General features: G+C 61.0%; 51 protein-coding genes, 2 tRNA genes, 2 rRNA genes and 1 pseudogene (2 of these 56 running past the window's edge). 25 read left to right on the forward strand and 31 right to left on the reverse strand.

The genetic code is table 11. The annotated features are described in order from the left end of the window. The 5 genes in view from ACW9UO_RS10465 to ACW9UO_RS10485 are tightly spaced (at most 42 nt apart) and all read left to right on the forward strand, a layout consistent with a single transcriptional unit that may run on beyond the window. On the forward strand, positions 1–480 hold the 3' portion of the coding sequence (locus ACW9UO_RS10465) for an urease accessory protein UreD (RefSeq protein ID WP_457085758.1). 339 nt of this gene lie to the left of the window's left edge; only the last 480 of its 819 coding nucleotides appear in the window; the start codon falls outside the window, past its left edge; its stop codon occupies positions 478–480. 3 nt (positions 481–483) lie between these two features. Further along, positions 484–786 (forward strand): urease subunit gamma, encoded by a 303-nt coding sequence (locus tag ACW9UO_RS10470; protein ID WP_457085759.1) that lies wholly within the window; start codon positions 484–486, stop codon positions 784–786. Positions 787–828: 42 nt separating this feature from the next. Then, positions 829–990, forward strand: a complete 162-nt coding sequence (locus ACW9UO_RS10475; RefSeq protein ID WP_457085760.1) for a hypothetical protein — start codon at positions 829–831, stop codon at positions 988–990. Beyond that, the gene (locus tag ACW9UO_RS10480) at positions 987–1292 is read left to right on the forward strand and encodes an urease subunit beta (RefSeq protein WP_457085761.1); all 306 of its coding nucleotides are present in this window, start codon (positions 987–989) and stop codon (positions 1290–1292) included. Before ACW9UO_RS10475 ends, ACW9UO_RS10480 begins: the two co-directional genes overlap by 4 nt. Positions 1293–1321: 29 nt before the next feature. After that, the gene (locus ACW9UO_RS10485) at positions 1322–1609 is read left to right on the forward strand and encodes an antifreeze protein (RefSeq protein WP_457085762.1); all 288 of its coding nucleotides are present in this window, start codon (positions 1322–1324) and stop codon (positions 1607–1609) included. A gap of 68 nt (positions 1610–1677) precedes the next feature. Here the strand turns inward: ACW9UO_RS10485 and ACW9UO_RS10490 are convergent, their stop codons facing one another. After that, a complete protein-coding gene (locus ACW9UO_RS10490) occupies positions 1678–2520 on the reverse strand; it encodes a cytochrome C (RefSeq protein WP_457085763.1) in 843 nt (280 codons plus the stop codon). Positions 2521–2685: 165 nt separating this feature from the next. On the opposite strand from ACW9UO_RS10490, the gene ureC reads away from it, so the two are divergent. The 4 genes from ureC (at position 2686) to ureG (ending at position 6354) form a co-directional block, all read left to right on the forward strand. Then, entirely contained in the window at positions 2686–4446 is a 1761-nt protein-coding gene (ureC, locus tag ACW9UO_RS10495; RefSeq protein WP_457085764.1) for an urease subunit alpha, read from the forward strand. Between the two features lie 174 nt (positions 4447–4620). Next, positions 4621–5088, forward strand: a complete 468-nt coding sequence (locus ACW9UO_RS10500; RefSeq protein WP_457085765.1) for an urease accessory protein UreE — start codon at positions 4621–4623, stop codon at positions 5086–5088. Further along, positions 5078–5719: an urease accessory protein UreF gene (locus ACW9UO_RS10505; RefSeq protein ID WP_457085766.1), complete on the forward strand. Its 642-nt coding sequence runs from the start codon at positions 5078–5080 to the stop codon at positions 5717–5719. Before ACW9UO_RS10500 ends, ACW9UO_RS10505 begins: the two co-directional genes overlap by 11 nt. Continuing rightward, positions 5716–6354, forward strand: a complete 639-nt coding sequence (gene ureG / locus ACW9UO_RS10510; protein ID WP_457085767.1) for an urease accessory protein UreG — start codon at positions 5716–5718, stop codon at positions 6352–6354. The genes ACW9UO_RS10505 and ureG overlap by 4 nt, the downstream gene beginning before the upstream one ends. 114 nt (positions 6355–6468) lie before the next feature. On the opposite strand, the gene ACW9UO_RS10515 is transcribed toward ureG, so the two are convergent. The 20 genes from ACW9UO_RS10515 to ACW9UO_RS10610 all read right to left on the reverse strand — a co-directional run bounded on the left by ACW9UO_RS10515 (position 6469) and on the right by ACW9UO_RS10610 (position 30702). Further along, positions 6469–8682, reverse strand: coding sequence for an NADP-dependent isocitrate dehydrogenase (locus tag ACW9UO_RS10515; RefSeq protein ID WP_457085768.1), 2214 nt, complete (start codon positions 8680–8682; stop codon positions 6469–6471). Positions 8683–8943: 261 nt separating this feature from the next. Further along, positions 8944–9810, reverse strand: a complete 867-nt coding sequence (gene nadC / locus ACW9UO_RS10520; RefSeq protein WP_457085769.1) for a carboxylating nicotinate-nucleotide diphosphorylase — start codon at positions 9808–9810, stop codon at positions 8944–8946. Then, the gene (locus ACW9UO_RS10525) at positions 9807–11372 is read right to left on the reverse strand and encodes an L-aspartate oxidase (RefSeq protein ID WP_457085770.1); all 1566 of its coding nucleotides are present in this window, start codon (positions 11370–11372) and stop codon (positions 9807–9809) included. Before ACW9UO_RS10525 ends, nadC begins: the two co-directional genes overlap by 4 nt. Positions 11373–11377: 5 nt before the next feature. Then, positions 11378–12427 (reverse strand): quinolinate synthase NadA, encoded by a 1050-nt coding sequence (gene nadA / locus ACW9UO_RS10530; RefSeq protein WP_457085771.1) that lies wholly within the window; start codon positions 12425–12427, stop codon positions 11378–11380. 186 nt (positions 12428–12613) lie between these two features. Then, on the reverse strand, positions 12614–13693 hold the full coding sequence (locus ACW9UO_RS10535) for an ABC transporter ATP-binding protein (protein WP_457085772.1): 1080 nt from the start codon (positions 13691–13693) through the stop codon (positions 12614–12616). 30 nt (positions 13694–13723) lie between these two features. Then, on the reverse strand, positions 13724–14776 hold the full coding sequence (locus tag ACW9UO_RS10540; RefSeq protein ID WP_457085773.1) for a carbohydrate ABC transporter permease: 1053 nt from the start codon (positions 14774–14776) through the stop codon (positions 13724–13726). Then, entirely contained in the window at positions 14769–15737 is a 969-nt protein-coding gene (locus tag ACW9UO_RS10545; protein WP_457085774.1) for a carbohydrate ABC transporter permease, read from the reverse strand. Before ACW9UO_RS10545 ends, ACW9UO_RS10540 begins: the two co-directional genes overlap by 8 nt. A 71-nt stretch (positions 15738–15808) precedes the next feature. Beyond that, positions 15809–17053, reverse strand: coding sequence for an ABC transporter substrate-binding protein (locus tag ACW9UO_RS10550; RefSeq protein WP_457085775.1), 1245 nt, complete (start codon positions 17051–17053; stop codon positions 15809–15811). A gap of 68 nt (positions 17054–17121) precedes the next feature. After that, the gene (locus ACW9UO_RS10555) at positions 17122–18177 is read right to left on the reverse strand and encodes a Gfo/Idh/MocA family protein (RefSeq protein WP_457085776.1); all 1056 of its coding nucleotides are present in this window, start codon (positions 18175–18177) and stop codon (positions 17122–17124) included. Next, positions 18174–19187 (reverse strand): Gfo/Idh/MocA family protein, encoded by a 1014-nt coding sequence (locus tag ACW9UO_RS10560; RefSeq protein ID WP_457085777.1) that lies wholly within the window; start codon positions 19185–19187, stop codon positions 18174–18176. Before ACW9UO_RS10560 ends, ACW9UO_RS10555 begins: the two co-directional genes overlap by 4 nt. Further along, positions 19184–20236: a Gfo/Idh/MocA family protein gene (locus ACW9UO_RS10565; protein ID WP_457085778.1), complete on the reverse strand. Its 1053-nt coding sequence runs from the start codon at positions 20234–20236 to the stop codon at positions 19184–19186. The genes ACW9UO_RS10560 and ACW9UO_RS10565 overlap by 4 nt, the downstream gene beginning before the upstream one ends. Before the next feature lie 102 nt (positions 20237–20338). After that, positions 20339–21256 (reverse strand): dienelactone hydrolase family protein, encoded by a 918-nt coding sequence (locus ACW9UO_RS10570; protein WP_457085779.1) that lies wholly within the window; start codon positions 21254–21256, stop codon positions 20339–20341. A 96-nt stretch (positions 21257–21352) separates the two neighbouring features. Further along, the gene (locus tag ACW9UO_RS10575) at positions 21353–22033 is read right to left on the reverse strand and encodes a GntR family transcriptional regulator (protein ID WP_457085780.1); all 681 of its coding nucleotides are present in this window, start codon (positions 22031–22033) and stop codon (positions 21353–21355) included. Between the two features lie 253 nt (positions 22034–22286). Then, positions 22287–23168 carry an NAD(P)-dependent oxidoreductase gene (locus ACW9UO_RS10580; RefSeq protein ID WP_457085781.1) on the reverse strand — a complete coding sequence of 294 codons (882 nt, stop codon included), beginning with the start codon at positions 23166–23168 and terminating at the stop codon, positions 22287–22289. 39 nt (positions 23169–23207) lie between these two features. Further along, positions 23208–23540, reverse strand: a complete 333-nt coding sequence (locus ACW9UO_RS10585) for a cupin domain-containing protein (RefSeq protein ID WP_457085782.1) — start codon at positions 23538–23540, stop codon at positions 23208–23210. Between the two features lie 72 nt (positions 23541–23612). Further along, complete coding sequence (locus ACW9UO_RS10590) at positions 23613–25913, reverse strand: DUF4962 domain-containing protein (RefSeq protein ID WP_457085783.1); 2301 nt, start codon at positions 25911–25913, stop codon at positions 23613–23615. A gap of 102 nt (positions 25914–26015) precedes the next feature. Continuing rightward, positions 26016–27581 (reverse strand): type 2 periplasmic-binding domain-containing protein, encoded by a 1566-nt coding sequence (locus ACW9UO_RS10595; RefSeq protein WP_457085784.1) that lies wholly within the window; start codon positions 27579–27581, stop codon positions 26016–26018. Positions 27582–27712: 131 nt separating this feature from the next. Next, positions 27713–28594 (reverse strand): carbohydrate ABC transporter permease, encoded by an 882-nt coding sequence (locus tag ACW9UO_RS10600; protein ID WP_457085785.1) that lies wholly within the window; start codon positions 28592–28594, stop codon positions 27713–27715. Positions 28595–28606: 12 nt separating this feature from the next. Next, the gene (locus tag ACW9UO_RS10605; RefSeq protein WP_457085786.1) at positions 28607–29602 is read right to left on the reverse strand and encodes an ABC transporter permease; all 996 of its coding nucleotides are present in this window, start codon (positions 29600–29602) and stop codon (positions 28607–28609) included. Beyond that, entirely contained in the window at positions 29599–30702 is a 1104-nt protein-coding gene (locus tag ACW9UO_RS10610) for an ABC transporter ATP-binding protein (protein WP_457085787.1), read from the reverse strand. Before ACW9UO_RS10610 ends, ACW9UO_RS10605 begins: the two co-directional genes overlap by 4 nt. A gap of 283 nt (positions 30703–30985) precedes the next feature. Here ACW9UO_RS10610 and ACW9UO_RS10615 point away from each other — a divergent pair, with 283 nt between their 5' ends. The 6 genes from ACW9UO_RS10615 (at position 30986) to ACW9UO_RS10640 (ending at position 36786) form a co-directional block, all read left to right on the forward strand. Further along, positions 30986–31771 (forward strand): GntR family transcriptional regulator, encoded by a 786-nt coding sequence (locus ACW9UO_RS10615; RefSeq protein WP_457085788.1) that lies wholly within the window; start codon positions 30986–30988, stop codon positions 31769–31771. A gap of 51 nt (positions 31772–31822) precedes the next feature. After that, a complete protein-coding gene (locus tag ACW9UO_RS10620) occupies positions 31823–32959 on the forward strand; it encodes a Gfo/Idh/MocA family protein (RefSeq protein ID WP_457085789.1) in 1137 nt (378 codons plus the stop codon). Further along, the gene (locus ACW9UO_RS10625) at positions 32956–33474 is read left to right on the forward strand and encodes a GNAT family N-acetyltransferase (RefSeq protein WP_457085790.1); all 519 of its coding nucleotides are present in this window, start codon (positions 32956–32958) and stop codon (positions 33472–33474) included. The genes ACW9UO_RS10620 and ACW9UO_RS10625 overlap by 4 nt, the downstream gene beginning before the upstream one ends. 49 nt (positions 33475–33523) lie before the next feature. Then, positions 33524–34750, forward strand: coding sequence for a D-mannonate dehydratase ManD (gene manD / locus ACW9UO_RS10630; RefSeq protein WP_457085791.1), 1227 nt, complete (start codon positions 33524–33526; stop codon positions 34748–34750). 84 nt (positions 34751–34834) lie between these two features. Next, positions 34835–35875 carry a DUF475 domain-containing protein gene (locus ACW9UO_RS10635; RefSeq protein WP_457085792.1) on the forward strand — a complete coding sequence of 347 codons (1041 nt, stop codon included), beginning with the start codon at positions 34835–34837 and terminating at the stop codon, positions 35873–35875. A 98-nt stretch (positions 35876–35973) separates the two neighbouring features. Continuing rightward, the gene (locus ACW9UO_RS10640) at positions 35974–36786 is read left to right on the forward strand and encodes a DUF4198 domain-containing protein (RefSeq protein ID WP_457085793.1); all 813 of its coding nucleotides are present in this window, start codon (positions 35974–35976) and stop codon (positions 36784–36786) included. Here the strand turns inward: ACW9UO_RS10640 and gspD are convergent. Genes gspD through gspG form a run of 5 tightly spaced genes read right to left on the reverse strand, consistent with a single transcriptional unit; the run spans position 36780 to position 40907 of the window. Continuing rightward, the gene (gene gspD / locus ACW9UO_RS10645) at positions 36780–38693 is read right to left on the reverse strand and encodes a type II secretion system secretin GspD (protein WP_457085794.1); all 1914 of its coding nucleotides are present in this window, start codon (positions 38691–38693) and stop codon (positions 36780–36782) included. The genes ACW9UO_RS10640 and gspD overlap by 7 nt on opposite strands. 9 nt (positions 38694–38702) lie before the next feature. Then, a complete protein-coding gene (locus tag ACW9UO_RS10650; protein ID WP_457085795.1) occupies positions 38703–39593 on the reverse strand; it encodes a type II secretion system protein N in 891 nt (296 codons plus the stop codon). Positions 39594–39616: 23 nt separating this feature from the next. Continuing rightward, a complete protein-coding gene (gene gspI, locus ACW9UO_RS10655) occupies positions 39617–39958 on the reverse strand; it encodes a type II secretion system minor pseudopilin GspI (protein ID WP_457085796.1) in 342 nt (113 codons plus the stop codon). Next, positions 39955–40431 carry a prepilin-type N-terminal cleavage/methylation domain-containing protein gene (locus ACW9UO_RS10660; protein WP_457085797.1) on the reverse strand — a complete coding sequence of 159 codons (477 nt, stop codon included), beginning with the start codon at positions 40429–40431 and terminating at the stop codon, positions 39955–39957. The genes gspI and ACW9UO_RS10660 overlap by 4 nt, the downstream gene beginning before the upstream one ends. After that, complete coding sequence (gspG, locus tag ACW9UO_RS10665; RefSeq protein WP_457085798.1) at positions 40428–40907, reverse strand: type II secretion system major pseudopilin GspG; 480 nt, start codon at positions 40905–40907, stop codon at positions 40428–40430. The genes ACW9UO_RS10660 and gspG overlap by 4 nt, the downstream gene beginning before the upstream one ends. 107 nt (positions 40908–41014) lie before the next feature. Between gspG and gspL the strand changes: the two genes are divergently transcribed. The 7 genes from gspL to ACW9UO_RS10700 all read left to right on the forward strand — a co-directional run bounded on the left by gspL (position 41015) and on the right by ACW9UO_RS10700 (position 47852). Next, positions 41015–42154, forward strand: coding sequence for a type II secretion system protein GspL (gene gspL / locus ACW9UO_RS10670; RefSeq protein ID WP_457085799.1), 1140 nt, complete (start codon positions 41015–41017; stop codon positions 42152–42154). Next, the gene (gene gspM / locus ACW9UO_RS10675; protein ID WP_457085800.1) at positions 42151–42603 is read left to right on the forward strand and encodes a type II secretion system protein GspM; all 453 of its coding nucleotides are present in this window, start codon (positions 42151–42153) and stop codon (positions 42601–42603) included. Before gspL ends, gspM begins: the two co-directional genes overlap by 4 nt. Beyond that, on the forward strand, positions 42600–44081 hold the full coding sequence (locus ACW9UO_RS10680) for a GspE/PulE family protein (RefSeq protein ID WP_457085801.1): 1482 nt from the start codon (positions 42600–42602) through the stop codon (positions 44079–44081). The genes gspM and ACW9UO_RS10680 overlap by 4 nt, the downstream gene beginning before the upstream one ends. A 3-nt stretch (positions 44082–44084) precedes the next feature. Next, on the forward strand, positions 44085–45305 hold the full coding sequence (locus ACW9UO_RS10685; protein WP_457085802.1) for a type II secretion system F family protein: 1221 nt from the start codon (positions 44085–44087) through the stop codon (positions 45303–45305). A gap of 71 nt (positions 45306–45376) precedes the next feature. Then, positions 45377–46462, forward strand: a complete 1086-nt coding sequence (locus tag ACW9UO_RS10690; RefSeq protein ID WP_457085803.1) for an ABC transporter substrate-binding protein — start codon at positions 45377–45379, stop codon at positions 46460–46462. After that, on the forward strand, positions 46459–46998 hold the full coding sequence (locus tag ACW9UO_RS10695) for a type II secretion system protein GspJ (RefSeq protein WP_457085804.1): 540 nt from the start codon (positions 46459–46461) through the stop codon (positions 46996–46998). The genes ACW9UO_RS10690 and ACW9UO_RS10695 overlap by 4 nt, the downstream gene beginning before the upstream one ends. After that, positions 46995–47852, forward strand: coding sequence for a type II secretion system minor pseudopilin (locus ACW9UO_RS10700; RefSeq protein ID WP_457085805.1), 858 nt, complete (start codon positions 46995–46997; stop codon positions 47850–47852). The genes ACW9UO_RS10695 and ACW9UO_RS10700 overlap by 4 nt, the downstream gene beginning before the upstream one ends. A gap of 62 nt (positions 47853–47914) precedes the next feature. On the opposite strand, the gene ACW9UO_RS10705 is transcribed toward ACW9UO_RS10700, so the two are convergent. Together ACW9UO_RS10705 and ACW9UO_RS10710 are read right to left on the reverse strand one after the other, a co-directional pair. Next, positions 47915–48136 carry a hypothetical protein gene (locus tag ACW9UO_RS10705; RefSeq protein WP_457085806.1) on the reverse strand — a complete coding sequence of 74 codons (222 nt, stop codon included), beginning with the start codon at positions 48134–48136 and terminating at the stop codon, positions 47915–47917. A gap of 15 nt (positions 48137–48151) precedes the next feature. Further along, a complete protein-coding gene (locus ACW9UO_RS10710) occupies positions 48152–49711 on the reverse strand; it encodes a DUF4331 domain-containing protein (protein WP_457085807.1) in 1560 nt (519 codons plus the stop codon). Positions 49712–50510: 799 nt separating this feature from the next. Between ACW9UO_RS10710 and ACW9UO_RS10715 the strand changes: the two genes are divergently transcribed. The 3 genes and pseudogenes from ACW9UO_RS10715 to ACW9UO_RS10725 all read left to right on the forward strand — a co-directional run bounded on the left by ACW9UO_RS10715 (position 50511) and on the right by ACW9UO_RS10725 (position 52799). Next, positions 50511–50587 (forward strand) — tRNA-Arg (locus ACW9UO_RS10715). Between the two features lie 436 nt (positions 50588–51023). Next, a pseudogene (gene istA / locus ACW9UO_RS10720) lies at positions 51024–51943 on the forward strand (IS21 family transposase); the annotation flags it as partial. A gap of 86 nt (positions 51944–52029) precedes the next feature. Beyond that, a protein-coding gene (locus ACW9UO_RS10725) for an IS5 family transposase (protein ID WP_457088638.1) occupies positions 52030–52799 on the forward strand; the annotation gives its coding sequence in 2 pieces (ribosomal slippage) (positions 52030–52366 and positions 52366–52799; 771 coding nt in all). Positions 52800–52988: 189 nt separating this feature from the next. Here the strand turns inward: ACW9UO_RS10725 and ACW9UO_RS10730 are convergent. The 3 genes from ACW9UO_RS10730 to ACW9UO_RS10740 form a co-directional block, all read right to left on the reverse strand. After that, a tRNA-Met gene (locus tag ACW9UO_RS10730) sits at positions 52989–53065 on the reverse strand. 121 nt (positions 53066–53186) lie between these two features. After that, positions 53187–53301 (reverse strand): 5S ribosomal RNA (rrf, locus tag ACW9UO_RS10735). A 250-nt stretch (positions 53302–53551) separates the two neighbouring features. Beyond that, positions 53552–56917, reverse strand: a 23S ribosomal RNA gene (locus ACW9UO_RS10740); it runs 170 nt beyond the window's last position.

A 56917-nucleotide genomic window follows, 5' to 3' on the forward strand; every position in this document is an offset into this window, starting at 1 on the left:
TGGATGCCGCAGGAATTGATCCTCTATGATGGCTGCGCCCTGTCGCGCAAATTGAGTGTCGACCTTGCCGCAGATGCGCGCCTGTTGCTGGTGGAACCGGTGATCTTTGGCCGCGCCGCGATGGGCGAACGGCTGACCTCGGGCCGGTTTCACGACCGCATCGAGGTGCGCCGCGCAGGCCGCCCGCTGTACTATGACGCCGTGCAACTGAACGGCGCAATCTCTGATCAACTGGCACAGACCGCTGTGGCCGGTGGCGCGGGCGCGATGGCCTCGCTGCTTTATGTCGCCCCCGATGCCGAGGCCCAGCTCGCCCCGATGCGCGCGCGCCTGCCCGATACCGGCGGTGCCAGTCTTTTGGCCCCCGACGCCCTTGTTTTACGCATTCTGGCCCCTGACAGCCATGTGCTGCGCCAGCTCCTTCTTCCCATTCTCGACCGCCTGTCGGACGATACCCTGCCTGTTTCCTGGAGATTATAACCCATGCAACTCACCCCCCGCGAAAAGGACAAGCTGCTGATTTTTATGGCAGCCGAGGTCGCCCGCAAGCGGCTGGCCCGTGGCGTCAAGCTTAACCACCCCGAGGCGATTGCCCTGATCACCGATGCGGTTGTCGAAGGCGCCCGCGATGGCCGCTCTGTTGCCGATATGATGGAGGCCGGCGCGCAGGTGATCACCCGTGATCAATGCATGGAGGGCATCCCCGAGATGATCCACGACGTGCAGGTCGAGGCCACCTTTCCCGACGGCACCAAGCTTGTCACCGTCCACAACCCCATTCGCTAGGGTTTCATTATACCCCACCAGCCCCCCTAAAGGAGATCCAACATGACCCGCATGCTCGCCCCCGTTCTGTTTCTCACCGCCTCCCCTGCCCTTGCCCATTCCGGTGCGCATCTGCACCCGCATGGCGCGGGCAACTGGCTGACCGTTGCGCTGGCGCTCGGCCTTGTTGCCGTGGCCGCCACCTTGATGGTGCTGCGCAAATGATCCCCGGAGAGCTGATGCCCGCCAAAGGAACGCTGACGCTCAACGAAGGGGCCGAGGCGATCACCCTGATGGTGGCCAACACCGGCGACCGGCCCATTCAAGTCGGCAGCCACTATCACTTTGCCGAGGCCAACCCGGCGCTGGATTTCGACCGCGCCGCCGCCCGTGGCCGCCGGCTCGACATTGCCGCTGGCACTGCTGTGCGGTTTGAACCGGGGCAACGCCGTGAAGTCCAGTTGATTGAAATCAGCGGTGCCCGACGCATCTATGGCTTCAATCAACACGTTATGGGCGCACTATGAAATACGATTTCTACACAGATCCCTTCGCAATGATGAAGGTTCAAACGCAGGCAACGCTGATGGCGATGGAGGCCAGCGCAGTGATATGGATGCGGGTGATGGGCTGGGCCGGGGTGTGGTCTGTCCTGCCAAGCGAAAATTCCCGCATGGTCACGGAAAAGCAAAAGGCGTTTCATGACGCCGGGTCCAAGTTGATCCTTGGCACGATGCGGGGTCAGGATGTCGAAAAGACGCTGAGCCAGGCGCTTAAACCGATCCGGCGCACCACCAAATCCAACGTCAGCCGCCTGTCGAAACGCGGGTTTGCCAAGAAATGACAGACCGGGCGACGCCTCTGCCGAAATGTCAGACCGGGCCGTATACGCGGCCCGGCCCTTTTGTCCGATCACATGTCGGGCAATGGCGCGAGGCTGCGCAGGTAGAGGATGATCGCATCGATATCACCCGCGTCCGTCGCGGCGTAATAGCCATAGGGCATCGGCGGCATCATCGCGCTGCCATCCGGGCGTTTGCCTGTGGTCATCATCACCTTGATCTCGGCATCGCTGTATCCGGCAAGCCCGTCTGCATGACTGGTCAGGTTCTTCGACACCGAGGTGCCCCAAGGCCCGTGGAATTCGAACCCGCCGGTAAAGGCGTGCGCGGGGTCAATCATCGGCCCCTGCGGCCCCATCGGCGAATGGCATTCGACGCAATGCGCCACCGGCCCAGCCAAATAGGCGCCGTATTCCACGCTGACGCCCCGCTCTGGCGCGGTCACACTGTCAATCGGCGGACCATAGGCGGGCGGCAGCGGAATGTTGTACTCCGACGTGCCGGGATCGTTCTCGACCGCCGGAACCCCGCGCAGATACATCACGATCGAGGCCAGATCCTCATCGCCCAGCCCGCGATACACCGCGCAGGGCATCGGCGGCCCAATCACCGTGCCATCAGGGCGCATGCATTCGCGGATCGCTCGGCCCAGCTCGGCATCGCTCCACTCGGCCACCCGGCCCGCCGGGGTGATATTGGCAGAGATGGCGGTAAACATATCGTTCTTTTCCACCAACCGCCCGCTCAGATCGCGGGACATGTCGAGCCCCTCGGCCCCGAACGGCGTGTGGCAATTGCCGCAACCGGCGGGCCCCTGAACAAGATATTCCCCGCGTTCGGCGCTGGGTTCGGCAAGGACAGACCCGGCAGCAAGGCACAGACCCGCAGCGAGCAACGAAAAATCGGCTCTCATAAAGACCTCCTGAAAATGCTTCCTCGTCGCGCCGAAAACTCTCGGCACGGCAATATTAATGAATACTTACATAAGGTTACAGGCGCGCAAGATAGCGCAATGCGACCGTTTTGTCAATTGAGTCGCCGCGCGGACCGCGCCGCTCACGCCTGAAAGGACTCCGAAATGCCCGCAACGATCAAGCGTTCCGATTATGCCGCCATGTTCGGCCCCACCGTGGGCGACCGTCTGCGCCTTGCTGACACTGACCTGATTATCGAGGTCGAGCGTGACCTGATCGCGGAACGGGCCGGGACGGCGACCACCGGCGGAACCGGAGCCAACGCGCTGGCCTATGGTGAGGAAGTCAAATTTGGCGGCGGCAAGGTGATCCGCGATGGCATGGGCCAGGCCCAGACGACGCGGGCCGCGGGTGCGGTCGACACCGTGATCACCAATGCGCTGATCGTCGATTACACCGGCATCATCAAAGCCGATGTCGGCCTGAAAGGCGGGCGCATCGCGGTCATCGGCAAGGCGGGCAACCCCGACACCCAGCCGGGCGTGAACATCATCGTCGGCCCCGGCACCGAAGTCATCGCGGGCGAGGGCCGCATTCTGACCGCAGGTGGATTTGACAGCCACATCCATTTTATCTGCCCGCAACAGATTGAAGACGCTTTGCATTCTGGCCTGACCACCATGCTTGGCGGTGGCACCGGCCCGGCGCACGGCACCTTGGCCACCACCTGCACCCCCGGCCCTTGGCACCTCGGGCGGATGTTGCAGGCGGCAGATGGCCTGCCGATGAACCTTGCCTTCGCGGGGAAAGGCAACGCCTCGCTGCCCGAAGCGCTGGTCGAACAGGTCAAGGCCGGGGCCTGTTCGCTCAAGCTGCACGAAGACTGGGGCACCACGCCCGCCGCCATCGATTGCTGCCTGTCGGTGGCCGATGACATGGACGTGCAGGTGATGATCCACACCGATACGCTCAACGAATCCGGCTTTGTCGAAAACACCGTGAAAGCCATGAAAGGCCGCACCATCCACGCCTTTCACACCGAAGGCGCAGGCGGCGGCCACGCCCCTGACATCATCAAGATCTGCGGCGAAGAGCATGTTTTGCCCTCCTCGACCAACCCAACCCGCCCCTTCACCGTTAACACGCTCGAAGAGCACCTCGACATGCTCATGGTCTGTCACCACCTCGACAAATCGATCCCCGAGGACGTGGCCTTTGCCGAAAGCCGCATCCGGCGCGAGACCATTGCCGCCGAGGATATCCTGCACGACATGGGCGCGTTTTCGATCATCGCCTCGGACAGTCAAGCGATGGGTCGCGTCGGGGAAGTGCTGATCCGGACCTGGCAAACCGCTGACAAGATGAAGAAACAGCGCGGACGTCTGGCCGAAGAGACCGGCGACAACGATAATTTCCGCGTGCGCCGCTATATCGCCAAATACACCATCAACCCCGCGATTGCGCACGGGCTGAGCCATGAGATCGGCTCGATCGAAGTGGGCAAACGCGCCGATCTGGTGCTCTGGAATCCGGCGTTCTTTGGGGTGAAGCCCGAGATGGTCCTGCTTGGCGGCACCATCGTTTGCGCACAGATGGGCGACCCCAACGCATCAATCCCGACGCCGCAGCCGGTGTATTCCCGCCTGATGTTCGGTGCCTATGGCCGTTCTGTCGAGCATTCCGCCGTCACTTTCGTCTCTGCCGCCGCGCAGGCCGAGGGGATCGGCAAATCGCTGGGACTGGCGAAACAGACCGTCGCGGTGCAAAACACCCGCAAGATCGGAAAATCGCACCTTAAGCTCAACACGGCCACGCCGCATATCGAAGTGCACCCCGAGACCTATGAGGTGCGCGCGGATGGCGAACTTCTGACCTGTCAGCCGGCCGAAAGCCTGCCGATGGCGCAGCGGTATTTCCTGTTTTAGGGCATTGGGATGACCTCCTTTACACCAATAAGCCTGTCAAATCGGTTCAATTACATCGAACTCCTCCTGAATTCTGCGGCGCGGGACCTCGCCCAGCGCATCCGTCAAATCAGCAATATGGTTGCTCTGCTCCATGCACTAAGAGTGCCGCAAGAGCCTTAATAAGGTATGAACATGACCCTGCCCCTGACCCAATCCATCCTCCCCAAAGCCGACGCGCCTGACTGCCAGGATCTGGTAACGCTCACCTATGATGAGCGGTTTTTCCGCCGCAAAACGCTGACTACGGCGCAAGGCACCCGCTTTCTGGTGGATCTTGAGCACACCACGTCGGTCGATCACGGCGATGCCTTTGCTTTGCCCGACGGCACGCAAATCAAGGTGATCGCGGCTGAGGAAGACCTGTTTGCGGTGACCGGTGATCTCACCCGCCTGGCCTGGCATGTCGGCAACCGCCACACGCCGTGCCAGATCGAGGCCGACCGGCTGCTGATCCAGCGCGATCCGGTGATCGGGCATATGCTGGAACATCTGGGCGCGACGCTGACCGAGGTGTTAGAACCGTTCACCCCCGAAGGCGGGGCCTATGGGCACGGCCGCACCCACGCGCATGACCACGGGCACACGGCCCATGCGCACTGAGCTTCTGACCCTGCAACAATGGCTGTCGCCGGCCTTTCCCATCGGGGCGTTTGCCTATTCGCACGGGCTGGAAACGGCCATCGCGCGCGGCTGGGTACACTCCGCCGCGACCTTGCAGGATTGGCTGACGCCGCTGCTTGAGCAAGGCAGCGGCCGGTCGGATGCGGTGCTGTTGTCGCTGGCCTATCGCGCCAAAACCCCCGACGAGTTGGCCGACCTTGACGCCACCGCCCGCGCCTTTGCCCCGGCGGCCGAACGGCTGACCGAGGCCGAGGTGCAAGGCGCGGCCTTCGCCAGAACGGTGCGCGATGTCTGGGGCTATGACCTTCCCGATGTGCTGCTGCCTCTGGCGGTCGGGCGTGCGTCGCGGCTGGCGGGGCTGTCCCTGACCGACAGCACGGCGATGTATTTGCACGCCTTTGCGGCCAATCTGACCTCTGCCGCGATCCGCCTCGTGCCGTTGGGCCAAACCGAGGGGCAGGCCGCGCTCGCCGCCCTCACCCCGCTCTGCGCGACACTCGCAGAAGACACCGCCGAGGCGACCCCCGACGCGATCTTCTCGAACTGCTTTATGTCCGATGTCGCGGCAATGACCCATGAAACCCTCGAACCAAGGCTATTTCGCTCATGACCCATCTGAACGGCCCTCTTCGTATCGGCATCGGCGGCCCGGTGGGCGCGGGTAAAACCACGCTGACCGCCAAGCTCGCCGGGCTGATGCACCCCGGTTACTCCATCGGTGTGATCACAAATGACATCTATACGCAGGAGGACGCCGAGGCGCTGATGCGGATGCAGGTGCTGCCCGGCGACCGGGTGATGGGGGTCGAAACCGGCGGCTGCCCGCATACGGCGATCCGCGAAGATGCCTCGATCAACCTGGCCGCCATTGCCGAGATGCGGCGACGGCATGAGGACCTTGAGGTGGTGATGGTGGAATCTGGCGGCGACAACCTGTCGGCCACCTTTAGCCCCGAGTTGGCCGATTTCACCATCTACGTGATCGATGTGGCGGCGGGCGAGGAAATACCGCGCAAGGGCGGGCCGGCGATCACCAAGTCCGACCTGCTGATCATCAACAAAACCGATCTCGCCCCCTATGTCGGTGCGTCGCTGGAGGTAATGGAGCGTGACGCCCGGCGGATGCGCGGCACGCGGCCGTTCCTCTTTACCTCGCTGCGCCACGACACAGGGCCGACCGAGGTCTTGGCCGCGATCTGCGATCTTGCGGGGTTGCGCACATTAGACACCGTTCCGGCCGAGTGAAACGGGGCCGATCCATTGATGGATCGGTGAAAATCCATCAATGGATTTTGGTTGCGCCAAGAAAAAAGCCGCCCGAGACACCCGGGCGGCTTTCGTATTCGCAAGGGCCTCAGATCAGCCGATGATCGCGTTCAACGCCGCGCTTGGGCGCATCACTTCGGCCTTCTTCTCAACGCTCGGCTTGTAATAGCCGCCGATGTCCGCCGCCGGACCCTGAGCCGCTTTGAATTCACCGAGGATCTCAGCTTCCTTCTCGGCCAGCGCCTTGGCAATCGGTGCGAAATGCGCGGCCAGATCGGCGTCTTTCGACTGCGCCGCCAGCGCCTCGGCCCAGTAACGCGCAAACCAGTAGTGGCTGTCGCGGTTGTCCGGCTCACCCACCTTGCGCGAAGGCGAACGGTCATTATCAAGAATGCCCTGCGTCGCCGCCTCTGCCGCATCCCCAAGCACGCCAGCCTTGGCATTGCCCTGGCTGTCGGCAAGGAAGTTCAGGCTCTCGCCCAGCGCACAGAATTCACCCATCGAATCCCAGCGCAGGTGGTTTTGCTCAACCAACTGCTGCACGTGCTTGGGCGCAGACCCGCCCGCACCGGTTTCAAACAACCCGCCGCCGTTCATCAGCTTCACAATCGACAGCATCTTGGCCGAGGTGCCCAACTCTAGGATCGGGAACAGATCGGTGAGGTAATCGCGCAGCACGTTGCCGGTGATGGCAATGCTGTCCTTGCCGGCCGTGATAGTCTCAAGCGAGGCACGGGTGGCTTCGCGCGGCGCCATGATGGTGAACTTGTCGGCCACGCCCGCCGCCTCAAGGATCGGTGTGACATACGCAATCAGCTCGGCGTCATGCGCACGGGTTTCGTCCAGCCAAAAGATCGACTGCGCCCCGGTCAGGCGCTGACGGTCCATCGCCAGCTGCACCCAGTTCTCAATCGGAGCCTGCTTGGTGGTGCAAGCGCGCCAGATGTCGCCGGCCTCAACGTCATGGGAGTGCAGCACATCGCCATTCTCCAGAACAACGCGGAAGGCACCATCCGCCGCCGCTTCGAATGTGGTCGGGTGGCTGCCGTATTCCTCGGCCTTCTGCGCCATCAGACCAACGTTCTGCACGGTGCCAGCGATCGCCGGGTTCAGCGCGCCATTGGCTTTGAAGAACTTGATCGCCTCGTCGTAAACCGGCGCATAGGAATTGTCGGGGATGACACAGTTGCTGTCGCCCTCGTTGCCATCCGGACCCCAGCCCTTGCCGCCGGCGCGGATCAGCGCGGGAAGCGAAGCGTCAATGATCACATCCGACGGCACATGTAGGTTGGTGATGCCCTTGTCGGAATTCACCATATACATCGGCGGGCGTTCAGCGCGGACCTCTTCGATCGCAGCAAGGATCTCAGGCTTGTCGGCAACACGCTCCAGCAGATCGCCAAGGCCGGAATTCGGGTTCACACCCGCTGCCTTCATCTCATCGCCGTATTTTTCAAACACCGGCGCCAGCCATGCCTTGACCGCATGGCCAAACAGGATCGGGTCCGAGACTTTCATCATCGTCGCCTTGAGGTGCAGCGAAAACAGCGTGCCGTCTTTCTTGGTGTCTTCGATCTGCTCAGTCAGGAACGCCGACAGCGCCTTGACCGACATGAACGTCGCATCCACCACGGTGCCCGCGTCCAGCGCCCAGCCGTCTTTCAAAACGGTGGTGCTGCCATCTTTACCGACGAATTCGATCTTGGCCTTACCGGCCTGCGCACCCGACAACGTGGCCGAAACTTCGTTCGAAAAGAAATCATTGCCCGACATCGACGACACTTTGGTTTTGCTGTCGCTCGACCATGTGCCCATGCGGTGCGGGTTGTTCTGGGCGTCTTTCTTCACCGGCTTGGCGGCGCGGCGGTCCGAGTTGCCTTCGCGCAGAACCGGGTTCACCGCCGAGCCTTTGATCGCGTCAAACCGGGCGCGGATCGCCTTGTCTTCGTCGGTCTGCGGATCTTCGGGATAATCGGGCAGGTCATAGCCTTTGGACTGAAGCTCTTTCACCGCGGCCACCAGCTGCGGCACCGAGGCCGAAATGTTGGGCAGCTTGATGACATTGGCACCGGGGGTCTTCACCAACTCGCCCAATTCGGCCAGATCGTCGCTCTGGCGCTGTGCCTCTGTGAGGGTCTCCGGGAAGGTCGCGATAATCCGACCGGCGAGGGAAATATCCTTGGTTCCGATCGAGATATCAGCCGCCGCCGCAAACTTGCGAATGATCGGCAGGAACGACGCGCTGGCCAGTTCGGGGGCTTCGTCTACAATGGTATACAATATGTCGGGAGACTTGATATCGGCCATGATGTGGTACCCTTTTTTGACAGTGGAAATGCGGGTTTCTTTAGGACGTGACTGCTATCTTGTGAACGCGCGCCCCGTCCAGGCGCAACCCGGAATTCGCCATTTTGCTTCGATTGCTGCTCGATTAGACCAGCCCCGCCGCAAATTCAACCGGACAAAGCCGCGCGGCCCATAATGAGGCGCGCCCCCTGCTTCTTCTGTTTGAAAATACCGCGGGGGAGGCCCGCAGGGGCGGGGGCAGAGCCCCCATCCTTCAAGCTCTCAGAAATCCAAACCCAGATCGAGTGTTTGCGCCGAATGCGTCAGCGCCCCCGATGAAATGTAATTCACCCCGGTGGCCGCCACTTCCGCGATCCGCGCCAGCTTCATGTTCCCCGACGCCTCGATCACAATCCGCCCGTCGACCAACCCCACCGCCTCGCGCAGATCCGCCGTTGTCATATTGTCGAGCAGCACAACATCGGCCCCGCCTTCGTCGAGCACCTCGGCCAGTTGCGCCAGCGTATCCACCTCAATCTCGACCCGCACCATATGGCTGGCGTGGGCTTTGCAGGCTTGCAGCACCGGGCGCACACCGCCAGCGGCGGCAATGTGGTTGTCCTTGATCAGGATCGCATCGGACAGCGAATAGCGGTGGTTGAACCCGCCGCCATGCAGCACCGCCAGCTTCTCCACCACCCGCAGCCCCGGCGTGGTCTTGCGCGTGCAGGTGATGCGGGTCTCGGTGCCCTTGGTCTCGGCCACGAAACCGGCGGTCAGGCTGGCAATGCCCGACAGACGGCCCGCAAAGTTAAGCGCGACGCGCTCGCCCGATAGGATCGACCCGGCATCGCCGCTGATTTCCATCAGCAGATCACCGGGCGCGCAGGCGCTGCCGTCCGGCTTGTGCAGGGTCAGTTTCAACGCCGGATCGACCAGCCGAAACGCCAGCATCGCCACCTGCATTCCCGAGACAACCCCCGGCTCGCGCGCGTTGAGCCGCGCCATATAGTGTGTGCCCGGCGCGATGGTGGTGCGAGTGGTGATGTCGCCGTAGCTGCCGAGATCCTCAAGCAGCGCATTGCGCACCATCGGCTCTAGCACCAGATCGGGAACCCGTGCCAATCCGGCGTTAACCTCTGCGCTCATGCCGCAGTCTCCTTGCAAAGTGTCGCGCGCAGCTTCAGCGCCGCGTCCAATGTGATCCGGGTGCGCGCCGCCGCGCCCTCGACCGCCTCGGGGCAGTCGTCGCGGAAATGCGCCCCGCGGCTTTCTTCGCGCAGATAGGCGGCGGCGACAATCAGCGTCGCGGTGGCGGACATGTTGAGAAAGGCCTCGCTGTCGTTCGCGGCTTCAAGCGCGGCAATCGAAGTGAGCGCCCGGCGCAGCCCAGCGCCATTGCGCACCACGCCAACATCAGCGGTCATCACCCGGCGCAACTCTGCGACTGCGCTCTCATCGGTCGCTTGCGCGCCCGCTTTGAACTCTAGCGAAACCTCGGCCACGTCCCCTGTCTCCGAGCCCTGCGCAATGTCGAGCGCGGCGTTGCGGGCATAAACCAGTGCCTCGAGCAGCCCGTTCGAAGCCAGCCGGTTCGCGCCGTGCAGCCCGGTCGAGGAGGCCTCGCCACAGACCCACAGACCGCCAAGGCTCGTCCTGCCGTGAATATCCGCGTCGACCCCGCCCATGTGGTAATGCGCCGAGGCGGTGACCGGGATCGGCGCGGTGCCGGGGTCGATGCCATTGCGCGCGCAGGCGGCGGCGACGGAGGGAAACTGCACCTTGATCGCCGCGCCCAGCACCTCGCGGGTGTCGAGCATCGGGCGCAATCCGGCTTGGCTTTGGGCAAACACCGCGCGGGCCACAATATCGCGCGGGGCCAGCTCTGCGTCGGGGTGCACGGCGGTCATGAAACGCACGCCGTCGCGGTTGATCAGCACCGCGCCTTCGCCGCGCAACGCTTCGGTTGCCAGCGGTGTCGGGTCTTCGCCGACGTCGATGGCGGTGGGGTGGAATTGCACGAATTCGGGATCGGAAATCACCGCCCCGGCCCGCGCCGCCATGCCGATCACCTGGCCGCGAATGCGCTTGGGGTTGGTGGTCTTGGCGTACAGCCCGCCCGACCCGCCCCCGGCCAAAAGCACCGCTGGTGCGCGCACCAGCACCGGCGCAGAGCCCTCGGCTGTGGCCCGCACCAAACGCACGCCGGTCACGCGCCCCTCTTGCACCTCAAGCCCGGTCGCCAGCACACCTTCGAGCACTTGAACCGACACGGCCTCGCGCACCTGCGCCACCAGCGCCCGCATGATTTCCGCCCCGGCCTGATCGCCTTTGACCCTGACAACACGGGCAAAACTATGCGCCGCCTCGCGCGACATCACATAGCCGCCGCTTTCGGTACGATCGAATGGCGTGCCAAGCTCGGTCAGGTCAAGGATATGCGCGCGGGCCTCTTGCGCCACCTGTTCGGCCACCCCGGCATCGACGATCCCGGCCCCGGCGCGCACTGTATCAGCGGCATGCGCCTCGGCGCTGTCGTCGGGGTCCATCGCCGCCGCGACGCCGCCCTGCGCCCAGGCCGAACTGGCCCCCTCGCCCAAGGTCTCGGGCGAGATCATCAGAACAGGACGCGGCGCCAGTTTCAGCGCCGCGTAAAGTGCGCCCAGCCCGGCACCGATAATGACGACGCGGGCCGTGTCATAGGTGGTCACCCGGTTCAGATCCCCAGCTTGCGCGACAGATCGATCATCCGCTCAACCGCGAGCCGGGCGTTTTCCGCAATCGCGGGGTCAACCTCAACCGGGGTCTGCATGGTGTGCAGTGACCAAAGCACCTTTTCCAGCGTGATTTTCTTCATGTAGGGGCAGGCGTTGCACGGCTTGGTCAGGTCGATTTCGGGCAGCTCTTCGGCCACATTCGCGGCCATCGAACATTCGGTCACCAACAGCACCCGCTCGGGGCGGTTTTCGCGGACCCAATCGATCATCCCGGTGGTCGAGCCGGTGAAATCGGCCTCTTCCACCACTTCGGGTTTGCACTCGGGGTGGGCCACGATCTTGGTGCCGGGGTTGGCGGCGCGGTATTCACGCATTTCCTCGGCGGAATAGCGTTCGTGCACCACGCAGGAACCGGGCCAGTAAACCACGTTCTTTTTCGATTGCGCCGCAACGTTCTGGGCAAGGTATTGATCGGGCGTCATAATCACCGTGTCGCTGTCCATCGCATCGACGATCTGCAGCGCATTTGCCGAAGTGCAGCAAATGTCCGACGCCGCTTTGACCTCGGCTGTGGTGTTGACGTAGCTGACCACCGGCGCGCCGGGGTATTTCGCCCGCATCTCGGCAATGCCATCCGCAGTGATCGATTCGGCCAAGGAGCAGCCCGCGCCCATATCGGGGATCAGAACCGTCTTGGATGGATTGAGGATTTTCGAGGTCTCGGCCATGAAATGCACGCCGCATTGCACGATGACATCGGCCTCGACTTCCTTGGCCTTGATCGCAAGCGCAAGGCTGTCACCGACGAAATCGGCAATCCCGTGATAGATTTCCGGCGTCATGTAGTTATGCGCCAAAATGACCGCGTTTTTTTCCTTTTTCAACCGGTTGATGGCGGCGACATAGGGCGCAAACATGGCCCAGTCTGGAAAAGGGATCGCCCGTTTCATCAGGTCGTGAATGTCTGACATCTCTTCCGCCAGCTCGACGGAGGGGGAAAGATCGTAGTGCTCGGCCAGCGAGCTGCGCATTTCTACGTGGTCCAGCATGGGACGGTCCTTTGCCTTTCGCGGGCCAAAGGGGGCCCAACATTGAGGAAAGCCTTACTTACTCAGGGATTGACCTGAGGTCAAAAGCTTAACGCAGGGAATTTCGCTTGTGGGTTTAGGCGTATGGGTCCGCCTCTGGCGAATCGCGCCAAACTTGGGCGCTGGACGGTTTCCACCGGCCCAAAATCACCCCATCCACAGTGTCTCACCGCTTGCGGTATCAAACAGGTGCATCTCGTGGATTTGCGGCGCCATCGTCAGGACTTCACCGATCTTGGCCCCGATTTGCCCCGGCATGTGCAGCGTAAAGGACTGGCCGTTGGACAATGCGCCGTAAACATAGGCCTCGCCGCCAAGCTGTTCGAGGCTTTTGACGGTGACTTCAATCGGCCCGCCCGGCGCAGGGGTCAGGTGGTTGGGCCGTATGCCAAGCGTCACCTCCTGGCCGGGCCGTTGACGGAAACCGGCCTTGGGAAGCGGCACGGTTTCGCCGGTCTCAAGCTCGAAAATCTGGGCAGAGTTGGCCGAAATCCGGCCTTTGAGGAAGTTCATCTTGGGGCTGCCGATGAACCCGGCGACAAAGATGTTGTCGGGGCGGTTATAGAGGTCGAGCGGGCGGCCAAACTGCTCCAACTCCCCCGCGCGCAGCACCGCGATCTTGTCGGCCATTGTCATCGCCTCGACCTGATCGTGGGTGACATAGATCATGGTGTTTTCCAGCCGCCGGTGCAGTTGGGTGATCTCGCCGCGCATGTCGACGCGCAGCTCGGCATCAAGGTTGCTCAGCGGCTCGTCAAACAGGAAAACGCGCGGCTCGCGCACCACCGCACGGCCAATGGCAACGCGCTGGCGCTGCCCGCCCGAGAGGTCTTTGGGGCGGCGATCAAGCAGCGGTTCGATTTGCAGCATCCGCGACACCTCGTTGACCTTACTCTCGATCTCGGCGCGGGGCATGTTGATGTTTTCCAAGCCGAACGACATATTCTGGCGCACCGTCATATGCGGATACAGCGCGTAGGATTGGAACACCATCGCGAGCCCGCGATCCGCTGCGGGGATGTCATTCACCACTTCGCCACCGATGACGATGTCGCCGCCGCTGATCGGCTCGAGCCCGGAAATCATCCGCAGCAGGGTGGATTTGCCACAGCCCGACGGGCCGACGAATACGCAGAAATCGCCGTGCTGGATGTCGAGATCGATGCCCTTGATGACGTCAACCGCGCCGTAGGATTTCTTGACCTGTCTCAGTTCAATCCGAGCCATACTGGCCCTCCTTGGTCTTGGTGGCGCGCATCATTTGCCGCCTGTCGAGGCGATGCCCGTCGCGATATATTTCTGCAGGAACATGAAGACCGCCGCGATGGGCAGCAAGGTCAGCACGGTCATGGCCAGCAGGCTGGGCCAGTCGGTCTGAAGCTCGCCCTGAAACGAGTTCAGCGCCAGTTGCAGGGTGAAATTCTCGGTCCGGGTCAGCACGATCAGCGGCCAGAGGAAATCGTTCCAGCGCCACATGATCGCAAGGATCGCCAGCACCGCAATGGCGGGGGCCGACAGCGGCAGGATGATGCGCCAGAAAATCTTCCATTCGCTGGCCTTGTCCATCCGGGCAGCATCGAGGATCTCATCCGGGATGGTGATCATGTATTGCCTGAGCAGGAACACCCCGGTCGGCGTGGCCGCGCCCGGTATGATCACACCCCAAAGCGAGTTGAACATCCCGAGCTCGGTCACGATCAGGAACAGCGGCACCAGCACCACAGTCTGTGGGATCATCAGCGTGCCGATCACCATGAGCAAAACCGTGGTGCGGCCACGGAACTGATATTTCGACAGGGCAAAGGCGGCCATCGAATTGAACAGCAGCATCAGGATCGTGGCGGTTGCGGTGATGAAGGTGGAGTTCCAGAAAAACAGCAGGAAGTTGAAGCGCTCGAACAGTTGGGTGTAGTTCTCGGTCGCAAAGGCGATGCGCTCGATGGGCTCCAATTGGCCGGTGGTCAGGCGGATGCGTTCGGTTGGATTGGCCGGGTTCACCACCTCGGCCCGACCGGCGGCGCGCCTTGTCTGGCCAACAACCCGCCCGGCCAGCGCGCCATCCGTCACAGTGAAGGCCAAAAGCGGCTTATCAAAGCCATCAACCACCAGCGTTTCTTGGGTGTAGGGCAGGAACCGCGGCGGGAAACGGTCAAGCTCGTTCGGGGATTTGAAGCTCGACATCACCAGCCAGAGCACCGGGCCGAACATCAGCAGCACGCCGAAAATCAGATAGCCGTAAGACACCCAATCGGTCCAATGCAGGCGGCCCTTGCCGCGCGTGGCGGTGAGGAAGGACAAAGCTCTACCCATCGGCGTTCCCCTTGCTCACCCGGAGTTGCACCAGCGTCAGCACCACCAGAACCCCGGCGACCAAAAGCGACGCGGTGGCCGCAAGTCCAAAGAGCCGAGGCGCGCCAGCAAAACCGCGTTCATAGATGTATTGGATGATAAAGGTGGTCGCCGTGCCCGGCCCGCCGCCGGTAAAGGCATAAATCTCGTCAAAGGTCTGCACGCCTTTGATCAGCGCGAGGATCAGCACCACCAGCATCGTCGGCGACAACAGCGGCAAGGTGATCCGCCGGAACGTGCGCCACGCCGAGGCGCGGTCCATCAAAGCGGCGTCATACACATCGCGCGGGATCGCCTGCAGCCCGGCCAAAAGGATCAGCGTATAGAACCCCATATGCGCCCAGACCGAGATGAACACCGACCAGCCAAAGGCCCATTGCGCATCGACCAGCCAGTTATAGCCACCGATGCCGGTCCAATCGAGAAAGGCGTTCAGCACGCCTTCGCGTTGCAGCACCCATTTCCAGACCAGCGCCACGACGACAGGCGACAGCAACACCGGAAAGAAAAACACCGAGCGGAAAAAGCCGCGCGCCCGAATATCGCGGTTGAGGATCAGCGCGGTGAGCAGCGAAAAGCCGACCATCAGCCCGACCTGTAGAAACACAAACCAGACCGTGTTCCACACCGCGCGCCAGAATTTATCCTCGCGGCAGGAGTTGGGATCGAAATGATTGGCGCAGTCCAGCAGCGTGCCAAAGTTACGCGCGCCCACGTAGGGCCGATCCGACAGCAGCACATTATCGCTGCCGGTCAGGGCATAAAACACGTTGAGGATGACGGGCAGAAAGGCAAACAGCCCGAACAGCACGAGGTTCGGCAGCAAAAAGGCCCAAGCGAGCCGGTTGATCCCGACCTTACGTTGCAGCGCGAGCATCGGGATTTCGATGACCCGCATGATCGGCGTCACGATTTTCAGCATGGAACCTCCGCCATTGGAAAGCCCCTTCGCAGCCCTTGGCCGCGAAGGGGCAGGATCGTCAGGTCAAAGGCTTACTTGGCTTCCGCCATCGCCGCTTCGAGATCAGAGGCGGCGCGCGCCATTGCATCCTCGACCGAGAGTTCGCCGACAATGGCTTGGCTCAGACGCTCGACAGTGATGCCAAACATCGCGCGGTTGCCGGAATAGCCCTGATAGGCAAAGGCAATCGGCGAGACGTTGGGCAGATCGCCGGCAAAGCCGTTCAGAGCGGCCTGTGCCGCCGGGCTTGAGTTTTCAAACTCGACACCCGCAGAGGCCACACCAAGGTGCGCCGGCAGGTTGCGCGTGCGGGCGGTGGCTTCGGCATAGATCTCTTCCTGAGCGAGGAAGTCGATGATCTTGGCAACGATTTCAGGGTGTTCGGTCTGTTCAAACCCAACAACACCCGCGCCGCCCGGCATGCCGGAACAGGCACCCGCAGGGCCACAGGGCGAGCCGACGACCTTCCAATCAAAGAAATCGCCAACCTGTTCGTCCATCCGGCCAACTTGCCAAGAGCCAGAGTAGTAGAACACCACCTCGCCGTTGATGAACTCTTGCGCCGCATCGGCATAGGTCGCGCCGCCTTGGCTGGCCCAGACATCGCGCGCCATGGTGCCATCTTCGTTCCAGCCGACAAAGGCCTCGGCAAAGGCGTCAAAGCCCTCGAACGAGCCGTTACCCTCGGCATCGAAATACTTCGCGCCATAGGAAATCGCGGGGCCCGCCACACGGTGGCCCGACCGGTCCATCGCCATCGGGAAATCGGCGTCTGTCGCCTCGACAACCGCGCGGGTGGCGGTGGCCCAGTCATCCCAGGTTGCACCCGCGCCCGGCATTTCAACACCGGCTTGTTCAAACAGGGTGGCGTTCACAAACGGTCCGGTGATCGTCAGCTGCGAATGCATGCCGTAGTAACCTTGACGGTCGCCCTTGCGATACCAGTCGAGCGTGTCGCCAAACGAGGTGTCCCAATAGCCGGTGTCGACGTGCGGCGCGAGATCGAGGTAGTATTCATTCAGCCCGCCCAGATCGGTCACTTTGGCCATGTCCGGGCCAGTGCCCGCAGCAAGCTGCACCGGCAGGTTTTCGAGGATCGCCTGATAGGGCACCACATCGACGATGACGTTCACGCCGTCGTTTTCGGCCTCGAACCGGGTCAGCAGGTCGTCGTAAACCTCGCATTCATTGCCATCCGAATAGCACATGAACCGGATTTCCTGCGCCGTTGCCGCACTGGCCGCCATGCCAAGGCCCGCCACCAGGGCTGTCTTCAATATTTGTGTTGTTTTCATTGGTAAATCTCCTCCGTGTTGTCCTGTTGTTTTCTTTATTTATGGGGTGGTTATAGCGTCCATCCCTTGTAGAACTCTGATGTTTTCGCCAGCGGCAGCCGGATGCTTTGTCCGTTGCGCACCGAGGTATAGATCGCCGTCACAAGCTCTATGGAACGGCGGCCATCTGACAGAGTAACCGCATTGCCCCCCCGGTTGTCGAGCATATCCGCTACGGCATCCAGATAACCGGCAAATCCGGCGTGTGTTTCGGGAACCGTGGCCAGCACCGCATCGATCTGCTCCTGCGTCACCGGGGCCCGCGCGGTAAAGCGCCACTCGGCCTGGGCCGGGGTGTAGGGGGCCGTGCCGCTTTCGGCGGTGACCCCCTCGAAACAAAAGCGCAGCCGCGAGGTATCATCGCCCGCGCCAAGCGTGACCGAGGAGGTGGCCATTGCGCCGCTTTCCATGCGGAACGACAAGGCGGCGCAATCCTCGGTTTCGATCTCGTTTACACGGGTGCCAGCGAAGGCAAAGACCTGCGCAACCGGGCCAAGAACGTGGCACAGGATATCATGCGCGTGGATGGCATGGCCCAAAAGCGCGCCACCGGATTCCCCCGCCCACGTGCCGCGCCAGGGCACCGCATAATAGGCACCCTCGCGGTTCCAATGCGTCTCGCTGCTGGCGACAAAGGCCTTGCCCGCCAGCCCCGCCGCCTTAAGCGCCTCAATCTGCGCCATTGCCTTGCCGAAGCGGTATTGAAACACCGGAAACACCTGTTTTCCGCTTTCGGCGGCAGCGGCTTGCAACTGGTCCGCCTCGTCTAGCGAACGGACAATCGGCTTTTCACAGATCGCGTGCTTGCCCGCTTGCAGCACCCTCATCGCCACCGGGAAATGCAGATGCGGCGGTAGGCAAATATCAACGAGGTCGATCCGCGCGTCTGCCAGAACTGCATCGAGATCGCTGGTAATCTCGATCAGACTCTCGGCGCCCACGGCCTTTTGCGCGCGGTCTGTATCAAGATCGCAAAGCGTCACCACCTGCATCCGGTCGGGCAACGCACGGTAGCCTTGCAGATGTTCGGCCCCGATGCCCGCGCCAAGGATCGCAACCCGGATCACAGCGGTTTGCCCTCGGCCATCGCCTGCGCCTTAAGCGCCAATTCGCAGACCTTGAACACATGCGCCTGGGTCATCGCAGTTTCGCCACGGGTGCGGAAATCATCGATCAGCTTGGCAAAAAACGGCAGACCCGCGTCTGAGGCATCAATCTGCTCACACCGGGTGCCATTGACCAACAGCAGATGGTCGGTGCCCTCGCGCCCGACATCGACGTATTTCTTCAGCTCGATATAGCCCTCGGTGCCAAGGATGGTGAGCCGCCCGTCGCCCCATGTCGGCAGCGCGTCGGGGGTGTACCAATCGACGCGGATATAGCCGTGTCCTTGCGCGCTGCGCAGCGCGATCTCACCGAAATCCTGCAAACCGGGATCGTGCGGGTTGGCGTAATTGGCGGCGGTGGCCATGGTGATCTCGGCATCGTCAGAGCCGGTGAAGAACAGGAACTGATCAATCTGGTGGCTGGCGATATCGGTCAGAATGCCGCCATAGGCCGCGCGGTCAAAAAACCAATCGGGCCGGGTGGCGCGGTTAAGCCGGTGCGGCCCGATGCCAAGAGTTTGGATCACCCGGCCAATCGCGCCCTCGGCCACCAATTCGGCGGCGCGGGTGACGGCGGGCACTTCGAAACGTTCGGAAAAGTCGATCGACCAGATCTTGCCGGTCTTGGCCACCGTCGCCCGGATCGCCGCAAGCTGGTCCATCGTGGTGCACCCGGGCTTGTCGCTGAGCACATCCTTGCCCGCCTCCATCGCGCGAATGGCCCAATTGGCGCGGTCGCAGGGAATGCCCGACAGAAGGATAAAATCAATCGACGGGTCTGTCAGCAAGGCCTCGGCATTGGCCGCGCGCGGCACATCGGGGAACCGCTCCACAAAGCCGTCTTCGGTGTTGGGGTGGCCGTCGGTCCACCAGCCCGCAAACGCGGCACCGGCGTCGATCATATTGGCGGCCATGCCATAGATGTGCCGGTGGTCGATGCCGATGGCGGCAAAACGCAGGGGGGTGGTCACCTCGCGATCTCCTCGGTCCGGTCGCTGCGCGCCGAACGCAGTGTTGCATCTATCAGGGTCTGCGCGGCCAGAGCCGCATCGCCCGTCGCCACAGGATCACGGCCCTCGGCAATCGCGGCGGCGAAATCCTCGATGATGCCCTGGTGCCATGCGTGGGTGAAGGCCATCGGATCGCCCCCGCCACCGGTGCCCTCCGCCGCGCCCATCACCTCGGTGCGACCATCGCGCCAGTTGATGTGAAGCTCGCCCCGCGTCAGGCGCAGGCTGGCCTTGTCAAAATGCAACGAGATCGACTCGCCGGTGCCACCCGGAAAGCTCGCGGTGCTGGCCACCATCGAACCAACAGCGCCATTGGCAAAGGTCAGTCCGGCAGAGACGAAATCCTCGGTTTCCATCTGGTGAAACCGCGTGGTCGCGGCCATCGCGCGCACCGACGTCACCGGCCCGGTCAGCGACAGCGCAAGGTCGATGACATGGATCGCCTGCGAGATCAGAACGCCGCCGCCATCGCGGGCAAAGCTGCCGCGCCCGGGCTCGTCATAATAGCTTTGATCGCGCCACCACGGCACGTTGATTTCTACCAGCCCCAGTGCGCCCAATTCGCCCGAGGCAATCCGTTCGCGCGCCGCAATCGAGGCCGCGCGCATCCGATGTTGAAACACCACGCCAAGCGTCACACCCGCCGATTGGCAGATATCGATCACCTCGCGGGCCTCTTCGGCGGTGCGGCCTACGGGTTTTTCCAGCAGGATATGTTTGCCCGCCTCGGCCAAGGGCCGGATCAGCGCGGACCGCGCATCGGGTGGCGTCAGAATGATCGCAATATCAATAGCATCGTCGCGCACAACCGCCTCAAGATCGGTCGTCACTGCAACCGGATGGCCGGTCAGCTTTGCGGCCTCATCCGCCAATTTCTGCGCCGGGCCGGCGCTGCGCGAACAGATGGTTTTCAACCGCACCGCAGTGCCCGCCGCAATGGCGGCCACATGGGTGCGCGCCACCATGCCTGCGCCAATTAAGGCAACGTTCATCGGCTGTTGTTGGTCCATGACTGCCGCTCCCCCACTGCATCCTGCGCACCTTGCCGCCGGGAAGGACGTTCGTCAATTTCCTTATTCGCACGTCAGGCGGCGGGCTGCGGCAACGGCCCGTCAGTCGCACAATTCCCGCTGGAGAAAGCCAAGCACGGCGGCGCGCATGGCAGGGGTTTCGACATGCGCCGCCGCAGGCTCGGTGTGGATGGACAGCCGATCGCGCGCGCCCGCAGCGGTGTAAGCGGCCTCCAGATCCCGCCATCCGACGTCAAAGGCGGCTTGCGGCGTCGACCAATCCGCAAACCCCGCGCAGATCTGCAAGGCACGTGGCGCGGCCAGCCCTGCAATTTCGCCGCTGCGCGCCAGATCCAGAAGCCCCGGCACCATCATATAAATCCCGTGGCCATCATGCGCGCCCGCAGCCACCAGCGTTTCGAGATCAGCAAAGGAACACAGCGCCGCCGCCGCCCGAATGCGCGGGTCCAGCGCCGAAAGCCACCAGGCCAGCGTGCTGCCCATCGAAAACCCGAGCGCACCGATACGGTCCGGCAGGATCGCAGGATGCGCCGCAAGGAAGTCTACGCCCGCCTTTTGTTCCGCCAGCATCTGGCCGAAAAGCGTTTTGCCCTGCCAGAGCAGCGCCTTGGCGCGAGTGCTTTCATCCGGGTGCTGGCGGGCCCCGAAACACGGCATTTCAAGGCAAAGCGCAGCCACGCCGCGCCTGACCAAATCGGCGGCATAACGGCCACAAAGCGAGGGCCGCCCCAGTATAAGCTCGTCGCGGCCGAAATCATAACGATTGCCGTGCGCATGGGCATAGACCAGCGCAGGCACCGGCGCGTGGCCGTCTGGCGGGCGTAGGAAATAGGCGGGGATCGCTTCGCCTTCGGCACCGGTAAAACGCAGATCCTCAAGGAGCCAGCCGTTGCATTCGGACGTGCCAAGAATGTGATGCGTAGAGAAGGGTTTGCCCGGATAGTTCGACCCAAGCAGGGCGGTCACAGCGCGGCGCAACTCTGATTGATCACGGTCCATCGCCAGCGTCCTCGCATTGCGGTGTCACCCGATCATAGGATCAGAATGCGCCGCAGGAGGACACCCGAAATCGATCAACATGCCGCCAATGGGCGTTCAGTCGAAGAACTGCGGGTGGTTCTTGTGTACCTCTTCGATGGTCGCATCAAGACGTCTGAGGTGCTGCCGCGTCGCGGCGCGGGCCTTCTTTTTCGACCCGGCCTTCAGCGCATCGGCAATCGCGATATGATCGTTCAGAACGGCATGGGCCTCGGCCGCGTGACCCAGGCTCAACATGCACAGCCTATCTACGTTGCGCTTGCAGTTTTGCAGGGTTTCAAAGGCCAGCGGGCGGTCGCCCAGCTCACAGATCAGTCGGTGAAAATGGTAATCGAGCGCGTGGAACTCATCGGTATCACCGTCGGCCAGCACGGCTTTCTGCACGGCAATATTAACGCCAAGCGCCTCGGCCCGCGCATCATCCCAGACGTCGATGGCGCTTGAGATCACCTCAAGCTCGACCGCCTTGCGGATAAAGCGGGCGTTCTGAATCCGCTCGATCTCAAAGCCGCGAACTGTGGTCGCCCGTTGTGGCCGGATCATCAAAAGACCCATATTTCCCAAACGGTTAAAGGCATCACGCACCGGCTGCCGTGACACGCCCATACGCGCGGCAATCTCGACTTCAGACATCTTGGTGCCCGGCATCAACTTCAGATTCGCGATCTCTTCGAACAGCGTGTCAAACACGATATCCGTCGAGGTGCGTGGCGCTTGTATCTCGGTTATTTTGTTCATTTTTTCATCGCTTCCCACCGATCTTTTATCACTTTGCGTGACAAAAATAAACACGCCAAAAAGTTCCGTTACGGAATTTTGAGAAATGTTGCAGTGTGGAAACCTGCCGTTTTGGGGCAGTTCAGATCAAAATGAACGCAGTTGAGGGCCGGGGCGGCTAAACTTTGGCGTCAGGGTCGGGCAAAGCCGAGCGATTGGACACGGGTAAAACACCGCGTCCACCGCCCCTGTTGGCTTTGCCCCTTAGTGTGCCTTAGCGGGCGAGCTTGAGGAAATAGTCGAATATTTCCGGTACGTTGCCATCGCCCAAACCAGCGTCGACCGCGGCTTGAAGGTTGTTCGAGGTGCCTTCGGCAATCTCGGCCCGCGTGCCCAGATCTTTGGCCATCTCAAGGAAGTACCCAAGGTCTTTGTTGGCGTTGTTGATCGAGAACCCCAGATCGCTCACACCGTCGACGGCGTAGTTCTTGCAGAAGTTCATGAACGGCGAATTCGACGGGCCGGTCGACATAATGTCAAACAGCTGCTGGCGGTCAACACCGGCGCGATCAGCGACGGCAAAGGCCTGGCTCATGGTGCAGACGGTGGTCATGCCCATGAAATTGTTGATCAATTTGGTGACGTGGCCCGAACCGAGTGCGCCAAGATAGAAGACGTTTTCGCCCTGCTCGTCGAGCACCGGCTTGACCTTTTCAAAGGTCTCTTTGTCGCCACCGGCCATGATGTTGAGCAAGCCATCTTTGGCGTGCGCCGGGGTGCGGCCGAGCGGTGCGTCGATCATGCCGGCGCCTTTGGCGGCCAGATCTGCGCCGATTTTGCGGGTCGAGGCGGGGATCGAGGTGCCGAAATCGATCAGCACTGCGCCCTCTTTGATGCCGGCCAGAACGCCGTCGTCAGCATAGACGATTTTCTCGACAACTTCGGATTTGGTCAGGCAGAACATCACGATGTCGCTGGCTTCGGCCAGCTCTTTGGCCGAGGCGGCCTCGCGTGCGTTGCCGCGGTCGACAACAGCCTTCACTGCATCTTTGTTAAGGTCCATGACAACAAGTTCGAAACCTTTTTTCTGAAGGTTTTCAACCATGTTGCCGCCCATAAGGCCGAGGCCGATAAAGCCAATGACAGGTTTAGTCATGCCGTGTACTCCTGTTGGATAGTCTTTAGGTTTGTTGGTTTAGAGGAAATCTTCGCGGTGCGGCGTGAAGATATCCAAGAGCGTTCCCGCCTCGAGGCAGGTCGCGCCGTGTTCGATATTTGGCTGCTTGTAAAGCGAGTCACCGGCCGAAACGATGTGGGTGTCGTCGCCAACAGTGAACTCGAATTTGCCGGAAATCACATAGGTCACTTGCTCGTGCGGGTGGTGGTGACGGGCGGCGACGGTGCCGGTTTCAAAATGAACCTCAACACACATCACGTTGTCATTATAGGCGGCCACTTTGCGCGTCAGCCCGCCGCCGGCGTCAAACAGCTTGTTTTCGCTGCCGGGGAATAGGTTTTTAACAGTCATATCTCGTCTCTTCGATCAAGTTCGAGGGGGCTGCCGGGCACAGGCCCGCGCAGCCGCTTTTCGGTTCGGGGATCAGGTGTTGGCCAGTTTCTTCATCACCACCTTGAACGTGTTCTCGTCCGAGTCGGTGAAGTAGAGATCGGCGTCATAGCCCTGATCGTCCATGAAGTTGAAGATCCGCTTCGGCTCATCAAGCTTGTAAGGCACCAGCAGCGTCGCGATCCGGTGCCGGGTGGCGGCCGGATATTTCGCAGTGAGGCAAGTGCTTACCGGCAGACCTTCGATTTCCGAGGGGTCAACATCGGGGAAGCCGGTGAACTGGCTCAGCTCGGGTTTGCCCGCCTCGGACCAGACCACCTGGCCATAGAAACCTGCGCGCTCGCCGGTGTTGCGGAACGAGGTTTTGCCAAGCTCATACGGCTGGTTGGCATGCAACAGAAAGTCGACCGTGACCGGTTCGGAGGCGTCCACCTTATCGACGATGACAAAGTAGTTGTTGCGCACGAAATAGATCTCGCGCTCGGCCAGGGTCACTTCGGGCGACAGTGACTGATAGGCCGCTGTGGCATCGCCTTTGATATAGATGTGGTCGTCATGCTGTTCGGCGGCCACAATCTTGCCGGTCGCGGCCATCGCGCGGGCTTTGTCCTTCTCGGCGTATTGGCCTTTGCCGTTGATCAGAATGGCGTTTTTCGAGCGGGTTTGACGCCGCCACAGGCGGTGCATCGTCGAGTTGAAGGCGACGTAATAGCCGGATTGGATCGCCATGTCTTCGCCGTAGGCCGACATACAGAAGGCGTTTTGGTCGCCGTGGCTGTGGCTGATCGAGCCGAAAGGCGAGGATTTGAACACCAGCTGGAAGTGGTTGTCGGGGTCCGCCATTGCGTGCTGCACACCGACCCAGCCGATGCCTTTGAAGTGGCGCAGGCCAGAGGGCGGATCGCTGGCTTCGACCTGCGGATAATCCGTCAGATAGGTCAGCTCATCAAAGTTGGTGTCCCACCAGCCCCAGTTGTAGAACGCGCCTTCGGTGCCTGGGTTCAGGCGGGCAAGTTCCTCGTGATACCACTGGTACGCGCCATTGCCGGTGACACCGGCGTATTGGCGCAGGTTGATGCCAGTCTTGATGCAGGGCAGATCGCCCTGCGTGCTGTCATCGCCAAAGGTGGCGCGGCGGGTGTTGGGCGCCTTGCAAAACAGCGGGAAATCCCCGGTATTCTTGAAGAACGGGCGCTTGTAGAGATCGATGCCAGTAAAGCTTTTCAGCCGGTTCGCCGCCTCGATCAGATAGGCCATGCCCATCATCCAATAGTTCGTGCCCTCGGCCCAGCCGCCATCGGCATCGCCCCAAGGCGAATATACGGTGGCAAGGAATTCGATGCAGTAGTTCAGCCAATCGCGGGCTTCGTCATCGTTGTCATCACCCAAAAGCGCGATGCAGGCCGGGATCAACGTAAGCGACACCGAGCGCACGGCGTGGCTGTCATAGGGGAAGAGGTGGATCTTGGCGTTGATGATCGCGTGTTCCGCGATATCGCGGGTGCGTTCCTTCAGGGCGGCGCGCACAGTGGCGCGTTCCTCGTCGGACATCTCATTGTAAAGCCAGTCATATCCCCACGCCAGCGCATTTGTGGCACGATAGGCCCATTCGTCGGTATAGGCGCGCGAGGTGTTGCCCATCGGGTCCCAGCTCGCCGCTTCCAACAGCCATTCCTTGGCGCGGTCGAGCATCGCCTGATCTTCGGTCACAGTGCCGCCGATGGCGAGGTGACGGATCGCGTAGAGGCACTCTTGCAGCTCAATATAGGTCTTGCGCCAGACCGGCGCGGTGCGCTGGTGATTGGGATAGCCCGCAGGCTCTTTCATCACATCGCGGTCCATCCACGGCTGGACCGACTTTTCATAAAAGTTGGCCCAGGTGCAATGGTTGGGATCAGCTTTGACCGCCTTGCGGAAGTCCTTGAGCTGGTCAGCATTCAGCCACAGACGCGGGTGCGACGTGGGCGAATTGGCAAAGCGCGTCTTGCGCGATGGCAGCGGCGTTTCCGGCAGATCGGCGGTGATGCTGAAGGTGCGGTTGCTGCTCCACGTTGTTGTGGGCTTGCCGGTGTCGGCGTCGCATGTGGCATAAGACCAATGGTAATCGCCCGGCGCCAATGCGCTGTCGGGGGTAAAGAAATTCAACGGAATATGAGTGAAAACCTGCGTCGACTTGGCTGGATAGGCCGGATCGGTCGAAACGCGCAGACAATACTGGGTTTCGTCTTCGATCACCGGAATCCAAGTAAAGCGCGGCGGGTTCTCAACAATATCGGTTTGCGCATCCGGAGCGTACTGAATGGTCAAGCGGCCGGTTTTGGGTTCATCGAGCATGGGAGCGTGTTCGCCAGGCATGGGTCAGGTGTTCCTGTGGTTTTAAGGTGGAGGGGGTGCGGCCGGGATCGGCCACACCCTGTTTCAAGAGCTTGGCCAGCCTTAGCCGTACTGACGTTCGTAAGCCGAGTTCATCACCTCAAGGACCTCTTCGTAGCCCATCTTATTGAGGGTCGCGATGTAGGAATCCCAGTCTTCGGCAATGTCACCCGAGCCCAAGATCCAGGCCTGCTGACGCTCCAGCATATAGGTTTTCAGCGACGGCCAGTATTTGTCGAAGACCGCCTGCTCGTCCTGATTGAACGCCACACCAAGGAACTGATCTACCAGCAGATCTTCGGTGTCATAAAGCTCGATACCCTTACGGGCCGCTTCCGACGTCCACTGCCACTCATAGCGGTAATCCTGCGGGTAGCCGCGATAGATTTGGGCACCCTCAAGGTACATCTGGCTGTTCACCGGCGTGTCGGAATTCAACACTTCGTCTTTGAAGATCGGCTCGCCGTCGACCATGTCCCAGGTTTTACCTTCGACGCCAAAGTTGGCCAGCAGCGACCCCTCTTCGGAGAAGTAGTAGTCAAACAACTTGATGGTCTCGACCGGATGCTCGTTGGAAAAGCTGATCGCCCATCCATCGGGTTTGATCGGGATACGACGGTGCTCTTCCATCCGTACACCAGCAGCCGATTTCGGCGGCAGGAACGGGATGAAGTTAAAGCCCTCAACCTTGTCTGCCAGCGCGTCATTATAGCCAGAGGTCGAGGCAAACCAATCGTGCGTCATGCCGCCCAGGTTTTCGCCCAGCAGGAAGTCGCGCGAGGAAGAGCCGCGGGTAAAGATTTCGGCGTCGATCAGGCCTTCGGCGTACCATTTGGCCACATTGGCCAGCGCGGTCTTATAGCTTTCCTGCGCATAGGGGTGCGCGATAGAGCCCTCTTTGGTGACATAGAAATCGTGGTAGGTGTCCGACCCAGAAGAGCGGGCGTCCCACAGCGTCATCAGGCGCAGCACTTCTTCCCACTGACGGGCGAAATAGGGCACTTCGTCTTTTTCGCCGTTGCCGTTGGGGTCTTGGTCGCGGAACGCAACCATCACTTCGTAAAGCTCGTCAACGTTGTCGGGCTGTTCCAGACCCAGCGCATCAAGCCAGTCTTGGCGTACAAACCACGCCCGACCATATTTGCCGTCGGGCAGATACGGAATGTAGTAGTAGTTGCCGTCAAAAGCCGAGATCGCCTCGACCAGACCGGGGTGCTCGTCCCAGAATTTCTGAATGTTCGGCGCATGCTCTGCGACCAGCTCGTTGAGCGGGACAAAGGCACCTTCGGGGCCGTATTGGTTCACCGGCTGCTGGATCAGGTTGCCGCCAACGATGTCGGGCAGATCGCCAGTGGCGAGCAGCAGGTTCATCGCTTCGTTGTTGTCTTTGGTGTTGCGGCCCGATGTCTTGTCGATCAGGTGGATGTTGGTCTTTTCCCGAACAACCTCTTCCACCGGATAAATCACAGCCACGTCACCGCCAACGCCATAACCCTGGGCGCGGGGCCAGTGCAAATGGATCGTCAGTTCCAGCGGCTCGTCAACGATCGGCAGATGGCCTTCGGCAAAGGCCGGGGCCGTCAGCGCCGTGGAGCCAAGAATGGCAAGTGTGAGGGGTAAATTTCGCATGGTGTCCTCCCTTGGTGCGAATATCGAAGTCTTGGTACGCGCCCGGCCCAAAGGCCGGGGTATTGCTGCCCGCAGGGGGGCCATTGGCGTTTCCGGTGAGCGGGGCGTTGTGTCGCCCCGTCCCGGAGCCGCTATTCCTTGACCCCACCGAGCAGGATCCCTTTGGAGAAGTATTTCTGCAGGAAGGGATAGATGCACAGGATCGGGATGATGGAGCAGACGATGATCGCTGCGCTCACGGTTTCAAAGCTGTAGGCGGCGCTCAGGAGCGATGTGGCGAACTCTTCGTCGTCGGACAGTTCGGCAATCACCTTGCGCAAATAGACCTGCAGCGGGATCTTTTCTTCGTCTTGCAACAACACCATCGCCCAGAAGAAGCCGTTCCAGCGCGACACGATGCAGAACAGCGCCACCGTGGCAATCGCCGGTTTCGACAGCGGCATGTACACCTTCCACAGCACCTGGAATTCATTGGCGCCGTCCATCCGTGCGGCCTCTTCAAAGGACTGCGGAATGCCCTCGAAGAAGTTGCGCAGAAGGATGATGTTAAAGCCGTTGACCGCAAAGCCGATGATAATGCCGATGTAGCTGTCGAGCAGGCCGAGATCGCGCATGTTCAGGAAAAACGGGATCAGGCCGGCGTTGAACCACATGGTAAACGCCACCATCAGGTTCCAGAAGCGCCGCCCGTAAAGCTGGGGGCGCGACAGGGCGTAAGCCCCTGGAATGATGAACACAAGGCTCATCAAGGTGCCGCCGATGGTATAGATGAAGGTGTTAAGATACGAGGTCCAGAACAGCGGCTCAGAGAGCACCTGTTTGTACGCCTCAAGCGTGAAGCCAACCGGGGTCAGGATCACATTACCGGCCCGTGCCTCGAAGCCCGTGCTCATCGACAACGATGCGATGTAGATGAACGGATAGAGCGTCGAAATGGTGAACAGCCCGATCAGCACCATGTTGATGATGACGAAAAGCTTGTCGCCGCGGGAATAGAGATTCATGTTGGTCATGGGGTCAGTCTCCTACCAAAGCGACGTGCGCGAATAGCGCTTCGAGATCGTGTTCGCCGTCATCACCAGCACAAAGGCCACCACCGCGTTGAACAGGCCCGCAGCTGCGGCAAGATCGTATTGCCCGCCCTGGATACCCTGGCGATAGATGTAGGTGTTGACGACGTCGGCGGTCTGATACGTGGCCGGCTGATAGAGCAGGATGATCATCTCGAAGCTGACTTCAAGCATGTTCCCGATCCGGATGATCAGCATGATGATGATGGTCGGAAGGATCGACGGGATGGTGATCTTCCACATCATCTGCCAGCGGCTTGCACCGTCAACCACAGCCGATTCATACAGCGTCGGCGAGACGCCGGCGATGGCCGCAAGGTACACAATCGACTGGAAGCCCGCCTCTTGCCAGATGCCGGTGCCGACGAAAATCGGGCGGAACCACTCTGGTTTGGTCAGGAAGTAGATCGAGTCGACCCCGAACCAGCCCAGCACCGTGTTGACGATGCCCGCCGAGGGGCTGAAGGCTGTGATCACAATCCCGGCGATGATCACCGAGGACACGAAGTGCGGCAGATAGACGATGGTCTGCGCCGTCTTCTTGAACCAATCTTTCAGGATCTCGTTGAACATAAGCGCGATGATGATCGGCATCGGAAAGCCGAAGATCAGGCCGTAAAAGCTTATGATCACTGTGTTTTTAAGCGCGCGCAGGAACTGGTCATTGCCAAACAGCGTCTGGAAATGCTCAAGCCCGATCCAGGGGCTGTTCGCCACGCCGCGGAAGATCGAATAGTCTTTGAAGGCGATCTGCAGGCCGTACATCGGCTTGTACAGGAACACCAAAAGCCACAGAATCGTCGGGATCAGCATGACATACAGCTGCCATTCCCGCTTCAGGTGGTCGCCCACCCGCACGATATTGCTGGGTCTGCGATGACGCTGCGCCTCGCGCGCCTCGATCACAAGCTCTTCCGTCTGCCCGACGGTGGGGTCCGTTTCGTTGCTCATTGTTCCAGCACCTGACCGGGCAATGCCTCGCCGCTCTTGGCGTCAAAGACTTTGATCAGATGCGGCGGAATGGTGAAGCCGGACACGCCGTCGAGCACGTTCATCTGGCCGACGGTGTTGGTGCGGATCACGAAAGGTTCGCCCTGCAGGCTGGCGTGAATAAGCGCCTCGGAGCCGAGCGTTTCCACCAGATCAACCTCAAGCGCGACATGGCCGGGATCGCCCGCCGCCGCCACTTTGACAAACTCGGGGCGGATGCCCAGGATCACCTCGGTGCCGACCGCATTGGCCAGCGCGGGCATCTGTTGCAACTGGATGCGCTCGCCGTTGAATTCGGCCACTGGACCCAGATCACCGGCGGCAATCGTCGCCTTGACCATGTTCATCGGCGGCGAACCAAGGAAGCCAGCGACAAAGGTGTTGGCGGGGTTGAGGAACAGCTCCATCGGCGAGCCGATTTGTTCGATCCGGCCGTCGTGCATCACCACAATCCGGTCGGCCAGCGTCATCGCTTCGACCTGGTCGTGGGTGACGTAAATCGAGGTCACGCCAAGGCGTTTGTGCAGGCGTTTGATCTCGGCCCGCATCTGGGTGCGCAGCTTGGCATCAAGGTTCGACAGCGGCTCGTCAAACAGGAAAACCTTGGGGCGGCGCACGATGGCCCGGCCCATGGCAACCCGCTGGCGCTGCCCGCCCGAGAGGTCGGCGGGGCGGCGTTCAAGGTAAGGAGTAAGGCCCAGGATGCCGCTGACTTCCTCGACGGAGGCGGCGATATGTTCCTTGCTTTCCTTGCGGATCTTAAGGCCAAAGGCGATGTTGTCGGCGACGTTAAGGTGCGGATAAAGCGCGTAGTTCTGGAACACCATCGCGACATCGCGGTCTTTGGGAGCAACCCGGTTGACGTGGCGGCCATCGATGGTCAGATCGCCATCGCTGATTTCCTCAAGCCCGGCAATCATCCGCAGCGTCGTGGATTTGCCACAGCCCGACGGGCCCACGAGCACGACAAATTCCTGCTCCTGCACCTCAAGATCGATGCCATGCACAACCTGCACCGCCCCGTAAGCCTTGACGATGCCTTCCAAACGAACTCCAGACATAACCTCTCCCTTTGATAAAATCCAAGCGCCAGACAATCACCTGTGGCGCGGCCTAGTTTGAACCCCGTCTCCCAACTGTGGACGCTAGGGCGATTCGACGTTGATTTCGGACTGGTATACTAGTAAGAAATCTGGAATACTAGTATTAATTAACGAGTCGCCAAGATTTCAGAGCGCCGCCGTTGAAAGGAAATGTCGACATGAAATTTGTCTGTGAACGGGCGGCTTATGCTGGATTGGCCCGAACTCCCTGTCCCGCAACTGTGACGCGCAGGTGGGCGGTATGACAATGATTCGCCGCAGCCATGCAGAGAATGTTACCAACGGCACACCCGCAAGACGGGATTACGCCGAAGTCAGCCGTGAAGAGAACCGGCGCATGCAGCAGAATATGGCGGAAGAGCGCAAGACAGCGGTCGAGGAAATCTATGACCATCTTTCCAGTGAGATCAATGCCTTGCGGCTGTTGCCCGGCGACCGGATCTCAGAGGCGGAGATTGCCACCCGCTTTGGCGTGTCGCGCCAACCGGTGCGCGATGCCTTTGCCCGACTGGCCAACCAAGACCTGCTGTTGATCCGCCCGCAACGCGCCACCGAGGTGAAACGCTTTTCCTCGCGCGAAATCGAGAAATCCCGGTTCCTGCGGGCGTCGGTCGAGTCCGAAGTGCTTCGGCGCGCGGCGGCCCGATTGACCAGCGCCGGAGCGCAGGCGATTAATTGCAGCATCGAGCGTCAGCGCACTGCGATTGCCGCCAAGGATTATCGCCGGTTTCGCGCGCTGGATTACGAATTTCACCGGACGCTGTGCGACATCGCCGGTGTGGATTTCGCGTTCGAGGTGATCGCGGCCGAGAAGGTCAAAGTGGATCGGCTCTGCATGTTGGGCATGGCGAAAGAAGACCGCATGCCCCAGCTTCTCGCCGATCATGAGGCGATTGCCGCTGCCATTGCCGCCGGAGATGCCGAGCGGGCGATTGCCGCCGGCATGGTCCACCTGTCCCGATTGGACGCCACCATCAACGCCATCGAGGCGACCAACGCCCAGTATTTCGAACCCGACTTCGGCTAGTCCCGAAGCCCCGTTTCGCACCCATGTCGACCACAATATCCAGAGGATCCCATGAGCCGTACATTAAAAGTCCTGATCTCCGGAACCGGTTTTGCCGGCCAAGGCCACGCTGACGCTTTTCGCGGGGCCGGGGCCGAGGTGGTGGGCATCGTCGGGCGCACCCCGAGCGTTGTCAAAGACGTCGCCGCGCAGATGAACATCCCCTATGCGGGCACCGATTGGCAGGCGGCGCTGGACGACTGCAAGCCCGACATTGTATCCATCGCCACCCCCGGCGGCGCACATTATGAGCCGATCAAACAGGCCATCGCAGCCGGGTGCCATGTGTTCTGCGACAAGCCGATGACCGACAGTGGCGACACGGCCGTCGAACTCTATGAGCTGGCTAAGGCCAAGGGCGTCAAGACCGCCTATGCCGCCAGTTTTCGCTATTCTCCCAGCGTGCTGCACGCCAAGCGGCTGGTGGCCGAGGGCGTGATTGGCCAGCCGACGGAAATCGAATGCATCTCGCATTTCAACCTTGAGCGCGACATTCCCTTTGGCTGGTCGCACCGCAAGGAAGACGGCGGCGGGCGGCTCAACAACAACTTCACCCACACGCTGTCGATTGCCTGTTCGGTGGTGGGCGAAAAGATCCTTAACATCGCGGGCGAAGTCCGGGACGACCTTGGCCGGGCGCCGATTGTCGAAGGCGTGCACAACTTTGCCACGCGGCGCAATTTCATCCCCAAAGACCTTAACGATCCCGCGTTGAAGTGGGGCGAAAGCAATGTTGAGTGGTCCTACACCGTGATGGCCCAGCTTGAGAGCCCGCTGGCCGACAAACCGGTGTCGGTGCTGTTCAAACACGGCGGTCTGGTGCCGCGGTTCCATGAGGATCACATCGTGTTTTACGGCACCGAGGGCGCGATTTACATCAAGGGGCACTACGGCAGCGGCGCGCTGTCGGTCTATCGTGACAAGGCCTGGCACGAGCAGCCCCTGCCCCAGGATATTGCCAACGCAGTGCCGGATGTGAAGGGCGAGACCGAGCAATGCTGGCACTACCTCGCGCGTGAATTGGTGCGCGATGTGCAAGGCGAGACGGTCGCGCCCTATCCGACATTCCGCGAGGGCAGCCAGTACCAGCAGATCATCGAAGTGATCCGCAAAAACGGCAATTGGACCGATGTGACGGGCCTCGCGTGAGCAAGGTGGCGGCCAAATATGGGAGTACTGGCCCCACCACATCCCCGGCATCCGATCTCGCAATCAAAGAGATCGGATCGCTGACCATACTGCAATTCGAGGCGCTTTGCGTTTTGCGCGTGACAGACAAACAGGCGTTTCAGGGCAAATCCTTCAGCGAGTCCCTCAGCGATTGGGAGCAGGCCGAACCGGGCCAAACGCTTGGGTTTTGCGTGCTTTCGGGGGCGGGGCCGGTGGGCATGATCCTGTTTGCGCGCGGCGCTGATGGATCGGCCTCGGCGCATGGTTTGAAGATCGCCACACAATGGCAAGGGCGCGGTTGGGGGCATCTGGCCTTTCAGCTGTCGGTGGCCGGGCTCAGGCAGGCTTGGCCAGAGATTGCCCGGCTGACGCTCGCGGTCGATGCCGACAACCCCGCCGCATTGGCGGTCTATTCCCGCTTTGGTTTGCACCCATGCGAGCCGCCCCGCCCGGGCAAGCACGGCCCAGAGCATCACCTGCACATGGCGTTTTGACAGCGCCGCCACCCGGCGGGCGAGTACATTCAAGAGGAGGAACATTCAGATGAAAATTACTGATGCACAGGTCTTTGTCGGCGGCCCGAAAAAGAACTACGTCACCCTTAAAATCATGACGGATCAAGGGGTTTACGGGCTTGGCGATGCCACGCTGAACAACCGCGAGACCCTGCCTGCGAAGTATCTTCAGGATTACCTGATCCCCAATATCATCGGCATGGACCCCCGCAACAGCGAGGACATCTGGCAGTTCCTGTATCGCGGTGCCTATTTCCGCGGTGGCCCCATTTCGATGGCCGCGTATGGCGCGATCGACATGGCGCTGTGGGATATCAAGGGCAAGCTGGCGAACATGCCGCTGTACCAACTGTTCGGCGGCAAAAGCCGCGATGGCGCGATGGTTTATGCCCATGCCACCGGCTCGGACCTCGAAGATCTGATGGAGAGCATCGCGCATTATGTGCAAACGGGTTACAAGGCCGTGCGCGTGCAATGTGGCATCCCCGGCATGCCGACCGCAAGTTATGCGGTGCCTACGGAAAAGGGCAAGAACAAGCATTACATCAGCGATTTCAGCGGCATAAAACCAACGGTCGAGGTTTGGGACACCGGCAAATACATGCGCTATATGCCGGAGGCGCTGGCCGAAATTCGCGCGCGCTTTGGCCCCGATTTGCATATCTTGCACGACGTGCATCACCGGCTGACCCCGCGCGAAGCGGCGGAATTTGCCAAGGCGGTGGAGCCGGTCGGCCTGTTCTGGCTCGAAGACCCGACCCCGGCCGAGGATCAGGACGCGCTGCGCCTGTTGCGCCAGCATTCGACGGTGCCGGTGGCCATCGGTGAGGTGTTCAACTCGGTCTACGATTGCAACAAGCTGATCGAACAGGAGCTGATCGACTACATCCGCGTCGCGGTGACCTATGCGGGCGGCATCACGCCGGTCAAAAGGATTGTCGACCTTGCCGGGCTGCACCACGTCAAAACCGGCTTTCACGGCGCCCCAAGCCATTCGCCCCTGTGCATGGCGGCGCAGGCGCATCTCAACGCTTGGGCCCCCAACTTTGGGGTGCAAGAATACCTGGTTCTCGGCACGCCGGAATGTGACGCGCTGTTCCCATCGGAGCATAAGATGGAGAACGGCATGGTCTATGTCAGCGATGCGCCGGGGCTTGGCGTCGACTTCGACGAAAAGGAAGTCGCGCGCTACGAATACCAGCCCGGCAGCCATCCGGTGGTGCGTCTCGAAGACGGCACCATGTGGAATTACTAAGCCTTCGCCCGCCCCCTCGGGCACCCGAACCGCCCTGTGCCGTCGCCCATAACGCGACAGCACAGCGCCCATCAGGACAGAACAATGAACCCGACCCTCAAATACTTTCGCTGGCCCTTCCTGTTTACCGTCGTCGGGCTGATCCTGGCCTATTGGCTGGGCTATCAGACCACCGGAACGCTCGCGGGCGCGCTGTCGTTCTTTCTGATCGGCACGGTGCTGGCGATCCTCGAAATCTCGCTCAGTTTTGACAACGCCATCGTTAATGCCAACATCCTGCAAACGATGGAGCCGAAATGGCAGCACAGGTTCCTGACCTGGGGCATCGTGATTGCGGTGTTCGGGATGCGGATCGTCTTTCCACTAGCGGTGGTGACCATTGCGGCCAAGATCGGCCCGATCTCGGCCGTTGTACTGGCCGCCACCGACCCCGGCGAATATGCCCGCATCATGGACGAGGCGCACATCGGCATCTCGGCCTTTGGCGGCACGTTCCTGATGATGGTGGCGCTGACGTTCTTTGTGGACCACTCGAAAGAGGTCGACTGGATCCGGGTGATCGAACAACGCCTGCGCAAATGGGCCTCGATCCGCGGGCTCGAGATTGCCTTTGTGCTGTTTGCCGCGCTGATGATCTCGGTGGCGCTGCCCGACGCGGAAGGCGCGACCTTCTTGTTTGCCGCCGTTTGCGGCCTTGTCACCTTCCTTGCGGTCGAACTGCTTGGGCACTTCCTTGATGCCGAAAAGGATGCGCAGGATATGGCGGTCCGGGGCGGGCTGGGCGCATTCCTGTACCTCGAAGTGCTCGACGCCAGCTTCTCGTTTGACGGGGTGATCGGGGCGTTTGCGCTGACGCAGAACCTGTTCCTGATCGCCATCGGCCTTGGCATCGGCGCCTTCTATGTGCGCTCGATGACCATCATGTTGGTCGAGCGTAAGATGCTGACGCAGTTCCGGTATCTGGAACATGGCGCGTTTTATTCGGTGCTGGTGCTGTCGGTGATCATGTACGCGCAATCGCTGTGGCATGTGCCGGAAATCATCACCGGACTGCTGGGCGCGACAATCATCTGCGCCTCGCTTTACGCCTCGATCCGCTACAACCGCAAGCAACAGGCGGCCTGAGCGCTAGCGCGAACGTGACCCAAGTTTCGCGTCTGGCCGTCGATACTTGGCGCAATGCTGCTACATTCGGGGAAACCCTTTTGCAGTTAGGTGATGCAATGCGTGCCAAGACAATGACGACGCCGGTTCTGGCTTTGGTGGCCTCGCTTTTCGCGGGGTCGCTTGCGGCGCACGAGGTCTGGATCGACGCGCAAAAATGGCAGGTCGCGCCGTCGGATATCTTCAAGGCGAACCTGCGCAATGGCGAGCTGTTTGAGGGCATTCCGCTCGGGTGGTTTCCGCCGCGCATCAAGCGCGCGGTGGTGATGTCGAGCGGTCAGGTGTTTGATTTGCAAGGCCGCGCCGGGGACATGCCGGCGTTTAATATCAAGGTGGCTGAGCCGGGCCTGAACGTCGTGGGTTATGAAAGCACGCCCTCGGCGCTGACCTATGACAATTACGAAAAGTTTGAGAGTTTCGCGGTGGAAAAAGGCCACGCGGCGCTGATTGCCGATGCGCCGCCTGTTGCCGCCCCGCGCGAGGTGTATTCCCGCCACGCCAAGGCGCTTTTCGCGGTTGGCGCGGGGGCTGGGGCGGATGCCGCGCTGGGATTTGAGATCGAGCTGGTCGCGGAAACCAACCCTTACACCCAGCCGCAAGAGCCGATGCGCGTGCGGGCGGTTTACCAGGATGCGCCCTTGGCCGAGGCGCGTGTGACTGTGTTTGAACGCCACGCGGATCGCACCGTGAATGTGACCCATGTGACCACCGATGCCGAGGGGCGCGCGGAATTTGCGCTCGCTCCGGGGCGCACCTATCTTGTGGACACGGTCATGCTGCGCAAGGCCTCTGGCGCGACCGTGGCGAAAGAACAGGCGATGTGGGAATCGCTTTGGGCGTCGCTGACCTTTGGCACGCCAGAGGCTCAGTAAAGCCCGTCGATTTCCAGCGGTATCTTCTGAACTTTGCGTGATTTCAACAGGTTGCGCGGCAATTCATCCGCGTCGGCACTGCGCAGACGCTGAAAGCGTTTCTGCGCCACCGCTTCCATCTTGTGCTCGCTGTCGATCACCGTGGGGCGCATGAACACAAACAAAGTGCGCCGCGTTTGCTGGCGGTTCTTTGATTTGAACAGCTTGCCGATAATCGGCGCATCGCCCAGGCCCGGTACTTTGCTGTCGATCGCCTGACTGTCATCGGTGATCAGCCCGCCAAGCACAACCGTGCCGCCGTCGCGGGCCTGCACCGTGGTCTCGATCAGCCGCCGGTTGGTGATAAGATCGGCGGCGCCCTGCACCGTGGTGTTGACCAGCGATGACACCTCTTGCGTGATGTCGAGCCGCACAATGCCGCCTGCCGTCACGCGCGGCAGCACTTGCATCGTGATCCCGACATCGCGGCGTTCGATCGTGGTAAAGGGCGTGGCCGTATTGCCATTGGTGGTGAAGGAACCGGTGCGGAACGGCACGTTCTGCCCCACGACAATGGAGGCGGCGCGGTTGTCCATCGTGGTGATCGACGGCGTCGACAACAGGTTGGCGCGGGTCGATTGTGACAGCGCCTGCACCAGAATGCCAAAGTCGTCGATGGTGCCGCCAAGGGTGAGGCCCGAGGCCAACGCCCCGGCCTGATTGACGCCCAGCGCCGACAGAATGGCCGACAGCGGCGCGCCGCCATTGTTGAAAGAGGTGGCCGCAAAGCCGCCTTCGGGCAGGTTCTGACCGATGCCCAGTTGCAGGCCAAGCCGGTCGGCCACATCGCCAGAAACCTCGACAATCGCCGCCTCGATCATGACCTGTGCGCGGCGTTTATCCAGCGCTGCGATCAGTTGCACAACTTCGGCCACCTGCCGTTCGGTGCCTCGGATCACCACGGCGTTGGTCTCGGTCGAGGGCTGCACCGAAACCTCGGGCACGGGGCCAGAGGCCACCGGAGCGCCCGCCGCTTCGGCCTCAGCCACCGGATTGGCAAGGTCGGCCCCGCCCCGAATGGTGTTGGATGCAATCTCGGCCACGGTTTCGGCATCGCCGAATTTCAGCTGATAAATATGGGTGCGCAGCACGGCTTGCGGGCTGCTGCGCGGGGCGCGGTCAAGATCACGCGCCAGTTGGCGGATTTCGGCCAGATCAATGTCACGGCCCCGCACCAACAGCGCATTGGCCTGCGGATCGACAGAAACACGCGCGCCGGTGCCAGAGGTGCCCAGCACCTCGGTGATGGCGACCGCCACGGTGGAGGCATCAGCATAGGTAAAGCGGATCACCTCGGTCTGGAGGTTTTCCGGCAGGTCAAACGTCAGCGCGATTTCGGCGATCCGGTCGACATTGGCACGGGTGTCGGTGACGATAATGGCGTTGGGATCGGTCAGCGCCTCGATATAGCCGTTGTCGGCAATCAGCGGCCGCAGCACGCGCACCGCCTCTGCCGAGGGCAGCCGGTCAAGCGGCAACAGCCGGGTGACGAAATCTTGTTCGCCCGCGCGTCCGGCCCCGGTCAGGGTGCCCCCTTTTGAGCGCGCCTCGGCCTCTGGGATAACCTCCCAGATCACGCCGCTTTCAATCGCAACAAAGCCGCGAACCCGCAGAATAGACTGAAACAATGACCAGACTTCGGTGGGCGACAGCGCCTTGGCCGACACCACCGTGACCGGCCCCTGAAGCGCCGGGTTGATGATCAAGGTGCGCCCGGTGATTTCCGAGACCTGCTCGGCCAGGACCGTAATCTCGGCATTGCGCAGGTTGATGATAAAGGTTTCGCCGTCCTGTGCGCTTGCCGGTACCGCCAGCAGCACAGCCCACACAAAGGCCGCCGCCTGAATAATCTGCCGAAAGCCCCGCATCGCAACCCCTTACTTCAACGAGAATGTCATCAGGAGGGTCTCGCCGGACCGTTCCACCTCAAGTCTCGCGACGCCTGCGGTCGCTACTTGATCGTAGAGCAGGCGGTCCTTGTCAACGTTCCCGACCGTCTGGCCGTTAAGCCGTGTGACAATGTCGCCCGGTTGCAACCCTGCCAGCGTCACGCCGATGTCGGGATCTTGGGTGATGCGATAGCCGCGCCCGGTTTGTTCTACGCCAATGGTTTTCATGACTTCCGCCGGATCGCGCTGGATGCGGCCGCGCCACATGTCGATGTATTGATCAACTGTTTCAGGCGGCGGCGCATCGCGCAGATCGATTGATCCGCTGCCGGTGCGCAGAGCCGCCGCCAGCCTGTCCATCGGCGTGATCGGTGATGCCGAAGCATCGGCAACCTCTGGTGCGGTGTCAGCCCCGTCCTGATCCATAAGGCCGTCAAAGCCCAGTTCGCGCGGGATGCCATCAATCTCAAGCATCACAGAGTCGGCCATCACATCGGTCAGCACGGCCCCCTGCGCCACAGCTTCACCAATGCGAAACGAGGCTGTGGTCTTGCCGTCCGAGATAAAGGCGCGCGAGGTGGCGGAGTCGTGATAGGCAAACACCCCACGCAAAAACACGTCGAGCTTGACCGGCGCGGTCACCGCTGCTGTTGCTGTCTGCACGCTGCGCGCCTGTTGCCCGAACAAGGCTTTGTCGCGTATCGCGGCAAGGTTGGGCGCGGCCGCAGTTGCCGTGTTCAAAGGCGCAAGGATGGCGGGCGGCAGGGTGGAAACCCGCGCCAAACGCAGCCATCCCATGTCATTGGCTTGCCAGACGAGGCTTGCCGAAACGCCAGCAACGGCGAGAACCGTCATCAGCCAGAGCTTTTTCGCTGTCATATCCATATCCTCCTACCAAGCCCTTACCAGGCCACGTATCCGCGCAGCACAACGCCGCCGCGGCTGCCGTTGACCGTTACGATTGTTTCGGTCAGTCCGGCGTCGGTCAGCGCCCGCCGGGTGTCGGACACGGCGAATGTTTCACCAAACACCGTGTTCAACGCTGGTGCCGGATCGATGCCCACATGCCGCGCGGCGATCCGGTTTTCCGCCGCCCAGCGCATGGTGATCCGGTCTTCCAACCCGCCGATCCGACCGGCGTGATCCTCGACCATCCCCATCAGGGCCACCGCCCCCGTCGCCAGAACCGCCAGCGCCACCAGCGTTTCGATCAGGGTAAAGCCGCTGTCAGCCGCCCGGGTCATTGCGCGGCCTCGATCACCGTGGCGAACCCGTCAAAGCGCAGCCGCACCGGCGGGTTGCCCCGAAGCTCGATCCACGTCGCCCCGCCGCGCGGTGGCATAAGGTCGGGCGATATCGGCACAGTGCCGGCATCCACCAGCGTGATCCCATCCGGCAGGCTGTGGCGCGCACCTAGAACCGGCGCGCGGTGCGGCAGCCACGCCTCACCGTCCCATTCCTCAAAGACATAGCCATCGGCGGCCCAGCGCATCCGCGCGGGGCGCAGCGATGACAGGCTTCGGTCGGCGGCCTGCACCAAGCGCGCCTGCAACAGCCGCGCCTCGCGGCCCACGGTCGGATCTCCGCCACCGCCGGGAATCGCCAGCATCACCGCGCCAATCGACGCGGCGAGAATGGCCAGCACCACCAGCATCTCGACCAGCGTCATGCCAGCGTCACGCCGTTGCGCGGCAATATGAGCCCTGCCTGTCGTCATCGTGAGCTTACGAGCACCCCATGCGCGATATCGGCGTTCACGCCGTTGCCGCCCGCCTGCGCATCCGCGCCAAGGCTGATCAGGTCAAACGCACCAGCCTCGCCCGGCGAGCGATAGATATATTCGGTGCCCCAGGGATCGGCCGGCGTCGCTGTCAGATAGCCATCGCTGGCCCAATTCTGCGGCACGGGCGCGTTTGTCGGACGCTGTACCAGCGCCGCAAGCCCCTGTTCCGACGTTGGATAGGTCCGGTTGTCGAGCCGGTACATCTCAAGCGCGGCGGCGATTGATCTGATGTCGGTCTTGGCCACTGTCACGCGGGCCTCATCCGGCCGGCCGATGACGTTGGGCACAACCATCGCGGCAACCACCGCAATGATCACCAGAACCACCATCATCTCGATCAGAGTGACCCCCGCATCCGAGGGCAGCCGCGTTTGTTGCCGCCGCGACGGCCGTTTTTTTGTCCAGAGCATGAAACTTTTCTCCCGGGTGTTCCGTATAAACAAGTGCAAAGCAAATACGACACCCGGAGCATTCACCAAGGACGATAACACACCTTAGAGCCTGAGAGAAGCAAAAAATGCAAGTATCACAGGAACTTAAGCCTGATTTAACCGCCCCTTCGGCGGGCAAGGAAGATGTTGCCGAGCCCGCCAATCCGCCCTCGGATGCGGTGCCGCTTCCCGCAACGATTTTACCGGCTGCGATGATTGAAATGCGCACCGCTGGCCGGGAAGTCGCGGTTATTTCTGCGCTTGGTGTGGGCCTGCATGCGGTGCATGTTCCCCTGCGCGGTCAGGCGCAGCGGCGCGCCGCGCTGCCCTATGCGCTGGAAGAGGCCAATGCCGCGCCGGTGGACGCCACACACCATGCGCTCTGTGGATCGCTGGCCGAGGGGCACGTCCTTGCCGCCGTCCTGTCAAAAGTCGCGATGACGCAGGCGCTGGCCGAGGCAGGTGGTAAACCCGTGGTGCCCGAGCAATTCCTGCTGCCTGCACCCGAAGGAGGCGACGCCCTGCGCTGGGCCGTTTGGCGGGTCGCAGACAAGGCGCTGGTGCGGGCGTCCGACGGCACCGGCTTTGGCGTTCGTGTCGATATGCTCGCGCATCTGTGGAAGCGGGCCGGGCAGCCGTTGATTGACAGTTACGGCGCGGCTTTGCCCTCTGACATCACGGCGCAGGAGCGCCAGATTGACGATCTCGCGCCCAGCGCCGACCTGCCCGATCTGCGGCAAGGCGAATTTGCACCGGCTCAGAAACTGCGCGCGCCTTTGACGGCTCTCATCCTCTGTGGGGTGCTGGCGCTGGTGGCGCATCTCGGCCTTGCTTTTGCCGATCTCCAGCGCCTGCGCAGCACCGCCGACGATCTGCGCGCCGAGGCGCAAACGCTGCTGTCGCGCAATGTTCCAACCGCGCGGGTCACTGATGATCCCCGCCTGCTGTATCGCCAACTCGCGGCGGGCGGGCAGGCCAAATCCGGCTTCCTCTCGGTCTTTGGCACACTGGCCGAGGCGCTTGGCGATGCACCGATCCAGCTGTCCAACCTAAGCTGGTCGGGCCGCGATGGCACACTTACCCTTCAGGCCGAAGCCGCCGGTATCGCTGTTTTGCAGGGGGCCGAGGCCGCCCTAGTCGCCTCGCCGCTGGGCGTCTCAACCGGGGCCGTCACCGCCGGCGAGGGCAGCGCACGCATGACACTTACCGTGAGGGCACAACCATGATCACCGCTTTCAAAGCGCTTACCGGGCGCGAACAGGTGCTGATTGGCGCCGCCGCGATTTTCCTGCCGCTGGCGCTGATCTGGCAGACCGTCTGGAAACCGCTACAGGCCGAACGCGCCGTGCAAATGGCGGAAATCGCCCGCCTTGATGCGCTGATCCACGTCGCGGCCCAAGCCAGCCCCGCCGCCGCCAAACGCGCCATCGATCCAACGCCCCCCGCACAGCGCATTTCGCAAAGCGCCGCCGCCTCGGGCATCGCCTTGACCCGGCTAGAGCCCGAAGGCGCACGGTTCCGGGTGACGGTGGCCGAGCTTGCCTTTGACGATGCCCTGACCTGGATCGCCGGGTTAGAGGCCGAACACGGATTGGCCGCCGCCGAGGTTGATATGGCGCGCCGCGCGGCCCCCGGTGCCGTCACCATGACCCTCGCTTTGGAGCCAGTGCAATGATCCTGCCACGTCTCGACTATGCCTTTGCCCGACGTCACGGCGTCATCCTGCGCGACACTGGCTGTGGAACGCCGGAATGCGCGCATCTGGCCAAGACGCCGCTGTCGGCCTTGGTCGAAGCGCAACGCTGCGCCGCGCGCGACATCACCTTTCACGAGATGGATTCCTCCAGCTTCGACACCGCGCTGTCTGGCCTCTATAGCAACTCCGCCACCCAGGCGGCCCAGATTGCCGCCGAGGATGAGACTGACCTGACCACGCTGGCCGAAACCGCCGCATCGGTTGACGATCTGCTGGATCAGAAAGACGATGCGCCGGTGGTTCGATTGATCAATGCGCTGCTCTTGGAAGCGGTCAAGGCCAACGCCTCGGATGTGCACATCGAGCTTGAGGAAACCCGCCTTGTGGTCCGGTTTCGCGTCGACGGCGCGTTGCGCGAAGTGCTTGAGCCGCGCCGGGCGCTGGCGCCGCTTCTTGCCAGCCGTCTTAAGATTATGGGCAAGCTCGACATCGCCGAAAAACGCCTGCCGCAGGATGGGCGGGTGTCGCTCAAGGTCGGCGGTTATGCCTTGGATGTGCGGATCTCGACGCTGCCGTCGCAATATGGCGAACGGGTGGTGCTGCGCCTGCTCGACCGGGGGCAGACCCGGCTTGGCATTCCGGCGCTTGGCATGTCCGAAACCGACCGCGCGCGGTTTGAGAGGATGATTTCCTCGCCCGAGGGGCTGGTGCTGGTGACCGGGCCGACCGGGTCGGGCAAAACCACCTCGCTGTATGCCGCGCTTCAACACTTGAACGACCGGGCGCGCAATATCCTGACGGTCGAAGACCCGATCGAATACGCGATGGACGGCGTCGGCCAGATGCAGGTTGATGCCAAGACCGGCCTGACCTTTGCACGCGGTTTGCGTGCCCTGCTGCGGCAAGACCCGGATGTGATCATGGTGGGCGAGATCCGCGATTCCGAAACCGCCCGGATTGCGGTGGAATCGGCGATGACCGGCCACCTCGTGCTGTCGACCCTGCACACCAACACTGCTGTTGGTGCCGTCTCGCGCCTGCTTGATATGGGGGTAGAAAGATACCTGCTTGCCCCGATGCTGCGCGGTCTCGTGGCGCAGCGGCTGGTGCGCAGGCTGTGTCAGGCCTGCCGCGAGCCGCACCCCTTGTCGGCGCGGGATGCGGCGCTTTTGGGTCATGCCTTGCCCGAGGGCGCTCCGGCCTTTCATGCGCCGGGCTGCGAGGTTTGCGCGCAAGAGGGCTATCGCGGGCGGCTGCCGATCTATGAGGTGGTGACGGTGGAGGGCCGGATGGAAGCGATGATCCACGATGGCGCCTCCGAGGCCGATCTGATCGTCGAGGCGCGCAAATCGTCGGGCGGCATCCTGCAAGACGGGCTGGAGAAAATCACCGCCGGACTGACCCGTGCCGAAGATGTGGCGCGTGCTGTGCGCGACCGCACCGATGGGGTGATATAGCGGATGTCGGCGTTTCTTTACACGGCTGTCGACACGGCAGGCAAACGCAGCAAGGGGCTGCTTGATGCGGCCAGTGCCGCCGAGGCCCGCGCCACCCTGCGCGCTCGTGCGCTTTTGCCGATCAGCGTCGAGGCGACCCGCGCCCGCGCCGGTGCCGGTGCCGGTGCCCGGACATCGCTGTTTCGCCACAAGCTTTCGCTGCGCCGCCTGACGCTTGTGACCCGCCAGCTTGCCACGCTGATTGGGGCGCAGGTGCGGATTGACGACGCGCTGCGCATCGTCGCCGATCAACAGCCCAAACCGCGCGACGCTTCGTTCCTGTTGAACCTGCGCAGCGCGGTGCAGGACGGTCAGAGCCTTGCCGATGCGCTTGACGCTGAACCGGCCAGCTTCAACGCTGCCTACCGTGCGTCGGTGCGCGCCGGTGAACGAGCTGGGCGGCTGTCAGAAGTGATGAACCAACTCGCCGACCACATCGAGGCACAGGCGCGCAACCGTCAGAGCATCCAGCTGGCGCTGATCTACCCTGCCCTTCTGGCGGTGGTGTCGATTGGCGTGATCCTTGCGCTGCTTGGCTTTGTCGTGCCCGATATTGTGCGGGTGTTTACCGCGCGCGGGGCCGATCTTCCGGCGTTGACCCGCGCGCTGATCGCCACCTCCGATGGGCTTCAGCGTTATGGCCCGGCGCTGGGGGCCGCTGTTTTGGCAAGCGCCGTGATCCTTGGCGCGCTGATGCGGCGGCCTGCGATGCGCGCGCTGTGGCACCGGGTGCTGGCGACCGGGCGGCTCAGCCGCAAGCTGGTGCAGCGGGTCAATGCCGCGCAATTCACCGGCACGCTGGCGATGCTGATGCAAAGCGGTGTGCCGCTGGCCGATGCCTTGCGCGCCGCCGCGGGCACCGTTGGCAACTTGTATCTGCGCAGCCGCATCGCCACCATGACCCGCGAGATCGAGGATGGCGCGTCGCTTTCGGCTTCGGCCCGGCGCGCCAGCATCTTTTCGCCGATGTTGGTGGCGATGATCGCTAGTGGCGAAGCGGGCGGCACGCTGGCCGCCAGCCTTGACCGCGCCGCTGCCGATCAATCACGCGAGCTTAAGGCCGCAGTGGCCACGATGGTGGCCTTGGTCGAGCCGGGTGTGCTTTTGGTGATGGGCGGCATCGTGATGATGCTGGTGCTCGCGATCCTGATGCCGATCATGCAGCTCAATTCGCTGGCTGGGTGACCGGGCCCCATAGCCGCGCAATCGCCAACCTGCTAGCACTGGCGCAAGCCCCCGATACAGGATCCGCCGCCATGCCCGACCCCCGCTCCCTGTCCCGCCGCCGCTTTCTTGGCCAGACCGGCGCGCTGGCCTCATTCGCCGGGCTGTCGGCCTGTGCATCGCTTGATACGCTGAGCGCAGGCCTGCCGGGCGGAGGCAGCGGCGATGGCCCTGGACAGGCGACCTTGCTGTTGCCCTTGACCGGTGAGCAATCTGCCCTGGGCCAGCGTCTCGAAGCCGCTGTGCGGTTGGGCGGCGGTCCGGGCCTTGGCATCGACATTCGCGACAGCGGCAGCTCGCCCGACACCGCCGTGATTGCCGCCCGCATCGCCGCCGAGGCTGGGGCCAACATCCTTGTCGGTCCGGTGTTTTCCGCCCAGACCAAGGCAGTGGCCGAGGCCGTGCGCATCCCCGTTGTCAGCCTGTCGAACGACAGCGCATTGGCGGGGGGCGATACCTTTGTCTTTGGCGTGACCCCGGCGCAATCGGTGCGCGCGGTCTTTGCGCTCGCAGCGCAGCGCAGCATTCGTGAGATCGCCATCGTCGGCACGCCCGGCCCCCTGACCGACCGCACGATTGCCGAGGCTGGACCGATTGCGCGCGCCATGGGCATCTCACTGCGCGCAGCCGTTGTCACCGACACGCCCGGCACGCTAGTCGCGCGTTTGCAAGCGGGCGGTGGGATGCCGGATGCGGTCTATCTGCCCTCGGCCGGGGCCAGCCTCGCGGCGTTTGCACAGGCGTTGGCGGGGCAAAAGGTCCAGATTTTGGGGTCCACACAATGGGCCGCGCGCGATCTTGACGGGGTGCCGGGGCTTCGGGGCGCGTGGTTTGCCGCGCCCGATCCGCTGCGCTTTGCCGCCTTCACCAAAGCCTACGAAGAGCAGACCGGCCAACCCGCCGGCATCATCGCAGGGCTGGCATATGATGGGGCCGAACTGATGCGGGTGCTGGGCCAAAGCGGCACCCAAACCCGGCGCGGCCTGACCCGAGACCAAAGCTTTAGCGGCGTGCTCGGCCCCTACCGCATCTTGAAATCCGGATTGGTGGAACGCGGGCTTGCGGTGCTTGAGGTTGGCACCGGCGACATCAATTTGATCGGCTCGACCTCGATATGACCCAGCGGCCCGATGCCGGCCTGTCTCTTATCGAGATGCTGGTGGCGCTGGCGATCCTGTCTGTGATCGGCATTGCCGGGCTTGCGATGCTTGACACCACGTTGAACGTACAGCGCCGCACCGAAGACCGGCTGGAACGGTTGGAGCAGATCGACCGCGCCCTGACTGTGCTGCGCCGCGATCTGGCGACGGCGGCACCGGGATTTGTGGAGCTGAATGAGGCCGGTCTTGGATTTTCACGGCTGACCAGCGCCGGGCCGTATACGATCCGCTATGGGTTGGATGGCAGCACGCTCACCCGCCTTGCGCGGCCGTTTGGCGAAATTGGCGAACCACAGGCACAACAGCTTTTGACAGGCGTGCGCGCCGCGCGCTGGCGGCTGCTGGATGCAGACCGAACGTGGCACACCGATGTGGCAGGGGCCGAGGCCCGCCCACGGGCCGCCGAACTGTCATTGCGGGTCGACCTTCCGGGGCGCGAGGAGCCGGGCGAGGTCTTGCGGCTGTTTGTGATGCCTGCGGGGGCCACACCATGAGCCGGAACGACAGCGGCGTAGCGCTGATCAATGTGCTGGTTTTGCTGGCGATTACCTCCGGTCTGGTTGTCCTGTTGCTGCGCCAGCAAGAGCGCGGTCAAGACATCGTGGCACAGGCGGCGGCCTTGGCACAGGCCGAGCAAATCGCGCTTGGGGCCGAGGCTTCGGTGCTGTCGGCCCTGCGCGCAGACCTTGATACCGCGCCCGAGGCGGATCATTTCGCAGAACCCTGGGCCTCGGTCATTCAAGAGGCGGTGACGCTGCCGGACGGTCAGTTTTCGGTAGAGGTCCGCGACCGGCAGGCCAAGTTCGACATCAACACGCTGGCCGCCGGAAGTCTTGGGCCACAGGTGCTTTTCATGCGCCTTGCCACCGATTTGGACATTTCCGAAGACGCCGCGCAGCGCATTGTTCAAGTGCTCGGCTTTACCGGTCCGCTGCGCCGTCTGGCCGATCTTGAGCGCTCTGGCATCACCGCCGAGACGCTGGACCTGCTTGCGCCACATGTGATTGCGCTGGCCACGCCGGGGCTGATCAACCTCAACACTGTCGATCCGGTGTTGATGGGCGCGCTGTTCCAAAATCCGGGCATCACCGCACAATTGCTGCGCCGGCGCCGATCTGAGGGCGAGATCACCCGTCAGGCGCTTACCGATTACGGCGCGGTGCGGCCTGCGATGACAGGGTTCATCTCGCATTCCTGGGAGGTCGATATTCTGGCCGAGTCCGGCACGGCGGCGGTGCGTCTCCAGACGGTGATCCAACGGCGGGACGACCTGTTTGGCAAGGCGATTGCCGTCGTCACCCGGCAGATTGTGCATCTGCCCGCCCCAAAGGACGAGCTTGAGAAATGAAAACGCCCCCCACGCAAGGTGCGCGGGGGGCGATGTGGGTTGGTTTCCCTACGCTTGATCCCTTAGGGATTAAACGGTGTCTTGCGCGGCGTCAGCGTCAGGTTGACGCTCTGGGCATCGACCGGTTTGTCGTTGCGCCGCAACGAAAAGGCGTTGACGAAGGCTTGGCCCAGGGAATTGATCCCTTTCGCGCCTTTGTCGCCGCCGCCACCACCGCCGCCGCACGCTGCAAGCAGCAACGTGGACCCGACGAGGAGGCATGACAGTGTGAACTTACGCTTCATCTGTTTTCACCTCGCTCAGTTGGTTGCGCCGGGCAGGGGCGTGTTCAGATAGGGGAACACGGCCTGCGTCTCATTGGCATCGATCGGTGCGCCGTCGATAAACGGCGCGTCGCCCACCGGTGCATCGTCAGGATCGCAAAGACCAAGGTTCACGTTATCGCTGGCCTCGTCTTCCACGGCACCCTGAACGCCCAGTTCGGCACCCAGCGGCACGTCGTGGCACAGTGCGCCCATCATCACACGCAGCGCGATATCCACAACGTCATCACCGGGGCGACGGCCATTGGGGAAACCGGCAAGATCTTCGGCCACAACACCATAGGGGTGCTGGCTGGCCTGCGGCGTTGCAGGAACGGCAGTGTTCAAACGCAGCATTTCAGAGCCGGTGACAGTGGCCTGTTGGTTCAAGCCCGGAAAGCCGGTCAGGAACGCGGTGACAAGGTCGTTCCGCGGGAAGTTGGACGGCGCGATATTGTCCGGCTCGCCCAAGGCATCGCGGAACAGGATATCGACCAGCGCAGGCAGGGTCGGGTTGGTCACGTAATGCTTCAGCGCACCGTCTTGCGTCGGCTCGGCTGCGTTGAACAGATCCTTGTCGGGCAGACCGATGACAACTTCGTTGACCAACGGGTTGGACAAACGCGATTGCTGCACCCAAGCGCCGCCATAGATCGACGGATCTTCGTAGGTCGGCGACGGATCTTCGATTTCAGCTTGCGGCAGGCTTGCGGTTGTCCACGCGCCGATCACGCCATTGCCAGACCCCGTCAGACAGGCAATCGGCACTTCGAGCGCCAGCGATGACACGTTGAAACGGTCAACCAGATCATCATTGTCGCGCGAGTTCGAGATTGACCCCTCAAGCGGCACAAGGTTCACAAGGTCAAAGATTTCACCAAGGTTAACGGCAAAGGCTTCTTCACGTTGGCCCGCGAAGGCGCGACCCGGCACCTGACAGCCAGGAATGTCGACGTCATAGATGAACGCGTTCGCATAACCTTCGTAATCAGGGAAGGTCTTTTCACCGAAGTAATCTAATGGCTTGGTGAATTCGGACGCGCCGCCAGTGGTGATCGATTTGGCGTCGCCGGTGCGACGGTCGCCTGTCACCATCCGCAGTTGATAGCTTTCGGTTTCGTTGATCGGATCGCCGGACGCGCCGGTGATCTGGCCCGCGGCCCGCAGCGGAATCGCAACATCCATCCCGCCGATGTTCAGCGCAATGCCAGCGCCGTTTGCGGCGAGCTTGTTGTCGAAGTCGAACTGGAATGTGATATCTTCGACCGCGTCACCATCATTGTCGATGTGGATCTCATAGATCGCATCTTCGTCCATGGTGAAATAGTTCGGCCCGCCATAAGGGGCCTGAAGCGGCTGGTAGTTGGCGATGAAGGTAACATAACCCTCACGACCGGGCTCATAGCTGCGGAACATATAGAAGTCAGTTCCGTCGATCTTTGGTGTGTGGGCAATTGCGGGCGCTTCGCGGTGAGACGCGGCAAAGGCGCCGGACGCGGCCATCGCAAGCAGGCTCACAGCGGCCCCCGTGCGGAAACCCAAGTTAATATGCTTCATTATGTACTCCCTGCGTTTGTGTCTCCACCGGCAAATCGGCAGACAGACGCGCATACGGTTTGACGCACGCGAAAGGAGCTACGCAGCGGGTTTTAAAAAAGTTTCAAACAGGTGAATGTTTTTGTGAAGCGGCGTTGGGATCGGCTGTGATTTTGCGATGCTGGTTGAGGCCGCAGGGCTTTCGTTGTTGGCTGCGGCGTGTCAGCAGACGTCGTTGCACACGCGCGTTGGCCTCTCTCCTGATCGCGTTCTGCTCGACGGATTTGGCCCCGGCGACGTTCGTAAGAGCCGTCGCATTCGCCTTAGACCCGTTCGTCGGTAAAGCGCCCCCCCTTGCCCAGCCTTCGGCCCAATCCTTCCCGACTGACTTGCAGCGCATGGGCGAAACTTACCGCAAAATCAGAAGCTTACTGCGGGTGTAAAGGCGCGCATTTTTGCGATTGCCCGATCTCGCGGACCCAAACTGCTGAAATCGGATCGACCTTGTTTGTCACCCAAACGCATCGCGCACGATCAGAGGTCGCCAACCCGCCTCGCGTTCGTCTCGCGCGGGCCGGTAAATCTGTCACGATGCCTATGTTGCAACCATCAAGGTATAAACCAAAAGCACATTTCAGCAAATTGACATCTCTGGCATGATCGTGGAATACAACGGCGTGGTTCCCGGGCTTTATCCAACTGGATTGAAACAGCAAACGTCCAGGGTTCGGGGTCATTGCTGGAAGAAACGGAACGACATACGGTTTGGAGTATGGCATCAGGTCGTGACCCGTTTTCTGGATCGTAAGTACCGAGCAACGGTCCCGTAGCTCAACTGGATAGAGCACCTGACTTCTAATCAGGATGTTGGGGGTTCGAGTCCTCCCGGGATCGCCAATACTCACGGTTGCCAAGTGCCAATGACCCATAACCTTGCACGTTTTGGCGGGTTTCATGCACACCCCCTGTCAAGACAAACACGACGGGCCATCGGGCGATTTCTTGCAACCCTCTCAATCAGGGCGAGTTTTTCTCTCGACGAGATACGACCCGCATTTTCATCGGCTGAGGCTGATTTGCTGGACGATGGGGTCGACGTCTTCAAGAGGTGGCTCGGGAAAACTGAACAGCCGGGATAGGTGGATTTTTCGCGCAACAGCAGCATGATGCTGCGAGCGAGGAGATAACCATGACGAGACGACCGCGCCGGAACCACAGTCCGGTATTTGTAAAACGCGGATCAATAATGGGCCACAGAAGCGGCTGCGCATCGCAGTTGTAGCGGAGTAAAACTCCGCCAGTTTGTGTCCTTCGTTTAGTCGGAGGGCGGGAGATGTATTCTGTGGATATTTATAATCGTGTGCGCCGTGCCTGCTTGAAGGACGGCATGTCAGCTCGAGAAGCGGCGCGTTATTTCAATAAGGATCGCAAGACGATCGCGAAGATGCTGCGCCATGAGTTGCCGCCCGGATATCAGCGTTCAGAACCGCCGCGTCGGCCAACGCTTGATAATTACGTTGGTGTCATCGACGAGATACTGCGCTCCGACAAAGCCTTGATCAAAAAACAGCGTCACACGTCGAAGCGCATTTTTGAACGACTGCGTGATGAGCATGGGTATGCAGGCAGCCTCACGACGGTGACGTATTACGTGCGTGAGCAAAAGCGGCGCACCAAAGAAGTGTTTGTGCCGTTGTCGCATCGGCCAGGCCACGCACAGGTTGATTTTGGCGAGACCCTCGGCGTCATCGGCGGGGTGGAGCGCAAAGTCCACTTCTTTGTGATGAGCTTGCCGCATTCTGATGCGGTGTTTGTGAAGGGTTATCCAGCAGAGACAACGGAAGCATTCTGTGATGGCCACGTCTCGGCCTTTGCCTTCTTTGGCGGCATTTATTACCTGGCAGGCGATTGCGTAGCAATCTGCCGAGAGGGCCCCAATCCATTCTTTACGACAATACCAAGATCGCTGTGGCGCGTATTCTGGGGGACAGAACGCGAGTCCGGACCCGTCGGTTTACGGAATTGCAATCGCATTACTTGTTTGATGACAGGTTCGGGCGGCCTGCGCGAGGAAACGACAAAGGCAATGTCGAAGGCATGGTAGGTTACACACGTCGCAACTTTCTGGTGCCCGCGCCGCGCTACGACAGCTTTGATGATTTGAACGCGCACCTGGAGCAGAAGTGTTTGGAACGACAAAGTGATACATTGCGCGGCCACACCCAAACTATAGGCGCACGCCTGGTATCGGATTTGGATGCTCTAGGCTCAGGACCCATTGATCTGCTTGAGGCTACGTCGGCAGCGTGATTCAAGCTCCCAAACTGACGGGGGTGATGATGAGCAACCTTTTCTGGCTAACGGACGCGCAGATGGACCGGCTTCGGCCGTTTTTTCCCAAGAGCCATGGCAAGCCGCGGGTGGATGACCGGCGTGTTCTGAGTGGAATAATATTCATCAATCGCAATGGCTTGCGCTGGTGCGACGCGCCCGCGGAATACGGCCCGGCCAAAACGCTCTATAACCGCTGGAAACGATGGAGCGACAAGGGCATTTTCGCGAGGATGATGCACGGCCTTGCGTCGGAGGCAGCGGTTCCAAAGACGGTGATGATCGACGCGACCTATCTGAAGGCGCACCGCACGGCGAGCAGTCTGCGGTCGAAAAAGGGGGGCCCGACGACCAGCGGGGGCGCGCGATCGGCCGAACCAAAGGCGGCATGAACACCAAGCTGCATGCCGTCACCGATGCCGAGGGACGACCGATCCGGTTTTTCATGACCGCGGGCCAGGTCAGCGACTACACCGGCGCTGCGGCCCTTCTTGGCAGCCTGCCATCGGCACAATGGCTTCTGGCCGACCGGGGCTATGACGCCGACTGGTTCAGGGAAGCGTTGAAAGACAAGGAGATAAAGCCCTGCATCCCTGGCCGGAAGTCCCGCGCCAAGCCCGACAAATACGACAAGCGCCGCTACAAACGCCGCAACAGGATCGAGATCATGTTCGGGCGCCTGAAGGACTGGCGCAGGATTGCCACACGCTACGACCGATGCCCGAAAGTCTTCCTCTCCGCCATCGCCCTCGCCGCAACCGTCATGTTCTGGCTATGAAACGAGAACGAGTCCTGACCCTACGCCAATACCGCCATCCCGTGTTGCATTGGTGTTGCACGGAAGAAACGGGGATGATCGTAAACGTTTGGAATCTTTGGGTAACGTGTTGCAAGGGTTTGTGACACGGTAAAAACACAAAAGCCGCCCATTGGGCGGCCTAAGTGTTTGGTATCTTGTACTGTTTTATGGTTGCGGGAGTAGGATTTGAACCTACGACCTTCAGGTTATGAGCCTGACGAGCTACCGGGCTGCTCCATCCCGCGACAGTTTTGTTTGGCCGGGTGGTTAGCGGCTACTTTAGGCTGTGGGCCTGTGTTGTAGCGGCTGGTTCTGGCCAGTGTCGCTGATATCGTTTGAGAGATACAACTTATCGGGGCTTATCAGGTTTGGCGATGACCTACTCTCCCACGTCTTAAGACGCAGTACCATTGGCGCGACGGCACTTAACGGCCGGGTTCGGGATGGGACCGGGTGTTTTGCTCGTGCTGTGATCACCAAACCAGGAAAGCCCCGGTAAGGGTGGATTGTGTTGCGCGGCTGAAGCGCAACGACCTGTAGTATTGCTATGTACAGGTTGATTTCACTCTCGTTTGAGAGTGTCCAAGTCAAGTCATTTACGTCCGCTTTGCAGCGTGACGTTCTGATTTAGTGTGATGTTTGCTTTGATCTTCGTCCGGTAAGGACTTATTTGATTTGCGCTACCGCCTTTCGGCTACTTGAGTGCGTTTCAAATCTGTCTTTTACTGGATCAAATCAAGCCTATCGGACCATTAGTACCAGTCAACTGAACGCGTTACCGCGCTTACATCTCTGGCCTATCGACGTGGTGGTCTACCACGGTCCTCAGGGATACCTTGTTTTGAGGGGGGCTTCCCGCTTAGATGCCTTCAGCGGTTATCCTGTCCGATCATAGCTACCCAGCACTGCTCCTGGCGGAACAACTGGTACACCAGTGGATCGTTCACCCCGGTCCTCTCGTACTAGGGGCAACTCCTCTCAAGTATCCTACACCCACGGCAGATAGGGACCGAACTGTCTCACGACGTTCTAAACCCAGCTCACGTACCTCTTTAAACGGCGAACAGCCGTACCCTTGGGACCTGCTCCAGCCCCAGGATGAGATGAGCCGACATCGAGGTGCCAAACACTGCCGTCGATATGGACTCTTGGGCAGTATCAGCCTGTTATCCCCGGCGTACCTTTTATCCGTTGAGCGATGGCCCTTCCACTCGGGACCACCGGATCACTATGACCGACTTTCGTCTCTGCTCGTCTTGTCAGACTTGCAGTCAGGCTGGCTTCTGCCATTGCACTCAACGACCGATTTCCGACCGGTCTGAGCCAACCATCGCGCGCCTCCGTTACTCTTTAGGAGGCGACCGCCCCAGTCAAACTACCCGCCACGCAGGGTCCCGGATCCGGATAACGGACCGCGGTTAGACATCAAAAATGCAAAGGGTGGTATCTCAAGGGAGGCTCCACAGAAACTGGCGTTCCTGCTTCAAAGCCCACCACCTATCCTGCACATTGCAGTTCTGATGCCAGTGCGAAGCTGTAGTAAAGGTGCACGGGGTCTTTCCGTCTAACCGCGGGAAGCCTGCATCTTGACAGGCAATTCAATTTCGCTGAGTCTATGTTGGAGACAGCGGGGAAGTCGTTACGCCATTCGTGCAGGTCGGAACTTACCCGACAAGGAATTTCGCTACCTTAGGACCGTTATAGTTACGGCCGCCGTTTACCTGGGCTTCAATTCAGAGCTCTCACCCCTCCTTTTAACCTTCAGGCACCGGGCAGGCGTCAGACCCTATACGTCGTCTTGCGACTTCGCAGAGCCCTGTGTTTTTAGTAAACAGTCGCCACCCCCTGGTTTGTGCCCCCAGCCCCTAGTTTCCTAAGAACCGGGCCTCCTTCTCGCGAACTTACGGAGGTATTTTGCCGAGTTCCTTCAACATAGTTCTCTCAAGCGCCTTGGTATTCTCTACCAGTCCACCTGTGTCGGTTTAGGGTACGGTCTGATGGAGGGCTATTTCCAGGGACCAATTAGCAGCCCATTCAATCCAATAAGGATGAACTACCTTCATGATCCGTCACATCCTCCTGGCCCACGAATATTAACGTGGTTCCCATCGGCTACGCATTTCTGCCTCGCCTTAGGGGCCGGCTTACCCTGCTCAGATTAGCTTTAAGCAGGAACCCTTGGACTTTCGGCGAGAGTGTCTCTCACACTCTTTGTCGCTACTCATGTCATCATTCTCGCTAGTGATCTCTCCACCGGATCGCTCACGCGCCGGCTTCACAGAAAGAACCCAATCCTCCGCAACATCCCGAAAGATGCTAAAGAGGAAGGGTCCTATGTCACACTACGCTCTGCTACCATGCCTTACGGCATCCTAAGCTTCGGCTCATGGCTTGAGCCCCGTTACATCTTCGCCGCAGGACAACTTATTTAGACCAGTGAGCTGTTACGCTATCTTTAAAGGATGGCTGCTTCTAAGCCAACCTCCTGGTTGTTATGGTCGTCCCACCTGCTTTCCCACTTAGCCATGAATTAGGGGCCTTAGCTGTAGGTTAGGGTTGTTTCCCTCTCCACTACGGACGTTAGCATCCGCAGTGTGTCTGCCATCTAGTACTCCTCGGTATTCGGAGTTTGGTTAGGATCAGTAAGCCTGTGGGGCCCCATTACCCATCCAGTGCTCTACCCCCGAGGGTATTCGGATGACGCTCTACCTAAATAGATTTCGCAGAGAACCAGCTATCTCCGAGTTTGATTGGCCTTTCACCCCTAGGCACAACTCATCCCGACCTTTTTCAACAGGTGTGGGTTCGGACCTCCAGTAAGTGTTACCTTACCTTCATCCTGGTCATGCCTAGATCACTCGGTTTCGGGTCTAATGCATCTAACTCAATCGCCCTATTAAGACTCGCTTTCGCTACGCCTACACCTAACGGCTTAAGCTTGCTAGATACACTAAGTCGATGACCCATTATACAAAAGGTACGCCGTCACAAGACTGGACACTGATAATAATCATGTTTGATTTGCACTCCGTGCCGGCGCAATGCCGGTACACCAATCCTTCGGATCGGCACTGGCGTGCCATTTCGAAGATGGTTTTAAAGAATGCAATTTTCGATGCGACTTATCTGGTTGGGATCGAGAGGCGCAGTTGCACCGTCTCTACTCCGGGGTTGTGATCGTAGATCCCCGCATTCGACCGATGGTCGAAGCTGAGACCAAATCGCCAACCGCGATTGTTCTGCCAACCGACCTCTGCACCCGAGCGGAACACAATGGGTCCACCCAGATCAAGGCCGTCACCCGCATTATAAATGCCGGTCATCGCATGCAATTGCGCATAAAACGGCGATGAACCATCGTTCACCGTATACGTCTGTCCAATGCCGAACCAGGTTGACCCCCGGCTGCCGACACTGAGCCCCACCGCATGACCAAAAGGACCATTACGGTGCCCCAGATCATAGCGAAGATAGGCTTCACGACCCGTCTTTGCGCGGCGTTCAAGAACCTGACCACCTGAGAAGGCGATCCGCGGTGCCACATCGTTTCGGCCTAAACAGCCTTGCGGTGTGCCACAGTAATTCATGCCCATATCCGTCAGTCCTGCGACCAACATCAATATGGCAAAGGTTCCATCCGCCATGTCCAACTCCCCATTTCCAGGGCAGGACATGCATCAGATTATCATTAGAGTCCAGTCAAGCTCCGACTGATTGTAGGCGTTCGGTTTCAGGTACTGTTTCACTCCCCTCGTCGGGGTGCTTTTCACCTTTCCCTCACGGTACTGGTTCGCTATCGGTCAGTAAGGAGTACTTAGCCTTCGAAGGTGGTCCTCCGATCTTCAGACAGAATTTCACGTGTTCCGCCCTACTTAATACGTCTGATCATGCTTCATATACGGGACTGTCACCCACTATGGTTGGCCATTCCATGCCATTCTATTCACACTCACAGCTCGGCTGGTCCCCGTTCGCTCGCCGCTACTAGGGGAGTATCAATTGATTTCCTTTCCTCCGGGTACTTAGATGTTTCAGTTCCCCGGGTTTGCTCTTAAAAACCTATGTATTCAGTTCTTAAGTACCTGGTTTACCCCATT

The sequence above is a fragment of the Marinovum sedimenti genome (assembly GCF_054052205.1).

What these genes read in the sequence shown, in the direction of transcription:
- ACW9UO_RS10575 (WP_457085780.1), bottom strand. Translation starts at nt 22,033, where the DNA reads ATGAACAAAATAACCGAGATACAAGCGCCACGCACCTCGACGGATATC.
- ACW9UO_RS10470 (WP_457085759.1), top strand. Translation starts at nt 484, where the DNA reads ATGCAACTCACCCCCCGCGAAAAGGACAAGCTGCTGATTTTTATGGCA.
- ACW9UO_RS10490 (WP_457085763.1), bottom strand. Translation starts at nt 2,520, where the DNA reads ATGAGAGCCGATTTTTCGTTGCTCGCTGCGGGTCTGTGCCTTGCTGCC.
- ACW9UO_RS10605 (WP_457085786.1), bottom strand. Translation starts at nt 29,602, where the DNA reads ATGAGCAACGAAACGGACCCCACCGTCGGGCAGACGGAAGAGCTTGTG.
- ACW9UO_RS10640 (WP_457085793.1), top strand. Translation starts at nt 35,974, where the DNA reads ATGCGTGCCAAGACAATGACGACGCCGGTTCTGGCTTTGGTGGCCTCG.
- ACW9UO_RS10615 (WP_457085788.1), top strand. Translation starts at nt 30,986, where the DNA reads ATGACAATGATTCGCCGCAGCCATGCAGAGAATGTTACCAACGGCACA.
- ACW9UO_RS10690 (WP_457085803.1), top strand. Translation starts at nt 45,377, where the DNA reads ATGCCCGACCCCCGCTCCCTGTCCCGCCGCCGCTTTCTTGGCCAGACC.
- gspI (WP_457085796.1), bottom strand. Translation starts at nt 39,958, where the DNA reads ATGACCCGGGCGGCTGACAGCGGCTTTACCCTGATCGAAACGCTGGTG.
- ACW9UO_RS10500 (WP_457085765.1), top strand. Translation starts at nt 4,621, where the DNA reads ATGACCCTGCCCCTGACCCAATCCATCCTCCCCAAAGCCGACGCGCCT.
- ACW9UO_RS10600 (WP_457085785.1), bottom strand. Translation starts at nt 28,594, where the DNA reads ATGACCAACATGAATCTCTATTCCCGCGGCGACAAGCTTTTCGTCATC.
- manD (WP_457085791.1), top strand. Translation starts at nt 33,524, where the DNA reads ATGAAAATTACTGATGCACAGGTCTTTGTCGGCGGCCCGAAAAAGAAC.
- ACW9UO_RS10515 (WP_457085768.1), bottom strand. Translation starts at nt 8,682, where the DNA reads ATGGCCGATATCAAGTCTCCCGACATATTGTATACCATTGTAGACGAA.
- nadC (WP_457085769.1), bottom strand. Translation starts at nt 9,810, where the DNA reads ATGAGCGCAGAGGTTAACGCCGGATTGGCACGGGTTCCCGATCTGGTG.
- nadA (WP_457085771.1), bottom strand. Translation starts at nt 12,427, where the DNA reads ATGCTGGACCACGTAGAAATGCGCAGCTCGCTGGCCGAGCACTACGAT.
- ACW9UO_RS10535 (WP_457085772.1), bottom strand. Translation starts at nt 13,693, where the DNA reads ATGGCTCGGATTGAACTGAGACAGGTCAAGAAATCCTACGGCGCGGTT.
- ACW9UO_RS10505 (WP_457085766.1), top strand. Translation starts at nt 5,078, where the DNA reads ATGCGCACTGAGCTTCTGACCCTGCAACAATGGCTGTCGCCGGCCTTT.
- ACW9UO_RS10475 (WP_457085760.1), top strand. Translation starts at nt 829, where the DNA reads ATGACCCGCATGCTCGCCCCCGTTCTGTTTCTCACCGCCTCCCCTGCC.
- ureC (WP_457085764.1), top strand. Translation starts at nt 2,686, where the DNA reads ATGCCCGCAACGATCAAGCGTTCCGATTATGCCGCCATGTTCGGCCCC.
- ACW9UO_RS10570 (WP_457085779.1), bottom strand. Translation starts at nt 21,256, where the DNA reads ATGGACCGTGATCAATCAGAGTTGCGCCGCGCTGTGACCGCCCTGCTT.
- gspD (WP_457085794.1), bottom strand. Translation starts at nt 38,693, where the DNA reads ATGCGGGGCTTTCGGCAGATTATTCAGGCGGCGGCCTTTGTGTGGGCT.
- ACW9UO_RS10705 (WP_457085806.1), bottom strand. Translation starts at nt 48,136, where the DNA reads ATGAAGCGTAAGTTCACACTGTCATGCCTCCTCGTCGGGTCCACGTTG.
- ACW9UO_RS10545 (WP_457085774.1), bottom strand. Translation starts at nt 15,737, where the DNA reads ATGCTGAAAATCGTGACGCCGATCATGCGGGTCATCGAAATCCCGATG.
- gspM (WP_457085800.1), top strand. Translation starts at nt 42,151, where the DNA reads ATGATCACCGCTTTCAAAGCGCTTACCGGGCGCGAACAGGTGCTGATT.
- ACW9UO_RS10480 (WP_457085761.1), top strand. Translation starts at nt 987, where the DNA reads ATGATCCCCGGAGAGCTGATGCCCGCCAAAGGAACGCTGACGCTCAAC.
- ACW9UO_RS10565 (WP_457085778.1), bottom strand. Translation starts at nt 20,236, where the DNA reads ATGGACCAACAACAGCCGATGAACGTTGCCTTAATTGGCGCAGGCATG.
- gspG (WP_457085798.1), bottom strand. Translation starts at nt 40,907, where the DNA reads ATGCTCTGGACAAAAAAACGGCCGTCGCGGCGGCAACAAACGCGGCTG.
- ACW9UO_RS10700 (WP_457085805.1), top strand. Translation starts at nt 46,995, where the DNA reads ATGAGCCGGAACGACAGCGGCGTAGCGCTGATCAATGTGCTGGTTTTG.
- ACW9UO_RS10590 (WP_457085783.1), bottom strand. Translation starts at nt 25,913, where the DNA reads ATGCTCGATGAACCCAAAACCGGCCGCTTGACCATTCAGTACGCTCCG.
- ACW9UO_RS10695 (WP_457085804.1), top strand. Translation starts at nt 46,459, where the DNA reads ATGACCCAGCGGCCCGATGCCGGCCTGTCTCTTATCGAGATGCTGGTG.
- ureG (WP_457085767.1), top strand. Translation starts at nt 5,716, where the DNA reads ATGACCCATCTGAACGGCCCTCTTCGTATCGGCATCGGCGGCCCGGTG.
- ACW9UO_RS10620 (WP_457085789.1), top strand. Translation starts at nt 31,823, where the DNA reads ATGAGCCGTACATTAAAAGTCCTGATCTCCGGAACCGGTTTTGCCGGC.
- ACW9UO_RS10650 (WP_457085795.1), bottom strand. Translation starts at nt 39,593, where the DNA reads ATGACAGCGAAAAAGCTCTGGCTGATGACGGTTCTCGCCGTTGCTGGC.
- gspL (WP_457085799.1), top strand. Translation starts at nt 41,015, where the DNA reads ATGCAAGTATCACAGGAACTTAAGCCTGATTTAACCGCCCCTTCGGCG.
- ACW9UO_RS10685 (WP_457085802.1), top strand. Translation starts at nt 44,085, where the DNA reads ATGTCGGCGTTTCTTTACACGGCTGTCGACACGGCAGGCAAACGCAGC.
- ACW9UO_RS10540 (WP_457085773.1), bottom strand. Translation starts at nt 14,776, where the DNA reads ATGGGTAGAGCTTTGTCCTTCCTCACCGCCACGCGCGGCAAGGGCCGC.
- ACW9UO_RS10680 (WP_457085801.1), top strand. Translation starts at nt 42,600, where the DNA reads ATGATCCTGCCACGTCTCGACTATGCCTTTGCCCGACGTCACGGCGTC.
- ACW9UO_RS10580 (WP_457085781.1), bottom strand. Translation starts at nt 23,168, where the DNA reads ATGACTAAACCTGTCATTGGCTTTATCGGCCTCGGCCTTATGGGCGGC.
- ACW9UO_RS10485 (WP_457085762.1), top strand. Translation starts at nt 1,322, where the DNA reads ATGATGAAGGTTCAAACGCAGGCAACGCTGATGGCGATGGAGGCCAGC.
- ACW9UO_RS10635 (WP_457085792.1), top strand. Translation starts at nt 34,835, where the DNA reads ATGAACCCGACCCTCAAATACTTTCGCTGGCCCTTCCTGTTTACCGTC.
- ACW9UO_RS10610 (WP_457085787.1), bottom strand. Translation starts at nt 30,702, where the DNA reads ATGTCTGGAGTTCGTTTGGAAGGCATCGTCAAGGCTTACGGGGCGGTG.
- ACW9UO_RS10660 (WP_457085797.1), bottom strand. Translation starts at nt 40,431, where the DNA reads ATGACGACAGGCAGGGCTCATATTGCCGCGCAACGGCGTGACGCTGGC.
- ACW9UO_RS10585 (WP_457085782.1), bottom strand. Translation starts at nt 23,540, where the DNA reads ATGACTGTTAAAAACCTATTCCCCGGCAGCGAAAACAAGCTGTTTGAC.
- ACW9UO_RS10710 (WP_457085807.1), bottom strand. Translation starts at nt 49,711, where the DNA reads ATGAAGCATATTAACTTGGGTTTCCGCACGGGGGCCGCTGTGAGCCTG.
- ACW9UO_RS10595 (WP_457085784.1), bottom strand. Translation starts at nt 27,581, where the DNA reads ATGCGAAATTTACCCCTCACACTTGCCATTCTTGGCTCCACGGCGCTG.